48 protein-coding genes, 2 tRNA genes and 1 riboswitch (1 of these 51 cut by a window edge) are annotated in these 57,671 nt (G+C 59.0%); of the genes, 24 read left to right on the top strand and 26 right to left on the bottom strand.

Annotated elements, in window-relative coordinates; translation table 11 throughout:
* The 3 genes from J2D73_RS12295 to J2D73_RS12285 form a co-directional block, all read left to right on the top strand.
* Positions 1 to 616 carry the 3' portion of a thioredoxin family protein gene (locus J2D73_RS12295; RefSeq protein ID WP_207881837.1) on the top strand. 584 nt of this gene lie to the left of the window's left edge, so the window shows 616 of its 1,200 coding nt (coding positions 585-1,200); its start codon lies beyond the left edge, outside the window; the stop codon is at positions 614 to 616.
* Positions 609 to 2,507 carry a S9 family peptidase gene (locus J2D73_RS12290; protein ID WP_207881836.1) on the top strand — a complete coding sequence of 633 codons (1,899 nt, stop codon included), beginning with the start codon at positions 609 to 611 and terminating at the stop codon, positions 2,505 to 2,507. Before J2D73_RS12295 ends, J2D73_RS12290 begins: the two co-directional genes overlap by 8 nt.
* Positions 2,508 to 2,886: 379 nt before the next feature.
* Positions 2,887 to 3,048 (top strand): transposase, encoded by a 162-nt coding sequence (locus tag J2D73_RS12285; RefSeq protein WP_207881835.1) that lies wholly within the window; start codon positions 2,887 to 2,889, stop codon positions 3,046 to 3,048.
* Positions 3,049 to 3,708: 660 nt separating this feature from the next.
* Here J2D73_RS12285 and J2D73_RS12280 read toward each other — a convergent pair.
* Together J2D73_RS12280 and J2D73_RS12275 are read right to left on the bottom strand one after the other, a co-directional pair.
* Positions 3,709 to 3,981: a Fic family protein gene (locus J2D73_RS12280; protein WP_341535085.1), complete on the bottom strand. Its 273-nt coding sequence runs from the start codon at positions 3,979 to 3,981 to the stop codon at positions 3,709 to 3,711.
* Positions 3,982 to 4,402: 421 nt separating this feature from the next.
* Positions 4,403 to 5,962, bottom strand: a complete 1,560-nt coding sequence (locus J2D73_RS12275) for an O-linked N-acetylglucosamine transferase family protein (RefSeq protein WP_207881834.1) — start codon at positions 5,960 to 5,962, stop codon at positions 4,403 to 4,405.
* A 277-nt stretch (positions 5,963 to 6,239) separates the two neighbouring features.
* On the opposite strand from J2D73_RS12275, the gene J2D73_RS12270 reads away from it, so the two are divergent.
* Both J2D73_RS12270 and J2D73_RS12265 read left to right on the top strand, forming a co-directional pair.
* Entirely contained in the window at positions 6,240 to 6,422 is a 183-nt protein-coding gene (locus J2D73_RS12270) for a hypothetical protein (protein ID WP_207881833.1), read from the top strand.
* 30 nt (positions 6,423 to 6,452) lie between these two features.
* Entirely contained in the window at positions 6,453 to 6,701 is a 249-nt protein-coding gene (locus tag J2D73_RS12265) for a transposase (RefSeq protein ID WP_207881832.1), read from the top strand.
* Between the two features lie 59 nt (positions 6,702 to 6,760).
* Here the strand turns inward: J2D73_RS12265 and J2D73_RS12260 are convergent, their stop codons facing one another.
* The 3 genes from J2D73_RS12260 to ppa all read right to left on the bottom strand — a co-directional run bounded on the left by J2D73_RS12260 (position 6,761) and on the right by ppa (position 8,698).
* Positions 6,761 to 7,618 carry an NAD-dependent protein deacetylase gene (locus tag J2D73_RS12260; protein WP_341535084.1) on the bottom strand — a complete coding sequence of 286 codons (858 nt, stop codon included), beginning with the start codon at positions 7,616 to 7,618 and terminating at the stop codon, positions 6,761 to 6,763.
* Between the two features lies 1 nt (position 7,619).
* Positions 7,620 to 8,030, bottom strand: a complete 411-nt coding sequence (locus J2D73_RS12255; RefSeq protein ID WP_198945842.1) for a DUF3224 domain-containing protein — start codon at positions 8,028 to 8,030, stop codon at positions 7,620 to 7,622.
* 143 nt (positions 8,031 to 8,173) lie between these two features.
* On the bottom strand, positions 8,174 to 8,698 hold the full coding sequence (ppa, locus tag J2D73_RS12250) for an inorganic diphosphatase (protein WP_207881830.1): 525 nt from the start codon (positions 8,696 to 8,698) through the stop codon (positions 8,174 to 8,176).
* A gap of 141 nt (positions 8,699 to 8,839) precedes the next feature.
* Here ppa and J2D73_RS12245 point away from each other — a divergent pair.
* From J2D73_RS12245 to J2D73_RS12235, 3 genes are all read left to right on the top strand, one after another.
* Positions 8,840 to 8,913: transfer RNA gene (locus J2D73_RS12245), tRNA-Ile, on the top strand.
* 77 nt (positions 8,914 to 8,990) lie between these two features.
* Complete coding sequence (gene ettA, locus J2D73_RS12240) at positions 8,991 to 10,670, top strand: energy-dependent translational throttle protein EttA (protein WP_207881829.1); 1,680 nt, start codon at positions 8,991 to 8,993, stop codon at positions 10,668 to 10,670.
* Between the two features lie 106 nt (positions 10,671 to 10,776).
* Entirely contained in the window at positions 10,777 to 11,286 is a 510-nt protein-coding gene (locus J2D73_RS12235) for a GNAT family N-acetyltransferase (RefSeq protein WP_207881828.1), read from the top strand.
* A 215-nt stretch (positions 11,287 to 11,501) separates the two neighbouring features.
* On the opposite strand, the gene J2D73_RS12230 is transcribed toward J2D73_RS12235, so the two are convergent.
* The 3 genes from J2D73_RS12230 to J2D73_RS20825 form a co-directional block, all read right to left on the bottom strand.
* Positions 11,502 to 12,593, bottom strand: coding sequence for an acyltransferase family protein (locus J2D73_RS12230; RefSeq protein ID WP_207881827.1), 1,092 nt, complete (start codon positions 12,591 to 12,593; stop codon positions 11,502 to 11,504).
* Between the two features lie 504 nt (positions 12,594 to 13,097).
* On the bottom strand, positions 13,098 to 13,769 hold the full coding sequence (locus J2D73_RS20830; protein WP_243429910.1) for an SGNH/GDSL hydrolase family protein: 672 nt from the start codon (positions 13,767 to 13,769) through the stop codon (positions 13,098 to 13,100).
* A 1,244-nt stretch (positions 13,770 to 15,013) separates the two neighbouring features.
* On the bottom strand, positions 15,014 to 15,706 hold the full coding sequence (locus J2D73_RS20825) for a LamG-like jellyroll fold domain-containing protein (RefSeq protein WP_243429900.1): 693 nt from the start codon (positions 15,704 to 15,706) through the stop codon (positions 15,014 to 15,016).
* Positions 15,707 to 16,278: 572 nt separating this feature from the next.
* On the opposite strand from J2D73_RS20825, the gene J2D73_RS12220 reads away from it, so the two are divergent.
* Positions 16,279 to 17,685: an MFS transporter gene (locus tag J2D73_RS12220; RefSeq protein WP_207881825.1), complete on the top strand. Its 1,407-nt coding sequence runs from the start codon at positions 16,279 to 16,281 to the stop codon at positions 17,683 to 17,685.
* A gap of 12 nt (positions 17,686 to 17,697) precedes the next feature.
* Positions 17,698 to 18,234 carry a GNAT family N-acetyltransferase gene (locus tag J2D73_RS12215; RefSeq protein ID WP_207881824.1) on the top strand — a complete coding sequence of 179 codons (537 nt, stop codon included), beginning with the start codon at positions 17,698 to 17,700 and terminating at the stop codon, positions 18,232 to 18,234.
* A 257-nt stretch (positions 18,235 to 18,491) separates the two neighbouring features.
* Here J2D73_RS12215 and J2D73_RS12210 read toward each other — a convergent pair whose 3' ends face one another.
* A complete protein-coding gene (locus tag J2D73_RS12210; RefSeq protein ID WP_207881823.1) occupies positions 18,492 to 19,346 on the bottom strand; it encodes an aldo/keto reductase in 855 nt (284 codons plus the stop codon).
* A 105-nt stretch (positions 19,347 to 19,451) separates the two neighbouring features.
* Positions 19,452 to 20,741, bottom strand: coding sequence for a glycosyltransferase family 4 protein (locus tag J2D73_RS12205; protein WP_207881822.1), 1,290 nt, complete (start codon positions 20,739 to 20,741; stop codon positions 19,452 to 19,454).
* Positions 20,742 to 20,846: 105 nt separating this feature from the next.
* Here J2D73_RS12205 and J2D73_RS12200 point away from each other — a divergent pair, with 105 nt between their 5' ends.
* The 6 genes from J2D73_RS12200 (at position 20,847) to J2D73_RS12175 (ending at position 30,975) form a co-directional block, all read left to right on the top strand.
* On the top strand, positions 20,847 to 21,893 hold the full coding sequence (locus tag J2D73_RS12200; RefSeq protein ID WP_207881821.1) for a hypothetical protein: 1,047 nt from the start codon (positions 20,847 to 20,849) through the stop codon (positions 21,891 to 21,893).
* A 9-nt stretch (positions 21,894 to 21,902) separates the two neighbouring features.
* Positions 21,903 to 22,835, top strand: coding sequence for a glycosyltransferase family 9 protein (locus J2D73_RS12195; RefSeq protein WP_207881820.1), 933 nt, complete (start codon positions 21,903 to 21,905; stop codon positions 22,833 to 22,835).
* A 64-nt stretch (positions 22,836 to 22,899) separates the two neighbouring features.
* On the top strand, positions 22,900 to 24,828 hold the full coding sequence (thrS, locus tag J2D73_RS12190; RefSeq protein ID WP_207881819.1) for a threonine--tRNA ligase: 1,929 nt from the start codon (positions 22,900 to 22,902) through the stop codon (positions 24,826 to 24,828).
* Positions 24,829 to 25,350: 522 nt separating this feature from the next.
* Positions 25,351 to 26,916 (top strand): serine hydrolase, encoded by a 1,566-nt coding sequence (locus tag J2D73_RS12185; protein ID WP_341535083.1) that lies wholly within the window; start codon positions 25,351 to 25,353, stop codon positions 26,914 to 26,916.
* On the top strand, positions 26,916 to 28,100 hold the full coding sequence (locus tag J2D73_RS12180) for a serine hydrolase domain-containing protein (RefSeq protein ID WP_207881817.1): 1,185 nt from the start codon (positions 26,916 to 26,918) through the stop codon (positions 28,098 to 28,100). The genes J2D73_RS12185 and J2D73_RS12180 overlap by 1 nt, the downstream gene beginning before the upstream one ends.
* A gap of 505 nt (positions 28,101 to 28,605) precedes the next feature.
* Positions 28,606 to 30,975: a TonB-dependent receptor gene (locus tag J2D73_RS12175; RefSeq protein WP_243429899.1), complete on the top strand. Its 2,370-nt coding sequence runs from the start codon at positions 28,606 to 28,608 to the stop codon at positions 30,973 to 30,975.
* A gap of 159 nt (positions 30,976 to 31,134) precedes the next feature.
* Here J2D73_RS12175 and J2D73_RS12170 read toward each other — a convergent pair whose 3' ends face one another.
* Positions 31,135 to 33,042 carry a CocE/NonD family hydrolase gene (locus tag J2D73_RS12170; protein WP_207881816.1) on the bottom strand — a complete coding sequence of 636 codons (1,908 nt, stop codon included), beginning with the start codon at positions 33,040 to 33,042 and terminating at the stop codon, positions 31,135 to 31,137.
* A 408-nt stretch (positions 33,043 to 33,450) separates the two neighbouring features.
* Between J2D73_RS12170 and J2D73_RS12165 the strand changes: the two genes are divergently transcribed.
* Positions 33,451 to 34,689, top strand: a complete 1,239-nt coding sequence (locus tag J2D73_RS12165) for a lipase family protein (protein WP_207881891.1) — start codon at positions 33,451 to 33,453, stop codon at positions 34,687 to 34,689.
* 354 nt (positions 34,690 to 35,043) lie between these two features.
* Here the strand turns inward: J2D73_RS12165 and folE are convergent, their stop codons facing one another.
* From folE to metZ, 3 genes are all read right to left on the bottom strand, one after another.
* Entirely contained in the window at positions 35,044 to 35,667 is a 624-nt protein-coding gene (folE, locus tag J2D73_RS12160; RefSeq protein ID WP_086644380.1) for a GTP cyclohydrolase I FolE, read from the bottom strand.
* A gap of 94 nt (positions 35,668 to 35,761) precedes the next feature.
* Positions 35,762 to 36,238, bottom strand: coding sequence for a Co2+/Mg2+ efflux protein ApaG (gene apaG, locus J2D73_RS12155; RefSeq protein WP_207881815.1), 477 nt, complete (start codon positions 36,236 to 36,238; stop codon positions 35,762 to 35,764).
* A 169-nt stretch (positions 36,239 to 36,407) separates the two neighbouring features.
* A complete protein-coding gene (metZ, locus tag J2D73_RS12150) occupies positions 36,408 to 37,640 on the bottom strand; it encodes an O-succinylhomoserine sulfhydrylase (protein WP_207881814.1) in 1,233 nt (410 codons plus the stop codon).
* Between the two features lie 102 nt (positions 37,641 to 37,742).
* Positions 37,743 to 37,822: riboswitch (SAM riboswitch) on the bottom strand.
* Positions 37,823 to 38,385: 563 nt separating this feature from the next.
* Here metZ and J2D73_RS12145 point away from each other — a divergent pair.
* Positions 38,386 to 38,459: transfer RNA gene (locus tag J2D73_RS12145), tRNA-Gly, on the top strand.
* Positions 38,460 to 38,598: 139 nt separating this feature from the next.
* Positions 38,599 to 39,048, top strand: coding sequence for an alcohol dehydrogenase (locus J2D73_RS12140; RefSeq protein ID WP_086644384.1), 450 nt, complete (start codon positions 38,599 to 38,601; stop codon positions 39,046 to 39,048).
* Positions 39,049 to 39,113: 65 nt separating this feature from the next.
* Here J2D73_RS12140 and J2D73_RS12135 read toward each other — a convergent pair whose 3' ends face one another.
* Positions 39,114 to 39,680, bottom strand: coding sequence for a cytochrome b/b6 domain-containing protein (locus tag J2D73_RS12135; RefSeq protein WP_207881813.1), 567 nt, complete (start codon positions 39,678 to 39,680; stop codon positions 39,114 to 39,116).
* A 96-nt stretch (positions 39,681 to 39,776) separates the two neighbouring features.
* Positions 39,777 to 40,025: a DUF1653 domain-containing protein gene (locus tag J2D73_RS12130; RefSeq protein WP_243429897.1), complete on the bottom strand. Its 249-nt coding sequence runs from the start codon at positions 40,023 to 40,025 to the stop codon at positions 39,777 to 39,779.
* 238 nt (positions 40,026 to 40,263) lie between these two features.
* On the opposite strand from J2D73_RS12130, the gene J2D73_RS12125 reads away from it, so the two are divergent.
* Entirely contained in the window at positions 40,264 to 40,794 is a 531-nt protein-coding gene (locus J2D73_RS12125) for a hypothetical protein (protein ID WP_408736840.1), read from the top strand.
* Positions 40,795 to 40,921: 127 nt separating this feature from the next.
* Here the strand turns inward: J2D73_RS12125 and J2D73_RS12120 are convergent, their stop codons facing one another.
* The 7 genes from J2D73_RS12120 to J2D73_RS12090 form a co-directional block, all read right to left on the bottom strand.
* Positions 40,922 to 41,476, bottom strand: a complete 555-nt coding sequence (locus tag J2D73_RS12120; protein ID WP_207881811.1) for a hypothetical protein — start codon at positions 41,474 to 41,476, stop codon at positions 40,922 to 40,924.
* A gap of 77 nt (positions 41,477 to 41,553) precedes the next feature.
* Positions 41,554 to 42,180, bottom strand: a complete 627-nt coding sequence (locus tag J2D73_RS12115) for a thiamine phosphate synthase (protein ID WP_207881889.1) — start codon at positions 42,178 to 42,180, stop codon at positions 41,554 to 41,556.
* The gene (locus J2D73_RS12110) at positions 42,180 to 42,950 is read right to left on the bottom strand and encodes a thiazole synthase (protein WP_026397131.1); all 771 of its coding nucleotides are present in this window, start codon (positions 42,948 to 42,950) and stop codon (positions 42,180 to 42,182) included. Before J2D73_RS12110 ends, J2D73_RS12115 begins: the two co-directional genes overlap by 1 nt.
* Before the next feature lie 4 nt (positions 42,951 to 42,954).
* Complete coding sequence (thiS, locus tag J2D73_RS12105) at positions 42,955 to 43,152, bottom strand: sulfur carrier protein ThiS (protein ID WP_026397132.1); 198 nt, start codon at positions 43,150 to 43,152, stop codon at positions 42,955 to 42,957.
* A 725-nt stretch (positions 43,153 to 43,877) separates the two neighbouring features.
* Positions 43,878 to 46,079, bottom strand: coding sequence for a TonB-dependent receptor (locus J2D73_RS12100; RefSeq protein WP_341535082.1), 2,202 nt, complete (start codon positions 46,077 to 46,079; stop codon positions 43,878 to 43,880).
* Positions 46,080 to 46,496: 417 nt separating this feature from the next.
* Positions 46,497 to 48,044 carry a helix-turn-helix domain-containing protein gene (locus J2D73_RS12095; RefSeq protein ID WP_207881810.1) on the bottom strand — a complete coding sequence of 516 codons (1,548 nt, stop codon included), beginning with the start codon at positions 48,042 to 48,044 and terminating at the stop codon, positions 46,497 to 46,499.
* 347 nt (positions 48,045 to 48,391) lie between these two features.
* A complete protein-coding gene (locus J2D73_RS12090; RefSeq protein ID WP_207881809.1) occupies positions 48,392 to 48,871 on the bottom strand; it encodes a hypothetical protein in 480 nt (159 codons plus the stop codon).
* A gap of 331 nt (positions 48,872 to 49,202) precedes the next feature.
* Here J2D73_RS12090 and acs point away from each other — a divergent pair, with 331 nt between their 5' ends.
* Positions 49,203 to 51,164 (top strand): acetate--CoA ligase, encoded by a 1,962-nt coding sequence (acs, locus tag J2D73_RS12085; RefSeq protein ID WP_207881808.1) that lies wholly within the window; start codon positions 49,203 to 49,205, stop codon positions 51,162 to 51,164.
* A gap of 107 nt (positions 51,165 to 51,271) precedes the next feature.
* Entirely contained in the window at positions 51,272 to 51,535 is a 264-nt protein-coding gene (locus J2D73_RS12080) for a hypothetical protein (protein ID WP_207881807.1), read from the top strand.
* 220 nt (positions 51,536 to 51,755) lie between these two features.
* Here J2D73_RS12080 and rpsI read toward each other — a convergent pair whose 3' ends face one another.
* Together rpsI and rplM are read right to left on the bottom strand one after the other, a co-directional pair.
* The gene (gene rpsI / locus J2D73_RS12075) at positions 51,756 to 52,247 is read right to left on the bottom strand and encodes a 30S ribosomal protein S9 (RefSeq protein WP_035376228.1); all 492 of its coding nucleotides are present in this window, start codon (positions 52,245 to 52,247) and stop codon (positions 51,756 to 51,758) included.
* Between the two features lie 5 nt (positions 52,248 to 52,252).
* Positions 52,253 to 52,732, bottom strand: a complete 480-nt coding sequence (gene rplM / locus J2D73_RS12070; protein WP_026397138.1) for a 50S ribosomal protein L13 — start codon at positions 52,730 to 52,732, stop codon at positions 52,253 to 52,255.
* A 366-nt stretch (positions 52,733 to 53,098) separates the two neighbouring features.
* Here rplM and J2D73_RS12065 point away from each other — a divergent pair, with 366 nt between their 5' ends.
* Both J2D73_RS12065 and J2D73_RS12060 read left to right on the top strand, forming a co-directional pair.
* The gene (locus tag J2D73_RS12065) at positions 53,099 to 54,625 is read left to right on the top strand and encodes a hypothetical protein (protein WP_207881806.1); all 1,527 of its coding nucleotides are present in this window, start codon (positions 53,099 to 53,101) and stop codon (positions 54,623 to 54,625) included.
* A complete protein-coding gene (locus J2D73_RS12060; RefSeq protein ID WP_207881805.1) occupies positions 54,622 to 55,515 on the top strand; it encodes an NAD(P)H-binding protein in 894 nt (297 codons plus the stop codon). The genes J2D73_RS12065 and J2D73_RS12060 overlap by 4 nt, the downstream gene beginning before the upstream one ends.
* Positions 55,516 to 55,890: 375 nt before the next feature.
* Here J2D73_RS12060 and J2D73_RS12055 read toward each other — a convergent pair whose 3' ends face one another.
* Positions 55,891 to 57,519, bottom strand: coding sequence for an amidohydrolase (locus J2D73_RS12055; RefSeq protein WP_207881804.1), 1,629 nt, complete (start codon positions 57,517 to 57,519; stop codon positions 55,891 to 55,893).
* Positions 57,520 to 57,671 lie beyond the last annotated feature (152 nt).

The following is a 57,671-nucleotide window of genomic DNA, read 5'->3' as shown; positions in this document are numbered from 1 at the left end:
TTACCTCCGTTTTCTGATAATGAGCTTTAATGATTGCATAGATTATTTGAAATTTTTGACCAACGGGATTTTTTCTGACGGGTCATGGTTTTGTGATTTTTTGACCCTTATGGAAGAAATTTATTACGGCGAAGTTGATGATTTCAGCGAAAAAATTGAAGAAATTGTCTCGGACGTGAAAAATAAGATTTCGGGTGATTATAATTCCGCCCGTTTTTTGGTCCTGGACACGTCAACGGCGCTTCTTAATCCGGATATTTATAATATTAGAAAATACGTAGAAACAATATCTGAATTTGATCATTCATTTCGTTATGAAAAAATTCACAAAAAGAAGGAGATGGAAGAAATGTTTGCGAAAACAAGGGAGGAATTTGCAACCCTTGGCAGTTGTCCCGCTGATCCGGAAGAAAAGGAGCGTCACCATGAAAAGGCTCATTTGATTATTGCGAATGGTCATGATCGGTTGAAAAAGACGCATCCTCGCGTATGGACGGAATATAACAGCGTCATGCAGCGCGGTCGTTCGGCGAGCAACGCCATAAGTGTTCAGCTCCCCTATTCTGTTCTGAATTCGATTGATTACTTCAAGAGTATCGAAGAAAAAAATGACTGAAATTTCACTTATCCCTCGTGCTTTTCTGTTCGGTAACCCAGAAAATTCGCCCTGCATTCTTTCTCCAAATGGAAATTTTCTCGCGTGGACAAGCCCGATCGATTCCGTTTCCAATATTTGGGTCGCGCCCCGGTCGGATTTGACGAAAGCAAGATGCATTACAAATGATAGGGTCCGTGGGATTTTTTCGTTTTCCTGGTGTCATGACAATGAACACCTCTTATATGGGGCGGATACCGATGGGGACGAGAATTGGCGCATTTTTGCCGTTAACCACATGGAGGGTGCGGCCGGGCCAGTTGTTCGCGATCTGACACCCGGTGAAAATATACGAGCGAGTGTTGCTGCGACCAGTCGATTTCGACCAGATGAAATTTTAATCTACCAGGCGAACGTAAAAAGTCAGTATTCCGATGTTTACATTGTCAATTTAAAAACAGGATCGAAAGAGCTTGTTTTTCAAAATTCGTCCATTGACTGGTTTTTATTCGATGATTTTTTCAATATTATACTGGGGGCGGTGACTGATAAGGATGGCTCTATTTCGCTTATGCGAAAATCCATTACGGAGGAGTGGACACTCTGGAGACGCTTCGCCCTTGATGATGCGCGTGTCTCGCAGGTGGTGGGCCTGAACAAAAATGCCGATACTGTCTACCTGGTTGATAGCCAGGGTCGAGACACGGCGGCGCTTCTTGCGGTCAGCTTATCCACGGGAGAGGAGTCAGTTCTTGCATCGGATAGCCGTGCGGATATCAACGGTTACATAGGCGATCCGGTTACTTACGAACCACTCGCCTATTTTGTTAATTATACCGAAAGAGAGATTGTACCGCTCAATTCCACGCTTCTCCGCGATTTCGAAATTTTAGATAACAGCGTCGGCCGAGGCTGGAGTGTGCTGAGCCGGAGCGTCGACGATCAATGGTGGACCGTCGGCTTGCGGGCGGACACCCGTCCTGGCTCTGTGTATCTTTACGACAGGCATAACAAATCTGTTCGCCTTCTGTACGACGTGAGGCCGGAACTGAATGAAGCGCCTCTCGTAGAGATGACGCCGCATGTGTTGCAATCACGCGACGGCTTGTCGCTGGTTTCCTATCTGTCGCTGCCGAAAGGCACGACACCTGCTGAGCCACCTCCTCTTGTGCTGGTTGTACACGGAGGGCCATGGGTTAGAGATAATTTGACGTTTGAGCCCGTGCATCAGTGGCTCGCCAATCGCGGTTACGCTGCACTCTCTGTAAATTTCCGATCTTCCACAGGTTTCGGCAAGGCTTTTATCGAGGCCGGAAATCTTCAGTGGGGGGCGTCGATGGATGATGACCTTGAAGACGCCGTCCAATGGGCGATTGAAAAAGGTTACGCCGATCCGCTCAGGCTTGGCATTATGGGCGCAAGTTATGGCGGCTACGCGGTCCTGTCTGCTTTGACCCGCCACCCTGAGCGTTACGCATGTGGGATTGATATTGTTGGGCCGAGCAATCTGGAATCGCTGCTCGAGGCTATCCCCGCCTATTGGGAATCCCAAAGGGCGATGCTGTACAGCGCTCTTGGCGATCCCAGAACTGCCGAGGGAGCCAAACTTCTGAGGGATCGCTCCCCCATCTATCGTGCGAAAGATATCCGGCGGCCCCTGCTCATTGGGCAGGGCGCAAATGACCCTCGCGTGCCCGAAAGTGAGTCCCGTCTGATGGTGCAGGCGATGCGTGAGAGTGATGTTCCCGTAACCTACGTCCTGTATCCCGATGAGGGACATGGTTTTCAAAGGGATCCCAATCGACTCTCATTTTACAGAATTGCGGAAGAATTTCTGACGCAGTGGTTGGGCGGGCGTTGCGAGCCTCCTTCCGCTACAGAAGAGGAGGGAACTACCGCACAATTACTTTAGATCTTCGTTCTTTGCATTTACGGTGTGCGACAGCATGAGTTGTGCGTAACCGCGATGCTAAAGCAAGCGTGGCGATGTGGGGACGTGAGTGCGCCTGCGGTGGATTACACGCGCCACCGCCGCCAGTGGCGGGGCGTTGCGAATGCAACTTAGCGGTATTTCTGCCTATCTCGGGCGGCATGCGCTACTTGTGTCCCTTGGTTTTGCGTGTCGTGTCGTAGCGAAAACAGGGGGTTTTCCCCTTCTCCCAGTTTTCGATTACGTCGGCGCAAACCGACAACCTGCGTTTTTTGTATCGGGACTTAGGCTCAGGATTCGTTAATTCGACGAACTGAGTTGGCTGTTGTGATTCACAGGCTTACCCGAGGGAGGTGAGGTTGTGAGTGAGATATTTTTACTTTCTGAACGCCAGATGGAACGGATCAGGCCGTATTTTCCTTTGGCGCATGGCGTGCCGCGTGTGGACGACAGGCGGGTTCTGAGTGGGATTCTTTATGTGATCCGCAACGGTCTTCAATGGAAATATATTCCGAAAACCTAAGATCCGTAAAGGATCTTATACGACCGTTTTACCCGATGGGACCGTCTGGGTGCCTTTGACCGGATCTTTGTCGTCCTGATGGAGCAGGCTGGCCGTTCCAGGCGCCTGATGATCGATGCGGCACATCTGAAAGCACGTCGGACATCCGCCTTACTCCTTCAAAAAAGGCTTTTCCCCGCCATCTCGGACGGGCAAAAGGCGGCCTGAACTCAAATCTCCATGCCGTATGCGACGTTCAGGGCCGCCTGGTTCGGCTACATCTGACAGCGAACCAGGTCAGTGACTTCAAAAGGGCAGGCGTTCGGCTGACAGATTTGCCGGATGAGACAGAACGAAGTCATCGGAGGCCGGGGCTATGACGGCAACCGGATCAGACAGTCTCTCGCGGAACGCAATATCACCGCCTGATATCCTGCCGAAGAAGAACCGGAGATCCAAGCCTTCTTACGACTGGCATCTCTAAAAAAGCGCTATCTAATCGAAAATATGTCGCAAAGCCTAAAGGTTGGTGACGTGTCGCAACACGATACGACCGCTGCGCTACAAATTCATGTCCGCAATCCACATCGCAGCAAGCTTCATCTTCTATCTTGAAAAATGAGTCCTGAGCCTGGCGATGAAGAAGCGCCGCAGATCGTCTCATGCGGATTGCCCTAACACTCAGGGCGGCAGAATCCCCAGCCTGAATGTGCCAGTAACATAGAGACCTAGCGGGAAATCTTCCGTGCCTTGAGCGTTGGCGGTCCACCGGGTCCCGTTAATCACCAGAACGATCCAGATCACGGTAAAAGTAGCGCGTTTATTGCCGTCGATGAACGAGTGATTCTGCGGCAGGCTTTCCCAAAGGGCTGCCGCCTCTTCTTCGACCAGTTCCGCATAAGACCCGGTCTGCAATCGAAACAGCGCTGCGTCCAGCAGCCATAGATCGCACACTCTGTTCAAACCGCCGTAGCGGGAGTCTGACCCACATGAATAGCCGGCACTTCAGTCAGCATCAGACACTCCGTCACTCCGCCAGTATCCGGTAGCGCGGCGTGAAGATCTCGCGACTGGCTTGATAGGTCGCCATGACGGACGCGCGCGGGCGTAACTATTTCCGCTTTTCGTTCTGACCGGCCAGAGCCTCATCGATTAGCGTCTGGAGCTGGCGTCCCTCACTGCGGACCGGAGCGCGCACCGGCCTGCGGATCGACCTGAGGGGCGGCCATGGCATCTCTCCTGGGTGGGCCGCCGCGCTATCATGACAAATCATGATTTATCAAAAAATATCAAGGTGCTGCATGATCTAACCCAAAGGATGACATTGGCAGAATTTTTAAGTATAGGGGTTTTGTTGTGTACAGAGACCGGTGTTTCATAAAAATGACTCGGAATCTAGGCGAAGAGCTGCAAATTTATCCGCATAAATATGTTCAAGTTCGTTGCATATTTTTTGAGTCGCACAGGCGTTACTATTTTTTAGTTTTATGCGCCGATTTATTCTGGCGTTATTTAATTCCGTATAGTCAGACGCTGCGGAGCGTACGCGAAGTATCGCGTCCTCTTGATTTGTAGCTATGAAATCCACAAAACCCGCCGCACTTAAGATGGACGCTGATGTTCTGCTTGCCCACCTATCGCCCGGCACAGTTAATACAGGGACACCTTGCCATAGGGCTTCTACTGTGGTCGTGCCGCCACTGTAAGGTAAAGTATCCAATGCAATATCTATCTGTTCATAAGTTTTAAGGTACGATTCGTGAGAACCTGATCCAAAAAGAGAAATTCTATTTTGATCGATACCATGTTTCGTAAAACGATGGATAATTTCCTTTCTATTGCATTCTTTATCCAAGGTTTTTGTCCTCACAACCATACGTGATCCAGTTACAGACATCATAATGGACGCCCAGAACTCTATGGTTTCTTCCGTTATCTTGTAGCTTGAGTTTAAGCTGCCAAATGTTATATAGCCATTGCCTAAGCATGGAGAATTTGTTACGGGAGTGGTATCATAAAAGAAATCGAATGGAAGGTAAGTACCGTCTAATCGAATAAATTTTTCGGTGTAGAACTCCTGCTCATTAGAGCGGATGGCTTGATTGTCGCCAATAATTCCGTCGACATTAGGAAAGCCAGTGGTCGCATACATTCCATTCCATACCAATTGGACTGGTGCAGATCTGTAGTTTAAAAGGGGCAACCTGCGTTGGTGACTATAGCCATTCAAATCCACAAGAATATCGATTTTTTCTTCAAAAATAAGGTTTGATAATTCAGCATTTGACAGGGATTCTACTCCCCATATCCGATCGTTCTCGTGATCAACATATCCATTCTGAAAGTCAGGAGGTGGCCCATCGGCTATAATATTCACGTCAAAACGGGAACGATTATGAGCGTTAATCACCCCCATATACATTTTCATCCAGTTCTTATTAGAGAAATACGATCCATAATAGGCTAACCGGAGACGTTCATTCGAATTATTAAAGACGCGTCGTGGGATGATTTGTGGGGCTTGGCTCTCAGCCCAACGGCGTCGAATTTCGAGAACTCGTTCGTTATCATAACCTATGTTACCTGGGGCTATAACGGCCAGGTTGTTGAGGGCCTTCAATTTATTGTCTTCATCCCCAAAACTTATTAGATACTCGTATTCAGCGGAAGCCTCGCGCACGTGACCCAAAAGATAGAGCGATCTAGCAAGGTTAAGGCGAGAAGAATGAGTGTTAGATCGAATTTTTAATGCCTTGCGAAAAGCAATAACAGCCTCCGAAAAATACTCAAGTGAATATAAAGCATATCCAAGGCCATTCAATACGTCAAAATTATCTGGATAATCTTTCAGAATAATTTTATAAGCTTTAATGGCTGATCCATATTTTCCTGATGTTTGCAGTGCGTCAGCTTTTTTTAATTTATTTGAGATCACTTACTTTCTCCACGTAAACGATAATTTTTCAAAGCTACCTATATTCCGTTGACATGGGAAGAAACTCTACAGCGTGCGCCCTTGCCTCTTGATCCACGTCGCTACATGCAGGGAGAAGATATTGGCCAGATTCGCCACGCCATGGACGTGGCATCAGGTCGGCAACGCTCTTTCCTGTCGTATCCATCGTGCCCGGGCTTTCGCCCAATGGAACAACGCCATTGCTCGCTCTACTTAGGCTCAGGGCCTGTTAATTCATCGAACTGAGCTGGCTGTTGTGATTCACAGGCCTACCCGATGGAGCCGTCTGGGCGTCTTTGGCCGGATCTTTGTCGCCCTGATGGAGCAGGCTGGCCGTTCCGGGCGCCTGATGATCGATGCGACACATCTGAAAGCACACCGGACATCCGCTCCCTCCGTCAAAACGGGCAGGCGTTCGGCTGACAGATTCGCCGGATGAGACAGAATTGAGTCATCGGAGGCCGGGGCTATGACAGCAACCGGATCAGACAGTCTCTCGCGGAAAGCAATATCACCGCCTGATATCCCGCCGAAGAAGAACCGGAAATCAAAGCCTTCTTACGACCGGCATCTCTACAAAAAGCGCCACCTGATCGAAAATATGTTCGCAAAACTCAAGGACAGGAGACGTGTCGCAACACGATACGACCGCTGCGTTCACACATTCATGGCCGCAATCCATATCGTAGCAAGCTTCATCCTCTATCTTAAAGAATGAGCCCTGAGCCTGGCGAGGAAGAAGCGCCGCAGATCGTCTCATACGGATTCCCCTGACGCTCAGGGCAACAGAAATGAAAGCGCCGCACCGCAAGGCTCCGAAACCTTGAGCGTCAGCAACGCGTCGGCCCGCGTGCGTCCGGTCGTTACGGATGCGATCGGAAGCCCGGCGGCGGCTGCCCTGGCGACGAAGCGATAACCGGACTGGACCATCAGTGAAGAGCCAACGACGAGCACGGCGTGCGCGTGCGCCAGATGCGCCAACGCTGCGTCTCGTCTTTCGGACGGCACGTTTTCACCGAAGAACACAACGTCAGGCTTCAGGACGCCGCCGCACTGTGGACACGAAGGAATGCGAAACGTCGAGAAATCTAGTCCGTCGAGATCGGCGTCTCCGTCCGGCGCATTGGTCGCGTCGAGCGACGCCCAGTCGGGGTTAAGGTCGAACAGCAGCGGCTGGAGGTCACGGCGGCGGCTGGTTTGCTCGCAACTCATGCAGCGGACTGCGTCGATACGTCCATGCAGGTCGATCACGTTACGGCTTCCGGCGGCTTGGTGCAGTCCGTCCACGTTCTGTGTCAGAAGCGTTTCGCACTGACCACGCGCTTCCAGTGCGGCCAATGCGCAGTGTGCGGCGTTGGGGCGCGCGACGCTGAGCTGTCGCCAGCCGATCAGGCTACGCGCCCAGTATCGGCGGCGCACGGCCTCGTCTTTCATGAACGCTTGAAAGGTGACCGGTTGGGGGCGTTTCCATTCGCCGCTCTCGTCACGGTAATCGGCGATGCCCGATTCGGTGCTGCATCCGGCGCCGGTCAGCACGAAGATTCGCTGGTGATTGTCAATGAAGGCGCGCAGGCCACCGTTATTGGCGGAGACGGGCTGGGCCTCTGTGGCGGCATCGGAGACGGGCGTCGCCACGTCACTCCGTCTCGGGCTTGAAGCCGTAGTCGAAGCTGTAGCGATGCGAGCCATCGGACTGGTCGATCGTCATCGAACCGTAGAGGCCTGTCAGATCACCGGTCCCGGAGTCGGGCACGACGGTGACGCTGCTCTCGGCCCGTCCGCGGGTCAGCGTTCCAGAATGCTGCAGCGCGAACGTGCCATCCCGTCCATTCAGGCGCCCCGAGATTCGCTCCATCGCGACGTAGCCGGCGGAACCCGGCGTGTCCGTACGGGCGCCGAACATCCCGCCGGACGACGCGCCTTCGAGATCGCCTTGAAAGCGTTTGGTGAAGGATAGGCGGCTGAATAACCGGTCGAACTCGGCTTCAGGACGGAGATCGACGGTGAATGTGCCAACGGCGTGAGCCGTCATGTTCGGCGGAGTCATGGGGAGCCGCTCTCCTTGCTGGTTCAGGGCAGGCTTCCGTAACGGAAACGCGATCCACCATAGGGCCGAACGAAGCGGGGGCGCCAGCGGCTAAGGAGAGCGTGTCGGCGCCAGGTCGGCGCCGAACATCAGTTTTCCGGGAATTATTTTTTTGCGGCTTCGAGTGCGGCCTTGATCAGTTCCCCGGCGCGCTCCTTGTCGCCCCAGCCGGTGACTTTCACCCACTTGCCCTTTTCCAGATCCTTGTAACGCGTGAAGAAGTGCTCGATGGCCCTCACGGTGATTTCGGGCAGATCCTCGATCTTCTCGACCTTCGAGAACTGCGGATGGATCTTGTCGTGCGGCACGCACAGGATCTTCTCGTCCTGTCCGGCCTCGTCCTCCATCAGCAGCACGCCGATCGGACGTGCGCGGATCACGCTGCCCGGCACGACGGCCTGCGGCGTCAGCACCATCGCGTCGGCCGGATCGCCGTCGGCGGCCAGCGTGCCGGGGATGAATCCGTAGGCTGCAGGGTAGGCCATCGGCGTGAACAGGAAGCGGTCGACGAACAGGGCGCCGCTCTCCTTGTCGATCTCGTATTTGACCGACGAACCCTGTGGGATCTCGATCACGACGTTGATGTCGTTCGGCACGTCCTTGCCGGGGGAGAGTTTCGAGACGTCCATGGGTCGCTCCGTCAGAAGAATTTGTGGCCCGAAAATCGGCTCGCAGACCCTATCCGCGCTGTTTCTTGTTGCCAAGCGGGTGCCATGTGCGGGTTGCGTCTTGCAAAATGCTTCGGGTTGAGCGAATCAGGGGCCGCCTGCGCGCCCGTAGCTCAATTGGTTAGAGCGGGCCGCTCATAACGGCTTGGTTGCGGGTTCAAGTCCTGCCGGGCGCAGGCGCATGTCCGACCTGCCGTATTATACTTTACGTTAAGGCGCGGTCCCTCTGGTCCCCTTCTCAGGAGTTCGTCCCATGGCGGCTTATCAATATGTCTATGTGATGAAGGACCTGACGAAGTCCTATCCGGGCGGGCGCGAGGTCTTCAAGGGCATCACCCTGTCGTTCCTCCCGGGCGTGAAGATCGGCGTGCTGGGCGTGAACGGTGCCGGTAAGTCGACCCTGCTGAAGATCATGGCGGGCATCGACAAGGAATACGGCGGCGAGGCCTGGGCGGCCGAGGGCGTGAAGGTCGGCTATCTGGAGCAGGAGCCGAAGCTCGATCCGAACCTTACGGTCGGCGAGAATGCGGCGCAGGGTTTCGGTGATCTGAAGAAGGCCGTCGACCGTTTCAACGAGATTTCGATGAAGTTCGCCGAGCCGATGGAAGACGAGGAGATGAACACTCTCCTCGCCGAGCAGGCCGAGCTTCAGGAAAAGATCGACGCCGAAGACGGCTGGGAACTGGACCGCAGGCTCGACATCGCGCTCGACGCGCTGCGTTGCCCGCCAGCCGACAGCCCGGTCGACAAGCTTTCAGGCGGCGAGCGTCGTCGTGTGGCCCTGTGCCGCCTGCTGCTGGAAAAGCCCGACATCCTGCTGCTCGACGAACCGACCAACCATCTGGACGCCGAAAGCGTCGCGTGGCTGGAAAAGACGCTGCGCGAGTATACGGGCACCGTCATGGTCATCACCCATGACCGTTACTTCCTGGACAACGTGACCAACTGGATTCTCGAAATCGAGCGCGGTCGCGGCTATCCGTTCGAAGGCAATTATTCTTCGTGGCTGACCCAGAAGCGCAAGCGTCTGGCGCAGGAAGAGAAGGAAGAGAGCTCCCGCCAGCGCGCTCTCGCAGCGGAGCAGGAGTGGATTTCCTCCAGCCCGAAGGCCCGTCAGGCGAAGAGCAAGGCGCGTATCACGAAATACGAAGAACTGCTGGCGCAGAGCAACGAGAAGGCCAACGGCGTCGCCGATATCGTCATCACGCCCGGTCCGCGTCTTGGCGGTGTAGTGATCGAGGCCGAGGACCTGCGCAAGGGCTTTGGCAACCGTCTGCTGATCGACGATTTGAGCTTCAAGCTGCCGCCGGGCGGCATCGTCGGCGTGATCGGCCCGAACGGCGCGGGTAAGTCCACGCTCTTCAAGATGATCACCGGCGACGACAAGCCGGATAGCGGTTCGCTCACGGTCGGCGACACAGTGAAGCTTGGTTACGTCGACCAATCGCGTGACAGCCTCGACGATGACAAGACTGTCTGGGAGGAAATCTCCGGCGGCACCGACGTGATCTATCTGGGCAAGCGGGCCGTTGCGTCGCGCGCCTATGCCGGCGCGTTCAACTTCAAGGGCGCGGATCAGCAGAAGAAGGTCGGCGTTCTCTCGGGCGGTGAGCGTAACCGCGTTCATCTGGCGAAGATGTTGCGCAAGGAAAGCAACGTCATTCTGCTCGACGAACCGACCAACGATCTCGACGTCGATACGCTGCGCGCGCTGGAAGACGCGTTGGCGGAATTCCCCGGTTGCGCCGTGATCATCACCCATGATCGCTGGTTCCTCGACCGTCTGGCGACGCACATCCTGGCCTTCGAAGGCGACAGCCATGTCGAATGGTTCGAAGGAAATTTTCAGGCTTACGAAGAGGACAAGCGACGTCGCCTCGGCGCCGACGCGACCGAACCCAGCCGCATCAAGTATCGCCCGCTGGCGCGCTGAGACCCGCGCCGCCTGAGGGGCGGAGGGACAGCTTCATGCCCTGCGCCTCTCCGGCGTTTCGTTTATTGCGGACGCGGGATACTTTTGGCGTACGGGGAGGTTGGGCGTGACCGGACGTTCGTTACGGACGGCGAGGCTGACGCTTGATCCGGTATCGTGGCGCGACATGGATGATATCGCGCATCTGAAGGCGGATGGCGGCGCGTTCGCCATGATGCTTGGCGGCGTGCGCAACAGGCAGCAGGCGGAAGCCGAAATGGCTTCTGACGTGGCTTGTTGGGCCAAGCATGGCGCTGGCATGTTCGCAATCCGTGAAAACGGAAAGCTTGTCGGAATCACTGGCGTTCACGAACGACCGGATGGCCGGGGCATGGCGCTGCGGTTTTCGATCTATCCATGGGCCGGCGGGCGTGGACTGGCGCGGGAGGCGGCGGCAGCGGCGTTGCGGCAAGCGCACGCCTCCGGACTGCGGCGCGTAATAGCCATTGCGCGTGAGACCAACATTGCGTCGCGTAAAGTGCTTGGTGGCATCGGTATGCATGTTGTCGATCAGTTCGATCGTGACGGGCACGAGATGCTGGTGTTCGAGAGTGTGTCCTCCTTGGCGGACATTTAAACCCCATGGTTTAACCGGGCGATATACTTAGTCTGGGTTTGTTTGATTGGTGATGTCTGGGTGCCTAGTATGCGGATATTCTTTTCTGAATAAAGGATTTCTCGGAATTGGATTCTCTGGTCGGATTTCTTGCGCATGTTTCGAACAATGGCGGCGCATTCGAAAACAACGAGAAAGCCACAAAACACTCCTTGCTTTGAGAGTGGGATCATTTTTTAAAGCTTTATCGTACTTGGCGACGGTTTTTCCCTGTGCAGATTCTGACGTCGCCGGATACTCGCCTGAAGAGCGGTGCGAATTGGAATGTCGTAAAATACGAGTGAAACCCACGAGAGACATATAGCGGTAATGGCGCTCGCCAAGGCAATTTGGGCAGAAGGCGTGGCGCCGAGTTGCTTGGAAAGCCAGACGTGAACCGGATCGTGCAGCAGATAAAGCGGATAAGATATTTCGCCCATCCAGGAAAAAATCGAGTTTGCTCTGAGTGAGTCGACTGATTTCAAGCCTGCAATGATGAGTGCAGGAAAGCCAAATATGACCGCCCCCATGTCCATGGCCAGGTCGATTGCGCTCCGATGCGTCAAGGGGCATGTCAGGCATGCGATCAATCCAGCGGTTGCAATGGCAAGCCCCCCCGGGATGCGTGGAAGGCGATGCTCCTTATGAAAACGCCATATCAACACGCCTGCCGTGTAGGAATAGCCTACTCGGGCGACTGCGCCGACGGCCGTCGTTGTCCGGGCGCCGAGATCGAGCGTTCCGAAATGATGGCCGCATAAGACCAGCATTACAGCGGATGCGGCCATGACGCCTGTCAGGCCGGCAGTTCCCATGCGTCTCAAGAACAATACGTGACACGCATTAGCGAACAACTCGAACAAAATCGACCAGGTAGCGATGTCATAGGGGTATAATGTGCGCCCCCCGGACACGGCCGGGATGAGAAGAATTTGGGACAGAAACGATAAGTCTGGTGAGGCGGGGAGCTGATGTGCGAGATATGCTGCGGCGCAACCGGCACATGTCGAGAGCAGAAGCAGGGGGTATAGACGTGGGAGACGCACCTTCAGCATGAAGTCGGGCAGGCGTAACCCTGCGCTCAGACGTTTTTCATATGCAGCACCCATCACCATACCGGAAAGGGCGAAGAAAAAGTCCACTGCGAGATACCCGCGCGGCGCCCAGTGCGAACTGTCTGCAATCTGATAATGAAATATCATAACTGCGATGGCAGCGACGCCGCGTAACCAGTCGAGACCATTGAAGCGTGCGTTGCCCGTCATGTTCTGCCCTTGCTGATAAATCATCGGTATCAGGCGTCATTTCGTAACGAAAAGCTGCTCGCGTGCCGCAATGAAACAAAGTGGAGGATATGAAGCGCTCCCAAGTCAACCCGGTTATAATAAAATCGGCCAATTGGGAGCATATTTCAGGATATATTTGATAAAAATTCATATTATTACAAAAATATTTGTATAATATATTTTTATGGATCACTTGCTTGGTGTAGATTTTTCGTGCTTGTTTTGGATCGCCGCAGTGTCGGGTTAATCGTAAGATCCATAAAATAACTGATTCATGCGCGTTTGCCACGCATATGAAAGCTGACAAGTTCACTGCGTTTCCGTTGTGGTATGGAGATGTCGTAATGTCGATGGATATTATTTCGAAGAAGAAGAAATACTACACAACGCAAACAAAAAACTACGGCGAATGACCGTTGTGGCTTACCGAACGCGTCCCGCGCTCGGTAAGCAGCTGTGAATGAGAGCTGCTACGCTCGACTGCCGACGTCCTGTTTCGTGTCGACCTCAGTAGTAAAAAAACGATCGTGTAGCGCTCGACGTCAGCACGGGTGCGAGCGTGGCCGCCGCGCGGGGCGCAATTGACGCGGCGGTTGAAATGCCCAGAGGATGGGTTCCGTCTGCGGATGGCATCGATGCAGTGAACCACCCCGTCGTCGGCGCAAAAGTTACGTTCGCATTGTTGACTGCAGCAACGGCGGCCTGCAGTCCGGTTGTCACGGTGTCGAGTTCATTGGCGGTCATATAGGTCGCGTGGCCCTGATATGGTTGGAGGACGACGATACGGGTCGCAGGACACGTGGCGACAAGATTTTGCAGCACAGTCGTCATGGCCGCCTGCACAGCCGCCGTCGTGGCTTTTTTTGCGCCATCGTTCGTCCCCTCGTTGAGAACGATGAGATCAGGAGCCGGTGAGAAATTTCTGAACTGCCCGCCCCAGAGCATGTTCCACGTCGTCGTGAGCGGCGGAACATTTCCGTTCCCTGTGACTGTCAAACCGGAGCCGGTGAATGCGACGACGCCAATATTCGCGCCGAGCGCCGCGCGTTGCCTGTAAGCCCAGGCGAGCGAGGAGTCGCTAACGCTGGCGTCGGTCGAACTGCCAACGGCCGAGATGGACAGATACCCTTCGCTGATGCTGTCGCCGTAGATCAGGACGTTTTTCGTATAAGCGGTCATCGGGCTGACGGCCGCACCGAGGGCGAGCGTGAAGCCGGTGATTTTCAGGCTGGTATTTTGCGGAGACCAGCGGCTTTGGGTGCATGTCGCAGACTTGAATTGAATCTCGACCGTATGGACCGGCCAGGATGCAGTCGCGGCGGGGATGATGGGCGTGATGGTCGCTGCGGCAGTGAACAGTTGCGGCGCCTGTCCGTCGATTGTCACCCAAATCTGCGGGAACGGCGCAAGATTTTGCGTCACGTCGCATGCGATCTGCAAATTGGTTCCGGTGAAGCAGAAGTTCAGATATGCGCCCGGGTTGATTGAAGCCGCCACCTGCGAACCGACCTGCCAGTTATAGGGTGAATACGTGATCGCTGTGTTGTCGGGCGTTATGATCACCTCCGTGCTGGACGCGGCGGCGGTTACAGCAAGCGTCGCAGGATCGAGAAGACCGCCGTTGTTTGTGACGCCGAGAGCGCCGGACCCGGCCACCGAAGGCGTGAATGCGAACGTGTGCGCGGCCGTCGAACCTGCGGGCAGCGTCACCGTCAGAGGGGAGAAAACGCCGCTCAGCTGCCAGGAGGGCGTTACGACGACATCGGCGGATGGTCCGGTAGAGCCGTTTGGCGTCAGCGTGTAAGTGGAGGAGCTGCCGACAGTGAGTGCGCTGGGGCCGCTCAATGAATAGGTTGTGCTGGTCGTCGCTCCCTGCGGATAGACGACCGAGGACGTGGCGAAATACGCGGCGTCGCCCGAGTGATCCGCGCCTTCGATGGCGTAGTAATACGTGGCGCCGGTCGCTCCCGTCGTATCGGTGAACGAAGGCGTCCAGCCCGCGCTGTGATCGCCGACGGACGGCCCGGTCCACTCGAAAAGCGGCGTGGCCGCCGTACTGGCTGGCGGCAATCCCGTTGCGGCGGTCGCACGAAACAGTCGATATTCGTACCCTGAGGCGATCCCGTCGCCGCCCGTCATTGCCGAGGTAGCGGCGATGGTGACTGACGCGCTTCCCGCTGTAGCCGCGACGCCGCTCAGGGAAAGGGGGGCGTATGTTGTGAGGGATAGCGCGGGCGGGTTGATGACGCCGCCGCTGTTTGTCGCGGAAAGGGAAACGGCGCCGGCTGCCGCAGGCGTATAGGAAAACGAACCGGTCGTGGCGCCGGCGGCGATGCTGATCGTGGTCGGTGAGAACACACCGCCGGCGCCCGCATCGGACGGCGTGAATGTGACCGCAGAGGTCAGGGCTGCGCTACCAAGTGTCAGAACGAATGTGCTGGCGCTCCCTGTCGGTGCGCGCGCAGGGCCGGAGAGCGCGCTTGTGACAGTGGCGGAGGCGGAATCAGTTCCATCTCCATCGAGGTGATACAGCGCGACGAGACCGGATTCTGCGCCGGTGTAAGGGCTGGTCGTCGGTGTATAGGCGCCGCTGTCCCGAGCGGGAGAGAAGATCGCCACTTCATCGATGACGCCAGCATTTGTGTATGGTTTGCTTGAGCCCGGATAGAAGCCGACGCCAAAACCTGCTTGGTCCACGACATGGCCGCCTGCACCGTGGATGAGACGGCGGCGGTGGCGACGGCCGCGCCATCCACCAACAACAGCATGGTCGCGTTGCTGTAGATAAGGGCTACGCGGTGGCTCTTGCCGTCAGCGTAGGTGTTTGGGCTGGTTATGCTCGCGTTGGTTCCGCCGACATAGCCGATCCACGCCTGTATTTTTCCGGCCGACGTAAAGGCCAACGCGAAAAGATAGTCCTGCATTGCGATAATCGCATTGGTTGACGGAGCGGCCGCATATTCAATGACACACTCAATTTCCAGCGACGTGCCGGCAGCCGAGAACAGAGCGGCGGCGGAGACTCCGGATCCTCCGGATTGCAGGGCCTGCCCGAAGGTCGAAATCGGGCTCGTCGCGAACGTCGCGGCGCTGTTGAGGGTGAGATCATGCGCCATGCGTCAGCGTCCTCCCAAGGCGGCGACGAAAAACCGCACGCGACATTCGTATCTGGGAAGATGAAAGGTTTTTGAAAACGATGGGGAGGGACATGCTGTGCGGCTCTCGCAAAAGCGGACCAGCCGTCGCAGCCATATCGGCGCGCAGGCTGGCGCTCTTTCTCAATATTTGTTCAAACGGCTCGGTCCGACGCGCCGCCTCTGGACCCGCAGGAATGGCGCTGGAAGCAGAGAGGGGTAACGGCGAAACGGTGAAGCGTATTTATCCGACCCCAGAACGATGTTCCGAAAATTCCCGATCATGTGCCTTCTGACAGCACTGTCTTTATTCAGGTTATTTGACGGCGCAGGTTTTGCTGCGCCGGGTTGTCATTTGTATTGGTCGTCGTTGTCGGCGGAACAGGCGCATGCTTCGGATCACCATCTGATGACATGCATCCTGCGCAGTATCGTGCCACAGAGAATGCTGCTCCGATAACGGGGATGATGACTCACGTCGAGGAGTGTTCGGCGTCTCGCATTACGCAGGGTCGTCTCCTGTCAAAAAGAAACTGTAGTCGAACGGACCTTCCATGCCTGCCCAGACGCCCAACTCCGTCGTTTCAGAGGCTGTCGTCGCAGACGGGCTGCCCCCCGCCACAAGAGCAAAGGCCGTGATCGCGGTTTCGCTTTCCCTGCTGCTGGCTCTCCTCGATTATGCGATCGCCAACGTCGCTCTCCCGGAAATCGCACAGGATCTGCATGCGTCGTCCTCGGCGTCGATCTGGGTAGTGAACGCGTACCAGTTGGCAAGCTTCGTCTCGCTTTTGCCACTCGCGGCTTTGGGCGCGCGGGTAGGTTATGCGCGTCTCTGCCTGTTCGGGGTTGTGCTGTTCATGGCGTCGTCGGTTGGATGCGCCATGTCGACAAGCCTGTTGTTTCTGTCGATCGCACGCGCGGCGCAGGGCCTTGCCGGAGCCTGTATCCTCAGCGTGAACACTGCGTTGATCCGGTTTATTTATCCACATGCGGAACTTGGGCGTGGCCTCGCGCTCAACACTGTCATTGTCGGCGTTGGGCTCGCGCTGGGTCCGACCGTTGCGGGACTGGTGCTCGCGGTGGCGACGTGGCCATGGCTCTTTTGGATCAACATCCCTCTGGGCGCGCTGACACTCTTTCTCGGCTACGCGTCGCTGCCGCGCGTAGCCGCTCACGGCTCCATGCCGGACGCGTTGGGGGCGTTGTTGTGCGTGATCGCTTTCACGGCGCTCGGTCTGGGCGCTGACGGCCTCGCTCATGGTGCGAGTTGGTCTGTGCAGTTGATGTTGTTGGTGGCAGGATCTGCGGCGTTAGTGGCGCTGACCCGGCGTGAATCTGGTCTCGTCCATCCGATCCTGCCGGTCGACCTGCTTCGCGGCCCAGCGTTTTGCGTCGCATTTCTTACCGGCCTGATCGGATATGTCGCCTCGAATTTCTTCATAATCTCGATGCCTTTTACACTGCATCAGGATTATGGATGGAGTGCTACGGCCACAGGTCTTTTGATGACGTCGTGGGCGTTCGGACTCATAACGTCGTCAACGATGACGCGACGTCTGTCAGACAAGGTTCCTGCAAGCGTGCTGTCTTCTGCGGGCTTGTTGTTGACGGCGGTGGGTTTCGTCGCGTTGCGGTTGCTGCCGGATCAGCCGGGAGCGTTCGCGATCGGGTCGCGCATTTTCGTCGCGGCTTTCGGGTTCGGCCTGTTTCAGGTCCCGAATAATCGCGCGATGATGCTCGGGGCGCCAGCGGGACGGGAAGGTGGAGCGAGCGGTATGGTGCAGGTTTCGCGGCAAGGCGGACAGACGTTGGGAGCGATCGCCGTTGCGGCGACTTTGCGGATTGCGGCGCCGAATGGCGGAGTCGAATGCCTCGACGGAGCGGCGGCTTGCGCCGCATTGGCGGCTTTGCTCAGCGCGTCCAGACTCGTTGGAAACAGGTCTCGCGCGACCTCAGGGTAGGAGCGTTCTTCGTTGTCAGACTGGAATGCCGCCTCAGGTCTTCTGGTGAGGGCTGGACGGGAAACAGATGCGCCGTTGCTTCCCGATGTGGAGCGATCAGCCGCACAGGCGTTTCTTCAGGTTCCGGGGTTGGAGTGGATCGCCGCCGACGCCGTAATGTCGGAGGCCGAGCATCGTGCCGCCATCCGCGGCGGGGTAAGTTGGGTCGCAGAAATTTCTGGCGAGTTGGTGGGGTTCGCTGTCGCGACTGACGCCGGGGAAGCCCTTCATCTGGATGAATTGTCGGTGTGTTTCGACGCGCAGGGAAGGGGCGTTGGGGCGGCCCTGATGCAAAAGGTGATTGACGTCGCGGTCCTGCTGGAGCGAACGTCCATCACATTGACGACTTTTCGTGATCTTCCATTTAACGAGAAATTCTATGCGCGTTTTGGTTTTTTGACGTTGACGCAGGACCGTCTGTCTGCGCGCCTGCATAATCTTCTTACGGAAGAGGCGGAGCGGGGATTGCCGCCGGATCAGCGGTGCGCGATGTCGCTAAGGCTGGGGTGAGGCTGGATGAGGAAGCTATGTGACATGCTAGCAGTGAGGGCGCGGTGGTTGTCGCGCCTGCTGCGCGTCTTCGCTCTAGTGGGCGTTGTTTGCGGTCTTCTTGTGTTCTTTCTTGGAAAGAAAGAGCAAGCAGCCAACGATTATATAAAGACATCCTGCTAGAAGTATTTTCCTGAGCAGTAAAAAGCTTGTGGTCCTTCAAAACCGAGAGCGGACATCGGACGAAAACCCGAAGCCTCAGGCGGCCCAAAGCATCTTTAGATCATTTCCAGAGACATGGCTTTTCTCGGCGGTGGAAACGCCGTGTCGAGCGCTGCGAGATCGTCATCGGACAGCGTTACTTCCTGCGCAGCGATGTTCTGGCGCTGATGCCTCACCGTCGCAGCTTTCGGGATGGCGATGACGTTCGAACGACGCAGAACCCACGCCAGCGCAATCTGAGCAGGGGTCGCCTGTCCGAGCGACGTCGTGTGCTTTCTGGCGATATCGGCCAGTGTTTCATTGCGAAGAAGAATGCCGCCCTGACCGATGGGGGAGTAAGCCATCGTCGCAACGTTGCGCTGCGCGTCCTCACCCAGAAGATCGAACTCAACGCCGCGGTGGTCGAGGCTGTATAGTATCTGGTTGCTTACGCACTTTTCGCCCTGATCGACGCTGAAAAGTTCGCCCATGTCGTCGATGTCGAAGTTGGAGACGCCCCAGTCGCGGATCAGCCCCTCTTCGCGCAGGCGCTCGAACCCTTCGATGGTCTCGTTCAAAGGGATCGAGGAACGCCAGTGCAGCAGGTAGAGGTCGATGTAATCGGTCCTGAGTTGTTCCAGAGAAGCGCGGCAACTTTGTGCGACGCCGCGCTTCGATGCGTTGGAGGGTAGAACCTTCGTGACAAGATAGACGTCGCTGCGACGCCCCCGGATGGCCTCGCCCACCAGGTCTTCCGACCGTCCATTCCCATACATTTCAGCCGTGTCTATGACGCGCAGCCCGAGATCCAGCCCGGTCCGAATGCTCTCGATTTCCTCTATGCGGCGTAGGGGGTCGTCGCCCATGTTCCACGCACCCATGCCGAGCGCCGGGACTTCAACGCCATTTTTGAGCTTGACCGTTTTTGTCATGACCCGACCTCCATGCCCCGAACGCCATGTGCCGACGATCGTTCCTCGCCGACTACGCTGCCGACGATGACTGCTGTGTGATCAACGCGCCGATTTCAGGCGACGTCAATAAACCTGACCGGGGACGATCTGGGTGGTGAAGGCGGGCGTTGCGACGTTCTCGCGCGCATCGACGCCGATGTTGGTGTGATTCCCGGCGTCGCCCGACAGCGTGGCGTCCCACGTCTCTACAAATTGTGAACGAAGAATTTCGTCGTATACCGCCAACGTTGCGCGCTGCATGGTTGCGGTCGTGTAGTGCGCCAGAACGTTCTGGCGCGCATGCTCGCCCATCGCTGCGCGCTGCTCGGGCGTTGCGGACAGCGTACCCGCCAGCATTTCGGCGAAGGCGCGGGCGTTTCCGGGAGGGAACAGCAAGCCGGTTTCGCCATGCGTCACCGTCTCCATGGCGGCGCCGTGAGCCGCTACGATGACTGGGCGCGCCATAGCCTGCGCCTCGACCACCACGCGGCCGAACGGCTCCGGGCGGAGCGAGGGCACAACGGCGACCTCAGCGAGAGCAAGGGCTGCAGCCATGTCCGAACAATGACCGCCAAATCGCACGCGGTTGGTCAGGCCAAGCGAGGCCGCCTTGGCGCCGAGGCGCTCTGCGAATGCGTTGTCGCGGGCTCCGTCGCCGACGAACACGCAGACCCAATTCCGGTCAGTCCAGTTTTCCCGCGCCATGATCGCCAGCGCGTCGAGCGTCAACGCCTGTCCTTTCCATTCGGTCAGGCGGCCGGGCATCAGAATGACGGCCTGATCTGCGGCTACGTTCCATGCCTCGGCGAGGTTCTGGATACGGTCGCCGCGAACCAGCGCCGGATTGAAATGCCGGGTGTCTGCGCCGCGCGGTATGACACGCAGGCGATCCGATCCGACGCCGTAGTCGCGGGACAGGCGTTGGGCGATGTAGTCGCTGATGGCGATGACCCGTTCGCCTGATGCGAGAACGGAGTTGTAGGTTTTTTTACCCGGAAATTTCTCATGGTGAACGCCGTGCCATGTCGTCACGAAATGCGTCTTCGTTGATCTGCAGGCGAGGCGCGCGGCCCAGGCAGGGGCGCGTGAACGCGCATGCACAAGCGTCACGCCCTCGGTGGCGATGAGGGCCATGAGCCGTCGTGCGTTGCGAAGAATGCCCAAAGGCGACTTGTCGCCGAGCCTGAGCGAGATGTGGCGTCCGCCTAAATATTCCACCCGTGGAACGAGTCGCCCTTCGGCGCTCGCCACGAGAGCTCTTCCGCCAGCCTGAGCGATGGCTTCGACCATCTCCAAGGCTCCCCGTTCCACGCCGCCTGCGTCAAGCGACGGAAGTACTTGCAGAATCACAGGACGATAAGCGGATGCAGTCATCACCTTCGATCCCTAGCACGCTCTGGCGCGTGCTGCATCCGCTGTGCGGTGAAGGGTTAACACTTTATTGATTCTTCGTCTCGCGGCGGGAGGCCCGCCGCGATCGTGCTTGACCGGAAGGCGGCGGACGCGGTCAATTGCGGCATGGCCGTTTGTTCTTCGCCGATCCGCCAGAGCGTGACCGGTCTCCCCGCCTTCGGGGGGAGCGCTGCGCGTTCGCTCGCGGTCCTGCCTATTTTGGGCGCTCTGAGCGGCCAACCGGCGCAGGCGGCTCGCCCATCGCACGCGCCGCAGCCGCCCTTCGTCTTCTCCGAATGCGCGGCCCTTCTGGACGACGACCCGGAACAGACATTCGATTATATAGCATCCCATCGCGTCGCGGGGCGTGAGCGGGCGGCGAAACGGTGCGAAGCTCTGGCGCAAGTGAATATGGGCGACCCTGCGGCCGCCGCAGCGATTCTCGACGATCTGGCGCGCAGCGGCTCAGCGGCGGTGGATACCGATCCGGACGCGTCTAGGGCCGCTGCCGCCACCGACGCCGCGCGAGCCTGGCTCGCGGCGGGGCGTCCTTCACGAGCGGAAGCGTCGGCGGCTTTCGGGCTAGGGCTCGCCCCGACATCGACGCCTCTGCGTCTGGTGCGCGATCGGGCCCTGTTGCGGCTGGGGCGGAGCGAGGAAGTCCTGTCGGATGTTTCCTCGATACCGTCCGACGCTGCGAACCTGCCGGATACGCGCCTGTTGCGCGCGACGGCGGAGCGCATGCTCGGGAGATTGCGGGCGGCCCACGTTGATATCGACGCCGCCGCCGCCGCTTCTCCGGACGATCCGTCCATATTGCTTGAGAGAGGTGTGATCCGGCAGCGTCTGGGCGACGGTCTGGGCGCACGTCAGGACTGGGAACGTGTGGTCGAACTGGCTCCCGATACGCACGAGGGGGATTCTGCGAATCAGGATCTGACGCTGCTGGCGTCCGACCCGGATACGGCGTTGGGTCCGGCCAGTTCAGCGTCAGCGTCAGCGACTGCCTCGCCTGCGCCGGTCGGGTCTGTCGTGCGAACCACCACTACGCCGTCGACTGCCGTTTCGCGCTCTCCAGCGGCACCGACCCTGCGTCGAGACGCGGACAATATGTCGCTGAAACCAGCGCCCTGAGATGTTTTCGTGGTGACGGCTGTGCAATGCGCCAGTGCGCCCGCGCGCATTCTGGTCATCAAACTGGGCGCCTTGGGCGATTTCGTACAGGCGTTTCCCGCCTTCGCCGCGATCCGGGCGCATCATCCTGATGCGGCGATCACGCTGCTAAGCACGCGGCCTTTCCTTGAGCTCGCCGCCGCCAGCCCATGGTTCGATGCAATCGAAATCGACACCCGCCCAAAATTGTTCGATCGCCGTGGAATGGACCGCCTGCGTGTCGCGTTACGGGGATTCGACCAGGTCTACGATCTGCAGACGTCCAATCGATCGAGTTGGTATTACCCTCTGGCGGGACGTCCTCCGTGGTCGGGTATTGCTCGCGGCGCGAGCCTGCTCCACGCCAATCCATTTCGTAATGAAATGCATACCCGCACGCGACAGCGCGATCAGCTTCGTATGGCGGGCTTGCCTGACGTTCCGTCGCCCGACCTGAACTGGCTGGCGGCCCGCGGACCAATGATCGAGGACGATTATGCTCTGATCGTACCGGGCGCCGCGCCGCATCGACCGGGAAAACGCTGGGCCGCACAAGGTTTTGGCCGCGTCGCTAGTGTGCTGGCGGACAGGGGGGTGCTGCCCGTGATTGTCGGTTCAACTGACGACGCTCCGCTGGCGCATGTTATCCGTGAGGCTTGCCCGGAGGCGCTCGATCTGACCGGGAAGACGAGCCTTCCCGATCTCGCCGGTCTGGCGGCGCGAGCGTCACTCGCAATAGGCAACGATACCGGTCCCATGCATCTTGCTGCTGCAATGGGGGCCCGTTGCGTCGCGCTATTTTCTTCGGAAAGCGATCCGGGCCTGACCGCCCCTCTTGGCATGCGGCCGGGACAGGTCACTGTGATCCGCGTAAACGATATGGCGACTCTTTCGGTCGATAGGGTTGTCTCCGCCCTCGGCTGACGCCATTACAGTGGCCCCCGGCGTCATGCGTCGTGGGTTTCAATCATGTACCGGAGCTTGAACCATGCTTGCCATCACCCTGCCCGACGGAACCGTGCGCCGCTATGACGGACCGGTGACGGGCACGGAGATCGCCGCGTCGATCGGCCCGGGACTCGCCAAGGCGGCGCTCGCTATCGAGGTCGATGGAAAGCTGCGCGACATGGCGCTGCCGGTCGAAGCGGACGCTGCGATCCGCTTCGTGACCCGCAAGGACGAAGCCGCGCTGGAGATGATCCGCCATGACGCCGCCCATGTGCTGGCCGAGGCCGTGCAGTCTCTGTATCCCGGCACTCAGGTCACCATCGGCCCGTCCATCGAAAACGGCTTCTATTACGATTTCTATCGCAACGAACCGTTCACGCCGGACGATTTCGCCGCCATCGAAGCGCGGATGCGCGAGATTGTTGCGGCGAACGCTTCGTTCGTGCGCGAAGTATGGCCCCGTGACGAGGCGATAGCGTTTTTCGAGGCGCGCGGAGAGCGCTTCAAGGCTGAACTGATCCGCGATCTGCCGGAGGACGAGCAGATCTCGATCTACCGTCAGGGCGAATGGCTCGATCTGTGCCGCGGTCCGCATCTGCGCGGCACGGCGGATGTCGGGAACGCCTTCAAGCTGATGAAGGTGGCGGGCGCCTACTGGCGCGGCGACCATCGCAACCCGATGCTGACCCGCATCTACGGCACCGCCTGGCGCGATCAGAAGGAGCTGGACGCTCATCTGCTGCAGCTTGAAGAAGCGGAGCGTCGTGACCATCGCCGGATCGGCAAGGAGATGGATCTCTTCCATATTCAGGAAGAAGCCGTCGGGCAGGTGTTCTGGCACGCGAAGGGCTGGCGTCTGTACACCGTATTGCAGGATTACATGCGCCGCGCCCAGGTCCGCGCCGGGTATGACGAGGTGCGCACCCCGCAACTTGTCGACCGCTCGCTGTGGGAAGCTTCGGGTCATTGGGACAAATATCGCCACCACATGTTCATCGCGACGGTCGAGGACGAGGACAAGACCCTCGCCCTCAAGCCGATGAACTGCCCGTGCCATGTGCAGATTTTCCGCCATGGCTTGCGCTCCTACCGCGAATTGCCGCTGCGTATGGCGGAATTCGGCGGCTGTCACCGTTATGAACCCTCTGGCGCGCTCCACGGCATCATGCGCGTGCGCGGATTCACGCAGGACGACGGGCACATTTTCTGCACCGAAGCCCAGATCGCCGATGAGACGGTCCGCTTCGTCGCGATGCTCGCCGACGTTTATCGCGATCTCGGGTTCGAGCAGTTCCGGGTGAAATACGCCGACCGGCCGGAAGCAAGCGCCGGGTCGGACGAGGCGTGGGAGAGGGCGCAGAGCGCGCTGATCGACGCCTGCCGCATCGCGGGCGTAGAATACGAGCATAACCCGGGCGAAGGCGCCTTCTACGGCCCGAAGCTGGAGTTCGTGTTGCGCGATGCAATCGGCCGTGACTGGCAGTGCGGCACGTTGCAGGTGGATATGGTGCTTCCGGAGCGTCTGGACGCATCCTACGTCGGAGAGGACAGCGCGCGCCATCGTCCGGTGATGCTGCATCGCGCCATTCTGGGTTCGTTCGAGCGATTCATCGGAATCCTGATCGAGCAACATGCAGGCAAGTTCCCGCTCTGGCTGGCGCCGACGCAGGTTGTCGTGGCGTCCATCGTCTCGGACGCCGAGCCCTATGCGCTCGAAGTCGTGGAGACGTTGCGCAAGGCCGGGCTCGTCGTTGAAGCGGATGTCCGGAACGAGAAGATCAACGCGAAGATTCGCGAGCACAGCCTTGCGCGCGTTCCGGTTATTCTCGTGGTCGGTCGCAAGGAAGCCGAGGCCCGGACGGTCGCCATGCGCCGTCTTGGCGGCGCGGAGCAGCAGATGCTGTCTCTCGCCGAAGCTACCGAGGCGCTGGCCAAAGAGGCTACGCCGCCTGACCTGCGGCACGGCTGATCGTCATGGATCGATAAGGCCGCCATACGTCCGGACTTTTTTCTTCTGGCGGTGGTGGCCGTCGGGTCTCAAACGAACCATCCCGGCCTCGAAGGCCCCGCCGGTTTGGCGAAGACCTGTTTTCCCAGGTAGAGCGGCGATATGGCCGTTCGTCAGCTATATGAACAAACGCAGCGTTTTGCGGCGACGCGCTTGCGAATAGGATACTGATACGTTGGCGCAGTGACTCGACAGCGCAGTCGTGGCGAACTCGCTACCGCAGGGAGTGAGCGATTTGCCCCGCTATGGCTGAGCCGTCATCAGATACGATCGTTTACGCTCCCCGCGTAGCTACAGCCGACATAAATGCCAACAGGCTGGAAATTGGGAGACAGCCGCGTTTCGTGATGGGCGGCGGCGGCGTTTCATGCTTTATCTTTCCGGAGGCGTGACGTTTCCGGGGCGGTCGTAAAACTCATTATGAAAACAAATGCGTTTTGTCGGTGGGTGTGTCTCTGCTCCAAAGAGTTTATTGCTGTCGCTGTGATCACAGGCGCATCTTCCGCCGTAGCTGCGCCTGTGCCCGCGTCCGCGCAGGCCGGGCTTCCTCCGGGTTTGACCGAGGCGATCATCGACACGACGGTTGAACGTACGCGACGCGCGTTCGACGTTCCCGGAATCGCCATCGGCATTGTGCATGACGGAAAGATCGTCTTTACGCGCGGCTATGGTCGTCGCGCGGAAGACAAGGCCAGTCCGGCGGTAGACGCCCGCACCCTGTTTGCGATTGGCTCCAACAGCAAGGAGTTCACAACCACGGCGCTTTCCGTGCTGGTCGACGAGGGCAAGTTGCGGTGGGACGACCGCGTTATCGATCATCTGCCTGAATTTCGCGTATCGGACCCGTGGATCACGCGCGATTTTCGGATTTCCGACCTTCTGACCCATCACAGCGGCATGGGACTGGGGGCGGGCGATCTCATGCTGTTTTCCCACAGCACGTTCACACGCAAGGAGGTCCTCGCGGCGCTACCCTCTATGCCTTTCACAGCGCCGTTCAGGACCACATACGCCTATAACAACCTGCTTTACGTCGTTGCAGGCTCCGTGATCGAGCGTGTGAGTGGACAAAGCTGGGAGCGATTTTTGCAGTCGCGTTTGATCGACGCTGCAGGCCTGCCCGCATGCCAGAGCACGCCGCCGACCCGTGAGGAGGCTGATGTCGCGACGGGGCAGGGGGAAGGCGGTCCCTTGCCTGTTCGCGAAGGGCTGAGACTACCCGCAGTGGCGCCCGCTGGCGGCGTGTGGTGCAGCGCGGACGGCGTTAGTCGCTGGGCGCAGATCTATCTCAACGGCGGCGTTACGCCGGAGGGCAAGACGATCTTCAGCCGCGCCCGACGCGATGAGGTCTGGGCGCCGCACGCCTTGCTGCCGCTGCCTGATACGGCGGAGGCGACGAAAACGCATTTCCGGGCTTACGGATATGGCTGGTTCATCGAAGATTTTTACGGACAACGGCGCGTCTGGCACACCGGCACGATCAACGGCATGGTCAGCTATGTGAATTTCCTGCCCGAACTCGGGACCGCGATTGTCGTTCTGACCAATCACGACGATCACAACGCAACCTATTCAATAGCGACGACCCTGAGTTCCTACGTTGTGAAGGGCGGAAGCGACGACTGGATCGGGCATTGGAAAAAGGAAGAGGACGCGAAGAAAGCGGCGAACGCTGAGCAGGCGTCGGTTCGTGGTCCCGGTTCTCCCGCTCGGCCCTTTCACCAACTTTCGTCGGACGAGCAGCGGGATTACCTTGGCGCCTATCGCGACGACTGGCGCGGCGATATTTTCGTCACAAGGCGTGGAGGAGACCTGCGGCTGACATTCTCGAAAGCTGATGGGTTGGCGGGAACATTATCGGCCCTGCCGCACGACCTGTTTGTCGCGCGTTGGGACAATCGCGCTCAGGATGGCGAGGACGATTGCTACGTGCAGTTCGAGCGCGATGTCGAAGGTAAAATTACAGGAATGAAGATGCAGCTTTTAGGATCGGATTTCAGCTTTGACGCTCAGGATCTGCATCCGCGCAAGATTTCGGACCATTCGTGATGGAGCGTGCAGTAAATCAGGAGCGCCGTCTGGCGCTGCGTACGGCCGGCCTTCTGACGTCCGGAGCGCTGCTTGCAGGTTGTGTGTCCCGCGTGGGTGAGACGCCGCTGTTTGCTCCAGAACCGTCGTTCGCGGCGGCGGACGCCGCAGTAAGTGACGCGATCGCCACGAGCGCATGTCCCGGCGCGGTGCTGGCAGTGGGGCGGTCCGGTCGCATCGTGCACAGCGCCGTGTTCGGTCGCCGCGCCGTAACGCCAGTCGCTGAACTGATGACCTGGGACACCGTGTTCGACATGGCGTCTCTCACCAAACCCATGATCACAGCTCTGGCGGTTATGCAGCTTGTCGAACAGGGCAAGCTGGACGTCGACCAGCCGCTCGCCCGCTACTTGCCGGACTTCGCCGCCAACGGAAAGGCGGCGATCACGCTGAGGCTGTTGCTGACGCATTATTCTGGCCTGCCGCCCGATCTTGCGCTCGACCAGCCGTGGTCGGGGCGGACGCAGGCATGGCATCGCGTCGTTGCAGCAACGCCGATCCATCCGCCCGGCGAGACGTTCGTTTACAGCGACATCAATTTCATAGCATTGGGTTTTCTTGTCGAACGCATCAGCGGAAGAACGCTTCCAGATTACGCCGCGACGCATATTCTGACGCCGCTGGGGATGAGGGACTCAGCCTTTTTGCCGGGGGCGTCGACGCGCGCGCGGGTGGCGCCGACCCAGTTCGACGAACACGGCGTCATGTTGCGCGGGGTCGTGCATGATCCGACAGCGCGCCGGATGGGCGGCTATGCTGGACATGCAGGGCTGTTCTCGACAGCGACGGATGTGGCCACGTACTCTACGGCGCTGCTCGATCGTCGCGCCGGGCGTGACAGCCGTTTCCCGCTCTCGCGAGGGACGCTGATGATGATGACCACGCCGCAGCAACCCGCTGGGCGCGCCGAACAGCGTGGCTTTGGGTGGGATATCTCCTCGCGTTATGCGACGCCGCGTGGAGAGCGCTTTTCGCAAGAGTCATTTGGCCATACCGGGTTTACCGGAACATCATTGTGGATCGACCCGAAAAATAATTGTTTTGTGACTCTGCTGACCAATCGGGTGCATCCGGACGGCCATGGAGGGGTGGTGCGTCTACGTAAGGACGTCGCGACAGCCGTGGCGAGGTCGCTTTCGATCTGAGCTGGCGAGAGGCTGCACTGCGGACGTCTGTTGAGGGCGGCCTCCCTCCTTTGAATATGGTTTTATGTATATAGACAAAGTTGCAATACGAGAAATCTGACGGCGGCTGGAACCCATAACCGTTCCAGCCGCCGCACGCAGTTTTGTGCGAATGAAATAAGTCTGAATTTTGCTCGGCTATCGGCAGCCCCATGGTGCGTCAGTCTCCGCCATATGCGGGTAAAATCCGATATATTTCTTTATTATTCATAATAATTTCAAAGGAATTTATAAGAGATTCGCTGAATTTTCTCGGCTTAATCCTGTCAGACGTAGTCGTATTTTCGTTTTGTTTTGATTTATCGAGCAAGCAATCTAATGCACGGTTGATAGCAGCAAACAACTCTCGAGTCATTTTATGCGACCAATTCGCATTTACATCTTCGGTACCGTGACGTAAGTCACATTCAGAAACATTGTCTCGTAGGTGTTTTGTGCGAGTTCAAGAGAGAGGGCCGAGTTTCCGATGAGTGATTTGATCCGACGTTGCGTCGCGCCGCTGTCTGTCGCGGGCACTCTGTTTGCCCTGAGCCATGCGAATGCTTCGGATGCCATCGGCGCTTCCGGACGAGGGGACGTCCCTGCCGACAGGCTGCACGAGAAGAAAAATCAGAAAGCGCCAAATTCCAACCGCAATTTCGAAAGCGGGGATGTGGAGAACCTGACCGTTAAAGGGCATGGTTTCAACACCATGCATCAGAATCTCGGCCTGTCCAGAATGCCGCAGGACGTGCTTCACACGGCGCAAACGATCGACGTGGTGCCTCAGGAGCTGATGCGACAGCAGAACGTGAAATCTTTGGATGAGGCGCTGCGCAATGTGCCGGGCGTGACATCATCGATCGGCGAAGGCGCCGGTGGAATGAACGGCGATCAGTTTCTTATCAGAGGTTTTCAGGCCCAGAACGATATCTATGAAGATGGATTGAGAGATTTTGGTGTATATTCAAGGGACTCATTTAACCTTGAAACGGTGTCCGTCATAAAAGGACCTTCGTCTGAGGTGTTCGGCAATGGCACCACTGGCGGCGCCATTAATATGATCACGAAATCGCCCACGCTGGCGAACCGCTACGCTGCAGAATTTTCCGGAGGGTCGGGCAGTTATTATCGGGGAACATTGGATATCAACCAGAAGATAAATGATTCCACGGCTTTCCAGCTTTCAGGCATGGGCGACGAACACAACGTCGTTGGCCGCGATTATATTTATTCGCACCGTTGGGGCGTGGCGCCGTCCATTGCCTTTGGATTGGGTAAACGTGCGACGCTTGTGCTGCAGTATATGCATCAGTCGGAAAACTCGGTTCCGGATTTCGGGGTTCCAGTGGTCACGAAGCCTGGAGCGGCCTACGGCCAACCGATCACTGCATATGGTATTCGCAGAACGAATTTCTATGGAACGAGCAGTGATCAAAACGCCACAAACGACAATATGGAGACGGCTCGCTTTACCTATAAATTAAATGACCATATTATGTTTTATGATGACCTTCGGGGCGGTCAGTACTATCGCACCTTTGCTGCGTCAAAAGCTACGTGCGACACGACTTGCGTAGATAATTATTTTGATGGAAATGCGGCCAACGCTCTTGTCGCTCGCTCGGGCCCCAACGGCGCTGGTAAAGGGGTCGGCGCGGGCACGTATATGGCGCCGCTTCCCTACCAGCAACAAAGTTGGTCCGTTCAAAACGTCGCGTCAATGGTCGCGAATTTCAGAACCGGGTTTTTGAAACACCAACTCGTGGCGGGCTTTGATCTCGAGCGTGTCAGCGACCGACGTGAACAGTCGACATATCTGAAGGCCAAACCCTATGCGAGTCTGGTCAACCCTAATCCTTACGTAGGAAATCTTGACCTCGTATCGGGCGATTCCAACCCCGGTGGATTAGTCAATCTGGGCGGAATCGGCGCAAAAGCCAACAGCAACGGCTATGGCTTTGACACCGGATTATTCCTGTTCGACCAAGTCTGGTTCACCGACTGGCTTTCAGTCAAAGGTGGTTTTCGTTGGGACCGCTGGCAGACTACGTACAATGTCACCGGAGGAGATGTCTCAAAATACCCCGATAAGCATTTTCATGACGTCAGCGGCGTATTCAATCCCAACGTAAGCCTGATCGTCACCCCGGACAGCCATCAGACCTATTACTTTACGTGGGCAAGCTCGACGACGCCGATGGGTATGTACGTCACCAACGGCTCCGTTCCGATCCGCCCGGGCACGAATTCATTCGCCAGCCCGGAAAAAGCGCAGCTTTACGAGGTTGGCGCAAAGTACAGCCTGTTCCATGATCGCATGGGCTTTACGGCTTCATTGTTCCGTCTGGATAAAGGGAATGCTCTCAACGCGGATCCTGTGACGGGGCAAATTGAAAGTTCCTCTGACAGGCAGCGTAACCAGGGTCTCGAGCTTTCTGCCGGAGGCGTCATCCTGCCGGGCTGGAACGTGACGGCGACGTATGCGCTGTACGACAGCGATACGACGTCATCCGCCACCGCCGCCAATCGAGGCAAGAACGTCCAGTATGTTCCCCATAATCAGGCGACGCTCTGGACCGCCTATAACGCGTTCTCCAACAAGCCGTACAATTTCATGGTCGGTGGAGGCGTGACCTGGCGTCAGCATGTTTGGCTCAATGCTGCCAATACAGTGCGCGCGCCAGCTAATCTTGATTTCAGCGCCGTCATTTCTCACCGCTTCAACGAGCACTGGAAAATTTCAATGAACGGTTACAACCTCGCCAATCGCTTGAATTATCAGAGCCTCTTTTCTAACCGCGTTACGCCGTCCGCAGGTCGAATGTTCCTGGGCGAACTGAGCATGGTTTACTGAACATTTAGTGGCACGCAGTCGCGCGGCATATTGATTCCGCGCGCCGTCGTCGTGTTTCTGGCTGAAGAAAATTTGTTCTGTTCATTCAGGGCGTTCTGAAGGAGTTTTTTAAGGAAGCGTTCACGTCTGCCTGAGACTCGCCCGCTTCCTTGCCAAGGCTTACTTCTGCAGCGGGACCTCGATCCAGCTTCCCTTCACATCAATGGAAACGGTCGCCGGTTTGTATGAGTCAGCCGGCGCCAAAAAGATATTGTCGACATAAGTCTGCGGGTTTCGGTCGTAGAGAGGAAACCAGCTCGACTGGACCTGCACCATAATCCGATGGCCAGGCAAGAACGTGTGGTTCGTCATAGGCAACGGAAACTTGTACAATTGCGGGGTATTTGCCGGGACGGCCTCCGGCTTGTCGAAGCCGTTCCGATACCGGCCACGCAGGATGTCCGCGCTCACCATGAACTGGTAACCGCCCATCTCCCGCTGGTCCGCGACCTCGTCAGGATAGACGTCAATCAACTTCACCACGAAATCACCATCTGTTCCCGTCGTGGACGCTGTCAGATGCACGAGCGGTTCGCCGCGAAGGGTGACAGGCTGCGTCAACACCGGAGAAGTGAAGGTAGCGACGTCCGTTCGCGCTGTAACGTTGCGCTGGTCGGTCGCCAGCCAGTAAGGCCAGGGCGATCCCTCCATGCCCTTGGGGCGGATCGGCCGCGGAATATAGGGAACCGGGTGCGCGGGATCGGCGACGTAGTTCACGGGACTGGCGTCCGAACCCGGCGTGCTGAAGCCCAGTCCGTGGTTCGCCTGAAAATGCAAAGCTTCACAACCGGAGGCGCAGGCAGCTGGCGGCAACGCGTCCGTTGTCTCCCATACGTTGTCCCCGGTCCGGAAACGTGTGACGCGGGCGGGCAGGGGCGTCGTGGCGTCTTTCAGGTAGTGGGCAAGGAAAGGTTCGAGAACGTTCTTGCGAAAATAATAACCTGTGTCGGAACGCAGGGCCACCGGGCCCAACGTGCTCGCCGCCTTGATCTCCCCTCCGTGGTTCCACGGTCCCATGACCAGATAGAGGTTGGCGCTCGACGCGGGCGATCGATGGAGCGCGTAATAAGTTGCAAGTGCGCCGTAGATATCCTCCTGATCCCAGAGGCTGTGCACCAGCATGGTAGGGACCTTGAGGCCTTCGCTGGCGAGAATCTTGTCCATCGCCTGAGCCTGCCAGAAGGAATCGTAAGCAGGATGGGCGAGCAGGGCGCGGAAGAAGCCGATCTGCTCCATCCCGCGTGACTTGCCAACGGCGCCAGCCGATACGCCATTCAGATAGAGGTCGTACCCGTCGTATTGGCTGGCCCACCATTTTACGGTGTTCTTTGGCGTGCCGTCCTGCTCATAGACGTACGGAAGCATTTCTTCACGGAACGCACCGTTGTGGAACCAGTCGTCTCCCATCCACCCATCCACCATGGGGTTCATCGGCACAGAAACCTTCAGCGCCGGATGAGGGTGCACAAGCGCAGTCAGGGCGGTATAGCCGTCATAGGACACGCCAATCACGCCGACCTTGCCGTTGCTTTCGGGAACGTTGTGGATCAGCCATTCGATCGTGTCCCAGGTATCGGTCGAATGATCGACCGACGTAGCGTTCAGGGGGCCGCGCATCGGGCGGTTCATGACGTAACGCCCCTCGGACTCGTATTTTCCGCGCACGTCTTGCAGTACGCGGATATAGCCTCCGTCGAGGATCACGTCGGGCATGTTGTCATAACCCTGCAAGCTCGACGCTTCGTCGCCGCTCGAGGTGCGCGCCGCCATCTTGTCGGCGCTGTAGGGAGTGCGGGTCATCAGCATACCGGCGTCGTGCGCGCCCTTGGGAATGATAATGATCGTGTGCAGCTTCACGCCGTCGCGCATCGGAATCATGACGTCGCGCCGGACGTAATTGAAACTTGAAGAATCAACCTTGAAGGTTTCTGGCATATCCGGAAACAGGCCGGTAATCGGCGCGGCGAGCGCGGTAAGGGGAAGCGTCTGCGTCGCCAGAAGAATTTTTAATATTGCGCGTATTTTCATGAACTGTATCCGGAAATGACTGGAGAATGTGAAGACGATATGCTGACCGCCCGCTCATTGACGGCTGGCTCCGCAGTTTCGTCGCGATGGTTGGAGAGCGGCGGTGACCTGTCCGAGCGGGCCACAGCGACGCGCGGATGGCTGGCCGGGTGTCGATGGCCGGAAGCTGGCAGGTCTGGCGGTTGGGGGGGGGATTATGCGTGCGCGACGTTCCCTCGGGTTACATTCGATCTCGAAACGATAAATGTGCTGCAAAAATATTGTCAAACTGCGGCAGCGCCGATTTCGGACATTTCGCTTCACGGGGGAGTGCGGAATCTGTTTTATGGCGGGCGACGCCGCTCTCAAGACGGCGCGTCTGACGCGTAAGGAAAAACGATGCCACGCTCGTGTCCGCCCCCATCGCATATGAAAACTCCGCCGTGTTTGCTCAACGTCGCGACAACTGCCGTCGCGCTGGCGCTGGCCGCCTGCTCCGGGTCGCCGGAAGCGCCCAAGGCTCCGCCGCAGGTAGCTGGTCAATTGACGTCTTCCGAACCGCTTCCGGCTATGGATGCGCTGTCCGAGGCAGGGACGTCGTTGCGCATCACTTATCTTTCCACCGATGGCGTGACCGGCTCCGGTCTCGTCCCTGTAACTGGGGAAGTGTTCATTCCGTCAGGGACGCCGCCCGCAGGGGGGTGGCCCATCGTCGCATGGGCGCATGGCACCGTAGGCGTCGCGGACTCGTGCGCGCCTTCGCAGAATCCGGTCACGCCTCGGAATCAGGCCTATCTTTCCGCATGGCTGCAGCGCGGATTCGCGATCGTCGCGACCGATTACCAGGGGCTGGGAACCCCCGGCCCGCATCCGTATCTGAACGCGCGCGCCGAAGCTTACAGCGTGCTCGATTCAGTGCGGGCGGCCCTTTCGGGTGTCAAGGGCCTAAACAACAAGGTCATGATCGTCGGGCAGTCGCAGGGGGCTGGGGCTGCTTTCGCCGCAGCGGCCTATGCGCCTACCTATGCACCCACGCTCGGCGTAAAGGGGACGGTCGCGACCGGAATACCGTATATGAGTCCCCAGATCGTTCAGGCGATGCTGGCGAACATCACGAAGGCGCAACACGCCAAGAGCAAGGCGGCCAAGGGCGGTCACGGGAAAGTTTCGCCGTCGGACGAGGGTGACCCAACGGTTGTCTACGCTTTGTTGCTCGGCGCGTCGCAGGCGGCGCTCGATCCCGGCTTCAAGCCGGAGACGGCGTTTACCCCGGCGGCTATGCCTTCGTTCCAGGCCGCGTCGCAGATGTGCATCGATCCTCTGTTCAAGCAGGTCGGCGCGGCGGGGCTGACGCCCGCAACGGCCTTCGCGCCGGGATTTGCGCAGGCTCTGGCGCCAACTTTCCGCGCGATGGCGTATCCGACGCTCAAGCTGGCGCAGCCGGTGTTCATCGGAACCGGAACCGCAGACAAGGACGTCTCCCCGGCGTCGCAACTCGCGCTCGTTCATGATGCGTGCGCAGCGGGCTCGACAGTGCAGGCGCATCTTTACAAGGGGCTGGCGCATTCTCCGACCTTGTTGGCGTCGCTGAAAGATTCTGCAGCTTTCACCGAAGCGGTGATGAACGACAGGCCGATGGTCGCCGAGTGTGCGCCGACGCCGAAATAGGCTTGTTCCTGGGCGAGGCGACTAAACCCCGCCAAGCCCGGATTTAACCTGAGCAGTCAAGGCTGCCCCTCTCCAAATGAACCCGTTTGTGCAGGGGGTATGGCGTGTTGCGACAATGAGACGGAGCATTTCTACAGAATCAGAGTTCTATGGAAATGCTCTCGGTCGGAACGCAGAGCCGTAGGTGAGGCGGTCTGCTGTCGGACTGGACGGACAGAGCCTCACTATCTGAGGTAGTTTTTCGATCTGCGTGGAAGACGCAAGGCGATATTTTGTCGTCGATCTGCTCGGACAAGCGCGAGTGGAGCGGCTTTCCCGATATGCTGGGCGTTCCTCCTGACAAGTATTCGGGTTTCAGGCCGACAGTTCGCCAATGGTCGGGCGGTTGAGCATCGCCATCAACTCCTTGCGCGTGTCCGAGTTCTCTCGGAACACGCCGAGCATCCGGCTGGTGACCATCGACACGCCGGGGCGGTGGACGCCGCGCGTCGTCATGCATTGGTGTCCGGCTTCAATGATGACGGCGGTGCCGTGGGGCTGCAGCACAGAGTCGATGGTGTTGGCGATCTGCGCCGTCAGCCGTTCTTGAATCTGAAAGCGACGGGCGTAGGCGTCCACCAGACGCGCCAGCTTGGAAATTCCGACCACGCGGCGGCGCGGCAGATAGGCGACGTGCGCGCGGCCGATGATCGGCGCCATGTGGTGTTCGCAATGGCTTTCGAAGCGGATATCGCGGAGCAGCACGATCTCGTCGTAATCCTCGACCTCCGAGAACGTGCGCTGCAGCAAGTCTTCGGGATTGACCGCGTAACCCTGAAAAAACTCCTCGTACGCACGGGCTACCCGGGAAGGCGTGTCCAGAAGGCCCTCGCGTTCCGGATCTTCTCCGGCCCAGCTGAGGAGAACGCGGACAGCCTGTTCAGCTTCCTCGCGGGTCGGGCGGCGTGTGTTCGGGGCGGGGGACGACGTATCGGCCATTGGCGCAACTTCTTTCGGAAAATTCTCTTCACAGCGGAAGGCGCTGCGGCGTCTGCATGAAGGGGAAAAATTGGGGGACGTTAGGAGCGAAGGCTCAGTGAATGAGGCCCGACTGATAGGGGCTGTCCAGACTAAAGGTGGGAATGGAAATTTCGAAACCACGCCCGGTCGCGACCTCAACCATGTGATAGGCGCCGCGCATGATGCCGCTTGGCGTGTCGAGCGACGCACCGGACGTATATTCGAAACCCGAGCCGGATTCGATGACGGGTTGCTCGCCCACCACGCCTTCGCCGCGCACGTGCTCGACGTTGCCGCGTCCGTCGATGATCTCCCAAGACCGTTCGAGCAGCTGCACCGACGTAGCGCCGTGGTTTTCTATTCGTATGCGATATGCCCAGCAGAAATTGTGGTCTTCAGGCTGGGACTGATCATCAAGCCAGAAAGCACGTACCTGCACACGCAGGCCCTGCGTCGTCGCCTCGTACGCAGGGAGCGCCGCGATCGCCTCGTTCAGCGCGGCTTCGGCCTCGGCAAACGGCTTCGGGGGCATTGGCGGCCGACCGGACATGTCTGCTTCCTCCCTGATGACGACTTTCGGACGCTATCGCGAGCCCGATAGGGGTTGTGATTGAAACGGGGCCATCGAACCCAGGTTCGACGACTACGCTCCAACCCTTTGTTTGCAGAACGTTCCCATCCCCTTCCGCTCACTGTAGCCGAAGGGATGCGCTCCGCGTTCAGGCGGTATGGCCCGCCTGTCCGAGCGCCGCAACGCCCCGTTGGAGATCGGCGACGAGATCGTCCGCATCTTCAAGCCCAACCGACAGCCGGATGGCGCCGTCGGAGATGCCGAGACGGGCGCGCTCCTCTGTGCCGATTTTCATATGGGTCGTGGTCGCAGGATGCGTCGCCAGAGAGCGGGCGTCGCCAAGGTTGTTGGAAATCAGCACGACGCGCAGGGCGTTGAGGAAAGCGAACGCGCCCGCCGTTCCGCCGGCGACCTCGAACGCCACCAGCGAACCAAAGCCGGTCATCTGCCGCGTGGCGATCTCGTGCTGCGGGTGGTCTTTACGACCCGGGTAACGCACGCCGATCACGCCCGGCGCGCTGGCGAGCCAGTCCGCGACGATCGCCGCGTTGCGGGTCATCGCGTCGACGCGCAGCCGGAGGGTCTCCAGACTCTTGAGCATCACCCACGCATTGAACGGCGACAGCGCATTGCCGGTGTTGCGGGTGAAGGGTTGCACAACCTCTTCGATCCATTGTTTCGAACCGAGGATGGCTCCCCCAAGTACGCGCCCCTGTCCGTCGATATGCTTGGTGCAGGAATAGACGACCACATCGGCGCCCAGAGTCAGGGGCTTCTGATAGACGGGCGATGCGAATGCGTTGTCGACAATTACGATGGCGCCAGCTGCGTGCGCTCGTTCGGCGATGGCGCGCAGATCGAGGACGTCGAGCATCGGGTTCGAGGGGCTTTCGAGCAGCACGGCCGCAGTCGGCTGGCGCAGGGCTTCGCTCCATGCGTCCAGATCGCCGCCATCGACGAACACCGTTTCGACGCCGTATTTCGGCAGGAGATTGGCGATGATCCAGTGGCAGGAGCCGAACAGGGCGCGCGAAGCGACGACGCGGTCGCCAGCTTTAACGTGCGCCAGCAGGGCGGAAGATACGGCTCCCATGCCGGTCGACGTGGCGATACAGGCGTCCGCGCCCTCAAGGTCGGCAAGGCGACGCTGCAGAGCGTCCACAGTGGGATTGCCGAAGCGGGAGTATTGATAATGAACGGCGTCGCCGGTGAACGTGGCTGCTGCCTGTTCGGCGCTGTCATACGCAAAGCCGGAGGTGAGGAACAGCGCCTCGCTCGTCTCTCCGTAGGGAGAGCGTTCGACATTGGCGTGCAGCAGGCGGGTCGCCTCGCGCCATTCCTGCGAAACGTCCGGGGAGCCTTTTGTGTCTGGTGTGCTCATCGCGGTCTCGGTTCTTTCCTGTCCTCCGCGTGGGACGGGTGAGGGAACCTGACGCGTTGTCGCCCCCACGCGGATCGTCGACCGTGGAAACCTTGTCGGACGCACTTGCCCGCCAACGCCTCTTTAGCGCGATTCTTTAGCCTCGCCGCAAGCCGGCCTAACAAATCGCGAGGCCCTCTGCGCCATGGGCGGGAGGGACGAGCCTTATCGCGGATCAGCCTTCGGTCCGTCAACCAGATTGAGTGTCCGGGTGAGCATAGCTGCCGTGGCTATATCATGCCGCGTTTGGGGGCGCCGTATGCCACTCGTCGGTCTCCAGCGTGCAAATCTGGGCGCGGAGGCTCGGGAGGCTGTCTGACGCGCCATTCCGAATTGAGTGTCATTGTCGGCGCTGCGCATACGGACGGAGAAGGAGGCGTTAACGTTCGCGGGAGAACGTAGCGGTTATTTTTTGGGCAGATCGAAAAGCGTCCGGCGAGGAGCTCTGTCGCGGGCGCCTCGTGGGCAGACGCGCGCGCCGGGCTGGAAAAATGATTCTGTTGGGGGGCGGGAGATAGAAACGCGTCGAGAACGCCAGTCCTGATCTTCTGAGTCGCCGAATTGAGACGGGTATCGATCAACATCCCGTGATAAGTGCCAGCCTCCCATGGATCGGGAGGCGTTGCAATCGTGTCTCCGGCAAGGAGGTTCCTCCGCGTCGAGAACGATTGTCATCCACGGCGGGCGTGGCTATAGATCGGCCAACGCGGGTGTAGTTCAATGGTAGAACGGCAGCTTCCCAAGCTGCATACGAGGGTTCGATTCCCTTCACCCGCTCCAGCGACACGCTGATATGGCCGCTTTCGCGACCACCGCCCCACCGGCTCGACAATTTGCGGTATTAACGTCATGCGCAGGCGCAACGTTGTGTCTCACGTATGATTTGAGCACATTACGCGCGAGACAACAGGAGCCTCTCATGACCCGTCTATCCACGCATGTTCTCGCGGCGCTCGCCGTCGCCGCCGGACTGGCCTCAGTTTCCCCGGCGGCCCGCGCCGACCAGCCCGCCCCTGCTTCAAAGGGCGGTGAGACTGCGACAAGCGACAAGAACCCGACCGGCACGAACCTCGCAGCCGCCACGGCTGCTCAGGTCGCCGAGATTTCTCCGGCCAACGTCGCGGGACTTCTGAACTACTGCGTTGAAACCGAGCAGGTTTCGCATGAGGACGGCGACGCCGTGCAGACCGCGCTGAACGCCAAGACCAACGCGGTGCCGACCGACCACGCGGGCAACATGGACTACGCCATCGGCACGGCGGGACAGTTCCTGGTCGGCGGCAAGGCGTCCACCCTTACGGGTCTGGATCAGCCGGCGCAGGGTAAGCTGTGCACGGTCGTTCTCGCCCGTTCGCGTTCCCTGATCTGAGATCAGGTTTCTCTGCCGCAGCACCCTTTTTGAGGTGCTGCGGCAGAGACGTGTCTCGCTTGGGCCTAAGGGCTCTGACGAGGCAATATTCTCAAGATAACGCCGTCCCTGCGTATCGCTGCGTGCCAGATCGCAGCGCCAAGATGCAGCAGGAGCAGTGCATAAAGCACCCATTGCGCCGTCGAATGGATATTCCACGCGATGTCGCCACGCGCCTCGTCCTTAGCGAAGGACGGAAGCGGCACAATTCCGAAAAACGACATCGGTCGACCGTTCGCCGCCATCACATAGCCGCTCAATGGCATGATCAGCAGCGCGATATAAATCAGCCAGTGCGACATCGTGGCGGCAATTTCCAGAATTCGGCCGCCGCCCCCGGCGAACGGCTCGCGCTGTGAGATGCGAACGCCGATGCGCACAAAGGTCAGGAGCAGTATCAGAAGGCCGACCGATTTGTGCCAGAACATCAATTGCGGGTGCGTCATGAAGCCGGTCTGATCGTCCGGCGTCGCAGCAGCCACCCAGCCCAGCGCCATGACGGCCAATACCAACGGGGCGCTCAGCCAGTGAAGCAGGATCAGCGCCGACGGATAGCGTGTCGGCGCGTCTGAAGTCTGTAGAGTCGAGGGCACGTTGGTCTCTCCTCAAATCGGCGCACGGTGGAGCAGACAGCGCGCCGACGCGTTACGCAACGAATTTCCGCATAGTCGGCGTTTTTCCTGAAGAGTTCACGGGGAGCCGGCTCCAGCGCCAGTCCCGCCAACCTCAATCCCGTCCATCAAGGCAAAACGGGGCTGACCGTTGACCGTTTCCAGCCACATGGAGAGAGGCCGGACCCATAGGCCGCCTTGCGCTTCGCTGCGATAGACGACAAGCGGCTCTTCGGTTTCGCTGTGTCGCGCCACGCCGAGCACTGTGTAGAAGCCGCCCTTATAGTGGCGGTACCGCCCTGGCGGCGCCAAGAGTTCTTCCTGCAAAATCAAATCGCTCCTATACGTTAACGCCGCTATTATAGCGTTGGCGCCGCGCCGTGGCGGCGCGAGACATTGCCGTCACCGGAGATTCAAGACGTTGTCAGACCTCCCATCGCGCCCCTCCACAACATCGTCTCCTCTCGCGCATCGTGCTGACGCTCAGGGTGGACGCAGGTTTGGCATTCGTCGTGCGCTCATCCTTTGCGGGACCGTCCTGTATTGGGCGTCCGCTGGAGGAGCGATGGTCGCCGGAACGGCCGCAGCGGCGGTGCACCATCACAGCCGAAGCTCCACGAAAAATGCTCCGGCGGCATCAGGCAAGCCGGTTCTTCTCAGCCAGCAGCCGGGCTCCGAACTCGACAAGCAGGCGCGGCTGCTCAGCGCGGACGATATCGCAACTTCACTGCGGCATCATCAGCCGCCGCTGGTTCTGATTGGCTCAGCCCCGTTGTCTACGCGCAAGGGTGAGATTGCGCTTTTTGTGCAGCTTCAGTCCGCAGCCCTCTGCGGGTCGGCAGGATGCTCGACGGACGTTTACCTGCATCGGGGCGACGACTGGATCAAGGTGCTCGATTCCATTAGCGGCGCCGTCAGCATACTGCCGCAGAGCCATGGCGGCATGTACGACATTATTGTGGACGGGGATGACCGCTGGGTCTGGCGTGGCGGCAGTTATCAGGACACGGTGTCGGCCCCCCCGATAGGCAATCTGAGGGGCGAGATTAAGCGGTTCCAGGCTGAAAATGGCGTCAAGAACGACGGCGGGCACTAAGACCGCCTCGCTCGCCGATCATTGGGGGACTTACTTGTCCGACAATGCGGGCTGTTGAGCGGGTATACCAGAAAGGTCTCCAATTGGGAGTTTGTTCCGCGTGTGGCGGCAGCCTAAGCTGCGTCGTCTACAGGGTGTGGATCATGATGCGGAATGCGGTCGCAAAATGCACACTCGCCGCATCGCTTGCCGCCTGATTCAACAGGATGTCCACGTTGGGTTGAGACGTGAGATAGATTTGGCAAAACCCGCCCGTGACCTGTTCCCGATGTCCCGTGACACACGGGGCGTGGCGTTGCGTGAGCGCTTGCCGCAGCGCAGCGGTCCCGGCTCCGTCAGCGGAGATGACTGCGTCGAAAGGGGTCTGGTCAATTTGCGCGAGGCTGACGGCGACCGGATGCATTGAAAGGCTGCCGACCGTGAGTTCGCCGTCGAAGTGGTCCACGACCTGATTGGCCTCTCGCTCCGATCCTGGCGTGGCCTGATTGTAGACGACTGCGACGCGGATCGCTCCTTGCAGTGGCGGTTCAATGAAGTGCAGAGCCTGCCCCACGATCATGATGTCTTTCGCATTTAGGGGGTCGGCCGCCGCCACCCTGCACATGGCTGCGACCAGACATAGAACTGGCGGGAGAAGCGCGAGGCGTCTCAAGTACGAAATGCGACGAAGAAAATGCGGCACGACTCTCAGCCCGGATCAGATATGGACATGATCGGTCATGCCTATTGAGGAACATTTAAGCGGGGTCATATCGCGCTTCAGGCGCTCGGAAACTGTGCTCCCTTCGCAGCCTGTAGCCACGCCTGCACTTGTCCTTCCGGGTCATCGGCAAGAACGAAGTCCGATACGGCCGCGACGGAGTCCGCTCCAGCGGCGAGGCATTCCGGCATTCTGGCCAGCGTGACCCCGCCGATCGCCACCAACGGAACGTCGCCAGCCAGCTTTCGCCATTCGCCTATGCGCTCGACCCCCTGCGGCCCGAACGCCATTTTCTTCAGGCGCGTGGGCCATACAGGCCCGAGGGCGACATAATCGGGGCGCAGCGCCAGCGCTCGGCTTAACTCTTCATGGGAATGCGTGCTGACGCCGAGCCGCACGCCCGCCGCCCGCAAGGCGCCGAGGTCCGCCGTATCGAGATCTTCCTGCCCAAGATGCACGTAATCCGCGCCGGTCTCGATCGCGATCCGCCAGAAATCGTTGACGACGAGGGTCACGCCAAGCCTTCGCGCGGAAGCCAGTGCGGTCGCAATTTCCTCCCGCAGGGCGTCGCCGTTCATATCCTTGACGCGAAGCTGGATGAAGCGCGCACCGGCACCGCCCAGGCGGTCGATCCAGAGCGCGCGATCGACGACAGGGTAAATTTCCTGCGGCAGTCTTCTTGTCATCATGACAGGGCGGGCTTTCCAAGCAGCGGGGTCGAAGGCGCGGCCATGTCGCGGGCCTCCATCGGGTCGGCGATCCGGGCAAGACGTCCAGCCTCGACGGCCAGACGAAACGCCCGGGCCATGGCTACAGGGTCGCCAGCCTTTGCGACGGCCGTGTTGATCAGCACGGCGTCGTAGCCGAGTTCCAGAGCCTGCGTGGCATGGGAAGGCAAGCCGATTCCGGCGTCGACGACGAGGGGGACGTCCGGGAAGTGCGCGCGCAGGGCGCGAAGGCCGAAGACGTTGTTCAGGCCTTTGCCGGACCCGATTGGCGCGCCCCATGGCATCAACACCTCGCACCCGGCGGCGAGCAGTCGTTCCGCCACAACGAGGTCCTCGGTCGTGTAGGGGAAGACCTTGAACCCTTCCGACGACAGGATGCGGGCTGCTTCGACCAGTCCGAACACGTCCGGCTGAAGCGTGTCGGACTCCCCGATCACCTCCAGCTTCACCCAGTCGGTTTCGAACACTTCCCGGGCCATATGCGCGGTGGTCACCGCCTCCTTCACCGTATGGCATCCCGCCGTGTTGGGCAGGACAGGCGTTCCCAGATCTCGGATCAGGGACCAGAAAGCCTGACCAGCTCGCGCGCCGGCAGATTCCCGGCGTAAGGAGACGGTGACGAGGCCAGCGTCGGCCGCGCGCACGGAGTCGGCGAGAATTTCCGGCGACGGGTACTGGGCTGTGCCCAGCATGAGGGGCGACGCCAACTCCGTTCCATAAAATAACATAAGATCAGCCGCCTTGCATCGGCGCGACGATTTCGACGCGCATACCGTCAACGATGTCCAGTCCGCAGCGGCGGGACCCGGGGATGAACTCCCCATCGACGGCCGTGGCGATTCTCGCGTCGCCGTAGCCCAGTTCGTCGACGAGCGCCGCGAGCGTTCGGGCGTTCACCACCCGCGTCTCGTCATTCACCACGATGTTCATGCCTGACCTCCGTGTCGCTGATAGCACGTACATGCACTGATTTGGTTCGACATGCGCGTGAACGCAAGCCGAAGCGGTGTGCGGGGGGCATCATGCCGGAGGCGTTGGCGTACGCTCCAACTGCGAAGTGGGGGCGTCGGCGCGGTCCCGACGGCTTGATGTGGAGACCGTGTCGGTCCTTGATCAAGCTAAGGATCGGCCGCCCGGGCAGTCGCCTCTGCGTGCGTCGTGTCCTTTGTGAAGCGGAGAGCGGATGCGCGGCGGGCAGATGTCTCGCGCCTGATCGTCTGGACGGCGTGATGGAACGCCGTTGAGCCGAGTTTCGGGGCCAAGGGGCATGCGGGCATTCTGTTCACAGAAACCGGGGGGCTGGCGTTCGCCCGTGAGGAACGTCCGAGTGCGTATTTGATTGGAGGCGTCTCGTATGTCCGTGGAGCGTGTTGACTTTGTTTGATGGTGGATCGCTTGGAAAAAATTCCTTCAAATAAAGGGAAGAATTGAACTTCTTTATCAGCTTGAGGTGACGTTAAATATGGGCGCACTGCCTGATTGCGCAATTTTATGCGAATGCGATCAGGTCATGAACGTATTTAGGAAATGGTCCGTGAATAAATAATGATTTAAAAATACTATATGTAAAAAATAAAATTGTCATTTCGGTGGTTTTCCCCTCTTTCCCCGGCAGCGACGCTCGTTGGCGAAAGAGGGGAGGGAACTTACGGGACTCAGAACCCAGTCGATATCGTGCCTGTCATTGTAAAGCGGGGCACAAGCCAATACGTCGCGCCGTTGCCGCCGGCCAGCGTCGTGCCATCCATCAACGTGGTGGAGTGATTGTTGGTGCCGAACCCGTAAGCGCCGCTACGTACGCGGGAATCCGTAAGATTGCTGAAATTCAAACGGAAAGTCGGGCTTTTTAGGTAACGCCAAGGCTTGAAGCGATAGCCGAGCGAGATTGCGTCAGTGATATAGCCGGGCATCCGTTCGTCGCCGACAAGCGTGACAGATTGTGGGCCGACATATTTCAGCGTGAAATTGCCAAAGAAGCGCCCGTCGTCGTAGGTCAGGCCGAAGCTGGTCGTTACGTGCGGGGCACCCACGGCCTGCTTGCCCTTGGTGTTCAGATACGTGCTCTGGTAAGGCACGTTGCTGTCGAGCCTTGCGCTCAGATACTCAAAGCCAATGAACGGACTGATGTGATGCCACGGGTGAGTGGCGAGCATCAGGTCGACGCCGCGCGTGGTCTGGTTGCCTACATTGACAGTGCTGGTCTGCGTGTCGCTGACCGCCACGGACATCAGGCGATTGGTGATGTTCATGTTGAAGAAGGAGAGATCGACGATGAAATGATCGTCGTTGTAACGGTATCCGAGTTCCTCAGAGATGGAGTACTGAGGCTTGGGCAGTGTGCCCTGATAGTTCGGCGACAGGGCGTCCGGGCTGGGTTGCCGGAAATTGCCCTGCGCATTCACATAAATCTGGTGATGCGGATTGAACTGATAGCTGATCGACAGATGCGGCAGCGGGGATGTCAGGTTCATGCCGTAGCGACCTGAGTAGCTGTATCCGGAGCCGCCGCTGACGCCCACGCCGCTGTAGGGGTCCCAGTAATTGGTCATGATGTATTTGAAGCCTGCGTTGATCACGAGGCGATCTTGCAGGTATTTGGCTACGTCTTCGATGAAGAGCGCGTGCAGATCATAACCGGGATTGGTGTAATAGCTGTTGACGCGCCTGAGTTGACCATCGACCAAGGTAAATGCCTGGGACGTCTCCGTGTTCGGGCTTGGGTTCGAGCCGTCCGCCCTCGTGTAGCTGGAGGGAATGCCGTAAGTCGTGGTGTAGTGCTCGAACCAGTACCCGAACGTCAGGTGATTGTGGCGGTCGACGTCAACGCCAAGTTTCGCCGTCACGCCCAGCTTCTGGTCCGCGTATTGCTGGTAGTACGACGTCAACCATGTATTGGGGTCGGTAATGGGCGTGCCATTGGACGTATAGTATCCAGTAGCGCCCGCAGTGCCGCCGACCCGGCTGCTGGTCGCGCCGTTTCCATCCCATCCGCGACCAAGATTGAAATAGGGAAGCAGGTCGAACGACACATGTTTCGTCAGGACGAAATGCTGTGGCGCCGACAGGAAAAGCTGGTTCCAGTGATCGATATTGTTCTTCCAGTAACGATTGGCGTCGTCCGACGTGGGATCCCAGGTATTGGTCTTGTTGTAATTAACGCCATTATGTTTCAGATCATAAAACTCAGCCGCCGTCGGCTTGTGGTCGATGGTGAAGTCTTCATAGTTCCACGAAATGAAGATGTCGTTGGTCGACCCGTTGGCCCACGTCTTCTTCATGCCGAAGTCGATATGCTTGCGCCAGTTGATGCCAGACCCGAGCCAGGAGCGGGCGTGGGTGTTCGAAAACGAGAAGTAGCCCTTGACGCCGCTGTGGCCGATCTCGCCGCTCTCCAGTCGGATAAACTCGCGCGACATGTTGTTTGTGCCGTAGGAGAAATCCACCATACCCCCGAATTTATCGGTTGGAGTATGGGTCGTTTCGTCCAGCACGCCGCCTGCGGCGGCGGTGATAGGCATTTCGACACGCGAGGAGGAGGGCGTAATCGTAACGCTCTCGACGTTTTCTGCGTCCGCGTCCTCGTTGAGGTAATTGGCGGACGTCGCGGGCGCTCCGTTCAGAAGCAGGCCGATGTCGGAGTCCGTCAGGCCACGCGACTGAATATTTCCGCCCTGCATTCCCGACGTGTCCGCGACAGAAATGTTCATGCTTGGCGTGTTCTTCGCGATATCGAGGATGGTCGCCGTGGGCGAGATCATGTCGATATACTGCTTGCTGACCGTCTGCACGTTGTTGGCGCTGGTCTCAACCCGCATCATGCCGCCGCCGACCTCCCGCGCATGACGGGAAACGGACACGCTGACGGACTCCGATCCTTTCGCGACGACGTGTACGGGACGGTGTGGCGCAGGCGCCACCGCGACTGCCGGAGTCCTCGAGGCGGCATGTGGTGTCACGACGTGTCGTTTGTGACTCTTGCTTGTCGACGTGGCAGCGTCGGCGCAGCCGACCCACACGAAACCTGCGCAGGCGAGGCCCGTTGTGCATGTGAGCAAGGATATAGATGAGGGTCCGCGGCGCGGCCCTGCATTGTGGTGAATCATGACTCCCCCCGGAGCGAAATGCTCGAACACCAATGCGCGCCCGCTTCATCCCCCCTCAGAAATGGTGCGACCGACGCCTTACAGCGGCTGACTTTACAGGGCCAAAAGTCGCCAATCAATGCGTTCATGGAATATTTCAGTGCACCAACTCTGGGTGCGGGTGATGGAATGTTATTCCGGGTTCGGAACCATGTGATAAGGAACGACGCCGCGCTCCTCGCCGCCTGCGTCGATTTGAAAGCCTGCGGCCGGGAGGGCTCTGTGGCGGCAGTCGGTGCGTATGCAGGCCCGGCAGCCGGGGCCGATTGGAATGATCATCCGTTCGTCGTCGAGGTCGAGGCCTGCGGAATAGACGATATCCGACGCGTGCGAGATGGAGCAGCCGAGCACGACTGCGACGAGGCGTGGTCGGTCGAAATACGAAACGCCCGCGTGGCCGACCGTGCGGGCGACGTTCAGGTACACGGCGTCGTCTGTCGTGCGCGACACCTGCACATGCAACTGGCCTGGCGCCGAAAAGCTGCGGAAGACGTTCCATTGCGAGCACAGGCCACCGAAGCGCGAAAGGCTGAAGCGTGTAGCGCTGTGGCTCTTGAGGATATTGCCTGCGATGTCGGTCTTGATGAAATAGAAGGGGATTCCCTCCGCGCCCGAACGCTGCAGGGTCGACAGACGGTGACAGACCTGCTCGAAGCTGACCCCGAACTGGCGTTGGAGTTGATCCAGATCGTGCCGCTTCTCCAACGCTGAGTGCCTGAAACGCTCATAGGGTAGTAGCAATGCGCCTGCAAAGTAGTTGCTCATGCCGACGCGCGCCAATCCGCGCGCGTCGGAGCTGTTCAAGTGTGCGCGCTTGATCGCCCGGTCCAGTACGCGGGCATAGTCCAGACGCCCCACAGCTTGCGCCATCCAGAAGACGGCGCTTTCCGATGGGACGCCGTCGGCGATGAAAAGCCTCTTGCCACGCCGGTCAAGACGCCAGACTACGCCTTTGCGGTCGAGGTCCGTGTCTGTCACGACGCGTATTCCGTGTCGGTCCCGCAGGTAGCGGGCCAGATTGGCCGCCATCATTCCGTTCGAAAAGGCGCTTGATTCATAGAGGTCTTCGGCGGCGCGATCGGCCTCGTCGAAATAATTGTGTTCGTCATGCACCCAGTCGCCGACGGCTTCATAAGGTGGCGTCGCGGCGGGCTTGGCGTCTTCGTTTCCAGCTTTGCGGTCAGAGAAAATGGACGGCGAACCAGCTGCCCCAGCGCGTGTGGGAGAGAGCTGGGCATTGGGAGGCGAATGCGGATCGTTGGGTTTGAGGCTGCGCGGGATGGTGGCGTTGTCTGGCGCCGCATGCTCGCTCATTGCACGGAAGGAACGGTAGAGGGTTATGAACCGATCGGCGAGGCCTGGCGCGGCCCGGACTGCGGCCTGAAGTTCCGCGGGACGAAGGGAGGCGGATTTGAAGAGGGGATCGCCGAGAATTTCACGAAGCGCCTGGATTTGGCGAATTTCGTCGGTATCGCCGAAATAGGCTTCCGAAACTTCGAAAATTTTGCAAAGTTTTAGCAGGAGTGGAGGCGGAATGGGGCGCTGATCGTTTTCGATCTGATTAAGGTAGCTGGCGGAAAGACCGAGTTCTTGAGCAAGCGCTTGTTGGGTCTGCCCGATACGACCACGTAACTCGCGTATTCGGGAGCCTGCGAACACCTTATTTGCGCGACGGGTCATCTTCGCATCCTTTGCAAAACGCTCTCTGATCCTCGCATTTATTCGCTCACTTTGCTATACCGTGCGCCGCGCCCATGAGTATAGGATCAATAAGAGGATAGACTGACACGTGTCGCAACCATGGTGCGCTGCGAGGTTGGTATGTGTCCTGAAGGGGGCGAGTGGAGCGTATGGTGTTTGGTGAGTTTGGGTATCGTGGGCGGCGCCGTTGACCAAATCTCGAGTGAGTGGAGGGTATGGTCGAAGGGCGATGCTTTGTCGGAGCTACGCTTCTCCGCTATGAGCAAGGCTTATTGATGATGGTTATTTCGTAATGGGCGATGTGAATCTTTGTCTTATGGTTAGTGTTACGAAAAATCACGTTTTTTCGGAGATTTAATATTTACATACATTGTAAATACTGGTTTTGTTTTGTTGTTGGGTGTGCGATTGATCTGCATTGTTCGGATTTTTGTCCGTAATCTGTGATGTCGGCGTTGCGGGTGACGGAAAATAATAATTGAGAAAATATATACGATATGCATGAGTCTTAGCGACTCTCTCCCTGCAATGCTAAGTTCTGATCGGTTGCCGAATGTGTTGGGCAGAGGCGACTGACCGCGTAGGTATGACTGCTTGGGGCGCGTATGCGAAGCCTCCAACTCTGGTTTCCATTTTGAGAAATGTCGGTACGTGCTCTGCTGCAGACCCGTTGCGCTGAAATTCATTTTGCCGTTCAGCGGGCGTGTGGCGTGATCCTGTGCCTTTGGCGTAAAATGATCGAAATTCATCAGGAAATCTTTATTATAATTCAGCGAAAATATCCCCGGCGTGATGGTGTTGTTCATGGTGACGCATTCGCTGGCTTTTTTCCTTGGAGGCGCGCGCCCCTAGGGGACGCGAAACGATTTACGTTCGATATATGTGATTATAAAAACAACAATAAATATAATCATTGCATTAAATTTTTTGCCTAATGCTGAATTTGGTTGCGTTCGTGCGTGAGTCGTAAGAACCGTGCGCCATCTTGGATGGCTGAGAGCACTGAGAAGCCGACTTCGCGAGCGCGGCTTTAGCCTGGTGAAAGAGGTGGATTTTGGAGGGCTAATCGCGTAAAATGCGTGTACGGAGCGGTATATAATAAAATAATGAAAAGCTCTTATACCCCAAACGGAGGTAATGTCGGTGCTCGACAATGTGGTCAGCCTGGTGTCGTCTAATCTCAACGACCTCGATGCTGAAAAGGTAGAGCGTGTTTCCGCACTGCGTGCGCAGGCGGAAGACAGGCCGGATCAATTCTGGCTCGAGCGTGCGAGCCTACTTGAGTGGGAAAAAACGCCGACAAAAGCGTCAAATTCCTCGTTTCATGGAGACGTATCCATCCGCTGGTTCGAGGATGGGCGCCTCAATGCGTCGTATAATTGCCTTGACCGCCATCTACGCGAGCGCGGGGATCAGGCGGCGTTAATCTGGCAGAGCGAAGACGCAAGCCATTCGCGCGTTCTCACTTATCGAGATCTGCATGTTGAGGTCTGTCGTTTCGCCAACGCATTGCGCGCCCTCGGCGTGCAGCGCGGCGACCGTGTGGCGATCCATTTGCCGCTTGTGGTCGAGGGCGTGGTGGCGATGCTCGCCTGCGCGCGGATCGGCGCGATTCATGTCGTTCTTTTCGGAGGATTCTCGCCGGAAGGACTTGGTGAGCGGCTGGTCGACAGTGGAACGGTCGTTGTCGTGACGGCCGACGCCGGACGCCGCGGCGCGAAGCGCGTGCCTCATAAGACGGCGATCGACGGGGCGTTGAAACATGCAGGCACGATCTCGAGCGTTCGGAACGTGATTGTCGTTCGCGTCACCGGGGATGATGTCCCGATGAAAGAGGGGCGCGATCTCGAATATGCTGCTATCACCGAAGGCGCGTCGACGGAGTGCGCTCCGGAAACGATGGCGGCTGAAGATACGCTTTTCCTGCTTTATACTTCGGGAAGCACAGGCAAACCGAAGGCGATGCTGCATACCACCGGCGGTTATCTGGTGTGGGCGGCCTATACCATGGACATCACCTTCGCGCCGGAACCGGGAACGACCCACTGGTGCACGGCGGATATCGCATGGATCACCGGGCATACCTATGTCGTCTACGGCCCGTTGCTGAATGGCGGCACTACTCTGATTTACGAAGGGCTTCCGTCCTACCCTCAACCGGGGCGCTGGTGGGACATTATCGACAGGCACAATGTTTCCGGGCTCTTCACTGCCCCGACGGCCATTCGCTCGCTGATGCGTGAAGGCGACGGCGTGCCGGCTGAATACTCGCTGAAGTCGCTGCGCCGTCTCGGCTCGGCTGGCGAGCCGATCAGTCCGGACGCATGGGACTGGTTCCATCAGGTCGTTGGCCGTGGCGAGTGCCCCTTCATTGACGTCTGGTTCCAGACCGAGACTGGCGGTTTCATGCTCGGGCCCGTGGCGGGCGCGCAGCATCTGAAGCCGGGATGGGCGACGACTCCTTTGCCAGGACTGAAGGCGGTGCTGACGAACGAGAAAGGCGAACTGATAGAAGGAAACGGAGAAGCCGAGGGTTGTCTCTGCTTCGCCGGGTCCTGGCCCGGTCAGGCGCGGACGATTTGGGGCGATCACGGACGCTTCCGACAGACATATTTCAGCTTCAGCGAGGGGTTGTACTTTGCTGGCGACGGCGCGCGCCGCGATGCTGACGGGTATTACCTCATCACCGGGCGCATGGACGACGTCATCAACGTATCAGGTCATCGTATCGGCACGGCGGAGATCGAGGACGCTGTGGCGACGGATCACTCCGTGGCGGAAGCGGCGGCCGTTGGCGTCAATCACGATCTGAAGGGGCAGGGCATTGTCGTGTTCGTCGTGGCGCGGAGCGATAAAGTCAGGCCACCGTCAACCAAGCTGACGAATGTGATCAGGGAGCGCGTCGGGCCATACGCGGCGCCGGAAAAAATCTTTCTCGTCGCCGATCTTCCCAAGACGCGTTCAGGTAAAATCGTCAGGCGACTTCTCAGGAAAATCGCGTCGGGCGAAACGGACGCCCTTGGCGATCTTTCGTCGCTTTCCGACCCGTCGATCCTGCCGGGATTGATTGAGGAAGTTCGTGCCCAAAGCGCGCAGTGAGTGAAGTGTTGTGGGCGTAACGTTGCTCTTCGTTACGCCTTTGCTAAGACGTTATTAATGGCTCGAAGTGACGATGCGCCTGGTATCGTCACTTCGGAGCTTACAGCATGTCTTCCTCGATTTCTGGTCTTTCCGGTTCGGCGTTGAGCAGTCTCTACGGCGCAGGATCTTCCTCGGCGTCGTCTTCAGGCGCATCATCCAGTTCGGGAACGAACTCGTCACAAGACACCACGACGGTGACGACGAATGCTGACGGATCCATCACGACAACCGTCACGGATTCTCAGGGCGACATTATTTCCGAAACAACTACAGGCGGATCGAAGACTGCGTCCAGCGCCGATAGTTCCGCACTCGATATCACCGCCTGATCTTTATCGGTTCTGGATGTGGTTAAACTGCATCTGAGTGCTTTAGTTGAACCATCTCCCTGATGAACTCACAGTAAAAGGCCCCTCGAAACGTATGTTTCGAGGGGCCTTTTGTTTGCGAACGAGGCAGGTGTGTTTAGTGCCGTTTGAAAACAGAAAGGCCGCCAACCCGGGAGGTTGGCGGCCTTGTCTGAAACTTCCGATATGAACCGGAAGCAGATCAGCGCTTGCTGAACTGGAAGGAGCGGCGGGCCTTGGCCTTACCGTACTTCTTACGCTCGACCTGACGGGAGTCACGGGTCAGGAACCCGGCTGCCTTCAGGATGCCGCGAAGGCCGGGTTCGTAATGGGTCAGCGCGCGGCTGATGCCATGACGAACAGCGCCAGCCTGACCTGACAGTCCGCCGCCGGTGACGGTGCAGACGACGTCGAACTGGTTGTAGCGATCAGCCACAAGGAAAGGCTGGGTCAGCAGCATGCGCAGCACGGGGCGTGCGAAATACGTGACCACCGGGCGGCCGTTGACGGTGATGTCGCCTTTGCCGGGCTTGATCCACACGCGAGCGACGGCGTCCTTGCGGCGGCCGGTCGCGTAGGAGCGGCCCTGCGCGTCGCGCTTTACTTCATACACGGGGGCTTCCGAAGCGAGCGTCGCCGGGGCGATGTCCTTCAGATCGGCCAGTGTGCCGGTGCGTTCCAGAGTTTCGGACATAGTGATCAGACCCCACTCTTCGCAATGGCGGTGTTCTTGCGGTTCATCGCCGCGACATCCAGTTTCACCGGCTGCTGCCCGTCATGCGGGTGCTCGGCTCCGGCGTAGACATGCAGGTTGCGCATCTGGGCGCGCTGCAGCGGGCCGCGCGTGATCATACGCTCGACAGCCTTCTCAACGACCTGGCCCGGGTTCTTGCCGGTCAGACGCTGGGTGATGGTGCGTTCCTTGATGCCGCCCGGATAACCGGTGTGGTAGTGGAACAGCTTCTGCCCAACCTTGTCGCCGGTCAGCTTGATCTTCTCGGCGTTGACGACGACGACGTGATCGCCGCAATCGACATGGGGGGTGAACTGCGGCTTGTGCTTGCCGCGCAGACGCTGGGCGATGATGGCGGCGAGCCGACCGAGAACGAGGCCTTCGGCGTCGATCAGGATCCAGTTCTTCGTCACCTCCGCGGGCTTGAGCGAGAGGGTGGTCTTCATTGGTCGTATGTCCGTCCAGAAATCTTGATCGGTTCGGGTGGCGCGTTATGCGCACGGACACGGGCTTCGTCAAGCACGATCATAAGGAGTGATGGAGTTTTTTGGGTTTGTTCGCCGTTTTTCAGGGTTTTTTGACTGCGGTAACATGATACCGCTTTTTCTGTTTCGACTGTCCCCGTCTGGAAAAGCCCGGTTGCTACGGTGTCAGCAGGCTGATCCCGAAGCCCAGCGCCTTGTTTTATAACGTATGACAACCTCTCCGGGGTGTCGGTCGACGCTCATGCTGTTACCTAGGGGGTTCGCTTGCGCCTGTGTCGATTCCGGTTTGCGGGTTGTCGACGTCGAATCGTCATTTAAGGACCAGATATGATGCAACCCCGCGTCCTCATAGCCTCTTCCGCGGTTCTCGCCGTTGTTTTGCTTGGCGGCGGCGGAGCGGCCTGGGTATGGGCGCAGCGTGTTGCGAACTCCCGGCTGGACGCTGCTCTGGCGCAGTTTCGCACGCAACTGCCGCCGGGGAGCGAGTTGACCTACCGACAGGCCAAGGCGATGCCTCTCGGACATGGCGCGCGCTTGAAGGACGTCACGCTCAGGGAGGAGGGGCTGACGTTCACCGCGTCCAAGCTGGAGGCGCTCGGCGTTGTGGCGCCTGACGCAGGGACGAAAGCGCCGCTGCGCTTCGATCATCTGATTGCTTACGACGGGCGTCTGCAGGCGCCGTCTCTGGAGGTCATGTTCAAGCGCCTTGCGGTCGACCAGTTGCAGACGCCGATGCAGGATGAGTCGTTGGAGAAGCTGACTTTCGGGCATGGGGAGTTGTCCGAGTTGTCGATAAAGCCAGTCGGGGTGCAGGCTGACTTTGCTATCAAGGCCGCCTCGATCGACAATTTTGGCGTTGGTCGGACATCGCGGCTGGATGTCGCCGATTTCGTATTCCACGGATACGCGACGCCCGCGCGTCAGATCACGTTCGCGCATCTCGCAGTGGATGGTCAGGATATCGCGTCGCGCGTCAATGGCGGCCTCGGCGCCAGACTTCCGCCCCACGAGGGCGACAGCGGCCTGCGTCTGGACGACCTGAAGCTGAACGGAGAAGCGGACGGCGTTCCGGGTAAAATGCAGGCGCTTCTTTCCTTGAAACGGCTGGTCGAGCACGCAACGACAAACGGCCCGAAGAGCAACGCCAGGGTGACGGTTGATCACCTGCTGATCTGGCCGTCGGCGCCGCATTTCGAGATTCTGAAGGAACTGGGCTACCCGTCGCTGGACGCCTCGATTGCCCTGAACGTGCTTGTCGACGGTCGCGCGCATACAGCGACCGTCAAGAATTTCGACCTGACCGCGCCGGGGGCTGGGCGTCTTACTGTCAGCGAAGATCTGAGCGAGATGGATATGCCGAGCGTCCTCGACCTTGGGGGCGCGGGCATGACAGGCGCGAAGGTCAACCGTCTCGATATTGGCTGGCGCGACGAGGGGCTGGTGAATCGGGCGATCACTCGATCGGCCGTGGCTCAGGGCGTCGATCCGGACGCCTATCTCGCGGCGCTGAAGCGTTCGTTGGCCCCAGCCGGGGCTGCGCCGGACAGTATGGGGGCGCAGTTGGCTCTATACCTGCAGGCGCCAGACAAGGGAATGCTGCGGATATCGCTGGCGCCGCCTCAGCCGCTGCCGCTGATCGCAGTCATTGCTGCGTTGCCGATGGCGCTTTCGTCCGGCGGGTCCTCCGAGCTGGTTCAATCCATGGGGCTCATGGTTCGCGCGCCCGCAGGTGGCGGTAAGGGGGTGAAGGCGCCGGATGCGCCGATGGGCGCCGATGGCGATGCGGCTGACGCCACGGACGAGGTGCCGCCTGATGCGCTTTCCGTACCGTCCAAGGCGGCGCCGCGTCCATGAGCGGAGGAACGGTTCATGTCATCGGCGCGGGCGGGCGTTCTGGCGCGGCGCTGTGTAAGGCGCTGCTCGCTCAGGGGCGAGCCGTTGTGCCGGTGGTCCGGGACGAAGATCGCTATCGGCGCGGGTTAGTGCGCGCGGGCGTGGCTCTGACGGGTGAGGGCGCACTGCGGGAGGCGCGGTTTGGGGATCTCGAAGCCTCTCTCCCACCGTTACGTCGCGCACTCGCCGATGCGACGACTGTCGTTTGCACCGCACACGCGCGCAATGTTCCGGTCGTTCTTTCCTGTATGCCTGAGCGTGCGCAACTGGTGTGTCTTGGCAGCACGCGGAAGTTCACGCGCTGGCCTGATGCTCATGGCGATGGGGTGTTGCGCGGTGAGCGAGCACTGCTGGAGTCTGGCCGTCCCGGCGTCATTCTGCACCCGACGATGATCTATGGGGCGGAGGGGGAAAACAACGTGCAGCGCCTTGCCGCGCTCTTGCGGCTTTTGCCTGTCGTGCCGCTTCCTGCTGGCGGGCGAGCGTTGGTGCAGCCGATTCATCAGAGCGACGTCACGGCGAGCGTTCTGGCGGCGATCGACATCGACTGGCGCGGGCCGGAAGCCATCGTGATCGCGGGCGCGGCGCCTGTCTCCTATCGTGACTTCGTCCGGATGGTGGCGGACGCGGCGGGCGTCCGGCGTCGACCAGTGCTGTCCGTGCCCGCTGCGCCCCTGATCGCTCTGGCAGGCGTGACACGGGCAATTCCCGGAGCGCCGGATATCGGCGGGGCCGAAGTCCGAAGGCTGCTTGAAGATAAGGCGTTCGACGTCACGGAGATGCGCGAGCGTCTGCGCGTCACGCCGCTGGCGCTGCAGGAGGGATTGGAGCGCCTGTTTGGTGGTCCGTGAGGCGGTGGATGCTGCTCATCGTGTTTGGCGTTGCGGGGTAAGGTTTATTTGCGGTTTGATTTTTCTCGATGGCGTATTTCTCGAGAATAATATTTTTAAAAAATCATTGTAAATTATAAGTTTTTAACATTTTATACGGAGGCGTTCCTGCAACGATTGAAAGATCGTTTGAATGTCTGCGTAAGCTATAGCTCATGAGTGCGGACGTTTCGCTATGACGATGAATCCCCATCCGCTTGTGCCGGGTAACGGACAGAGTTCCCTTTCTCCGTCGCTAAGAGCCTTATGCGTTCGATCAGTGAATGCTCTCTGTTGTAAGTTTTGTGAAAAACGATGTTATAAATTATGAAAATAATATCGACAGAAAGAAGTGAATTACAGCGTCTCGTGCGTGATGCGCCCGCCCACGATGGTCAGGACGTTCTGAAGTGAAGGGAGGACGTCGGGATCGACCGTGAACGGGTTCGCGGAAAGCACCGTAAGGTCGGCGTACGCGCCCTCGGCTATCCTCCCCTCGTCCAGGTCACGCCCTGCTGCGTAGGCCGCGCCTTCAGTATAGGCGTGAAAGGCTTCCGGGAACGTTATCGCCTGCCGCTTCACCCACCCGGCGTCGGCGGGCGCGCCAAGCGGACGGCGCAGCACCGCCTTGCGCATGCCCAGCTTTGGATCAAGCGGCACTATGGGCCAGTCGGTGCCAAATGCGAGCCTGGCCCCAGCATCCAGAAGGGCGCGCATGGGAAAGGCGTTTTGCAGGCGTTGCGTTCCGACGCGGGCTTCCCACACGCCTTCCATGCCCATCCAGACATCGGACGGCGCGACCATGACAGGCTGCATGCTCGCGATGGCGCCAATGCGAGAAAAGCGATCAATATCCGCCTGGTAAGGGAGTTCGACATGCTCTACGCGCGGCCGCAGACGATGCGACAGCGGCCCGGCGGCTTCAATGGCGTCCAGAGAGAGGGCGATGGCGCCGGGACCGATGGCGTGGGTCCATGTGGTGAAACCAGCTTCCATGCCGCGGCGGACGGCGTCGATATAGGGTTCCCTCTCCCACAGCAACGCGCCGGCCAGATCCGGCCGATCCGCATAGCCATCCGGCATGGATCCGGTATGGGATTCAAGCACGCCGTCGAGGAAGAATTTCAGCCCGTCGATGCGGAGCATATCCGTGTCATAGGCTGCGCGCAGCGCAACTGCGTCGCGCAGTCTCGCTTCCGCCATTGAGGGCGGCGCGATTTCCGTCATCATGCCAATCCGGATAGGGAGTTTTCCGGATAACTCAAGATCGTGCAGCATGGGAAGGAGCGATTCGTCGAAGGCTGCGCTCTGCATCCGGGTCACGCCGCAACGCGCCGCTTCCTGGAACGCCAGATCGAGGCCGCGTCGCCGATCCTGCTCATTTGCAGCGGGCATGTGGCGGCGGACCAGATCAACGGCGTGCTCCTTGAGCCAGCCCGAGGGGGAACCGTCAGGCCGGCGGACGATCTCGCCGTTCGGCGGGTCGGGGGTCTCGGCGGTGATTCCCGCAATTTCGAGAGCGCGGCTGTTGGCCCAGGCGGCGTGCGCCATGGCGGAAACAAGCAGGATCGGCCGGTCGGAAGAGACCGCGTCCAGCATCGCGCGGTCGAAGACACCGCCGGGCAGGTCAGGGTAGCCGTAGCTCCATTCGAGCCCGTATATCCAGGGCGCGTCCGGAGTGGCGGCGGCGCGCGTCGCAACACGGTCCACGACCTCTTGCATGCTACGGGCGTCGCGAAGACCTACCGCAGAGAGGTATTCCGCCGCCATTAACACATGAACGTGCACGTCAATGAAGCCGGGCGTCAGGAACATGCCGTCCAGATTTCGAATAGTCGTCTCAGGGCGGCATAAGGCGCGGATCTCTTCCGTCGGGCCGATATGGACGATGCGTCCATTGGATATCCCAACGGCCGCTCCGATCAGGGGCCAAGTGTGAGATCCTGTATGAACCGTGGCGTTGAGAAGGGCCAGGTCGAGCGTCATGCCTGTGTTCCCCGAAGATAAAGCTGAAGCCCCTTGCGCGCGTCGCGCCCGCTGTCCGGGGTCTGCGTGAGCCTGAGCGATCTGCATTTCAGGCTCATATATGGCCCTGATTGTATAAGCTTATCGTGACAGCGCCAATCTGGCCGCAATGG

The organism is Acetobacter sacchari (assembly GCF_017377715.1).
Lineage (GTDB): Bacteria > Pseudomonadota > Alphaproteobacteria > Acetobacterales > Acetobacteraceae > Acetobacter > Acetobacter sacchari.
This window is presented reverse-complemented; position numbering and strand designations above follow the sequence as displayed.

Coding starts and splice junctions, on each gene's coding strand:
- J2D73_RS12290 (WP_207881836.1), top strand. CDS start 609: ATGACTGAAATTTCACTTATCCCTCGTGCTTTTCTGTTCGGTAACCCA.
- J2D73_RS12265 (WP_207881832.1), top strand. CDS start 6,453: ATGACAGCAACCGGATCAGACAGTCTCTCGCGGAAAGCAATATCACCG.
- J2D73_RS12255 (WP_198945842.1), bottom strand. CDS start 8,030: ATGACTCCGCCGAACATGACGGCTCACGCCGTTGGCACATTCACCGTC.
- ppa (WP_207881830.1), bottom strand. CDS start 8,698: ATGGACGTCTCGAAACTCTCCCCCGGCAAGGACGTGCCGAACGACATC.
- ettA (WP_207881829.1), top strand. CDS start 8,991: ATGGCGGCTTATCAATATGTCTATGTGATGAAGGACCTGACGAAGTCC.
- J2D73_RS12230 (WP_207881827.1), bottom strand. CDS start 12,593: ATGATTTATCAGCAAGGGCAGAACATGACGGGCAACGCACGCTTCAAT.
- J2D73_RS20830 (WP_243429910.1), bottom strand. CDS start 13,769: ATGACCGCTTATACGAAAAACGTCCTGATCTACGGCGACAGCATCAGC.
- J2D73_RS20825 (WP_243429900.1), bottom strand. CDS start 15,706: ATGGCGCATGATCTCACCCTCAACAGCGCCGCGACGTTCGCGACGAGC.
- J2D73_RS12220 (WP_207881825.1), top strand. CDS start 16,279: ATGCCTGCCCAGACGCCCAACTCCGTCGTTTCAGAGGCTGTCGTCGCA.
- J2D73_RS12210 (WP_207881823.1), bottom strand. CDS start 19,346: ATGACAAAAACGGTCAAGCTCAAAAATGGCGTTGAAGTCCCGGCGCTC.
- J2D73_RS12205 (WP_207881822.1), bottom strand. CDS start 20,741: ATGACTGCATCCGCTTATCGTCCTGTGATTCTGCAAGTACTTCCGTCG.
- thrS (WP_207881819.1), top strand. CDS start 22,900: ATGCTTGCCATCACCCTGCCCGACGGAACCGTGCGCCGCTATGACGGA.
- J2D73_RS12180 (WP_207881817.1), top strand. CDS start 26,916: ATGGAGCGTGCAGTAAATCAGGAGCGCCGTCTGGCGCTGCGTACGGCC.
- J2D73_RS12175 (WP_243429899.1), top strand. CDS start 28,606: ATGAGTGATTTGATCCGACGTTGCGTCGCGCCGCTGTCTGTCGCGGGC.
- J2D73_RS12170 (WP_207881816.1), bottom strand. CDS start 33,042: ATGAAAATACGCGCAATATTAAAAATTCTTCTGGCGACGCAGACGCTT.
- J2D73_RS12165 (WP_207881891.1), top strand. CDS start 33,451: ATGAAAACTCCGCCGTGTTTGCTCAACGTCGCGACAACTGCCGTCGCG.
- folE (WP_086644380.1), bottom strand. CDS start 35,667: ATGGCCGATACGTCGTCCCCCGCCCCGAACACACGCCGCCCGACCCGC.
- apaG (WP_207881815.1), bottom strand. CDS start 36,238: ATGTCCGGTCGGCCGCCAATGCCCCCGAAGCCGTTTGCCGAGGCCGAA.
- metZ (WP_207881814.1), bottom strand. CDS start 37,640: ATGAGCACACCAGACACAAAAGGCTCCCCGGACGTTTCGCAGGAATGG.
- J2D73_RS12140 (WP_086644384.1), top strand. CDS start 38,599: ATGACCCGTCTATCCACGCATGTTCTCGCGGCGCTCGCCGTCGCCGCC.
- J2D73_RS12125 (WP_408736840.1), top strand. CDS start 40,264: ATGGTCGCCGGAACGGCCGCAGCGGCGGTGCACCATCACAGCCGAAGC.
- J2D73_RS12115 (WP_207881889.1), bottom strand. CDS start 42,180: ATGACAAGAAGACTGCCGCAGGAAATTTACCCTGTCGTCGATCGCGCG.
- J2D73_RS12110 (WP_026397131.1), bottom strand. CDS start 42,950: ATGTTATTTTATGGAACGGAGTTGGCGTCGCCCCTCATGCTGGGCACA.
- thiS (WP_026397132.1), bottom strand. CDS start 43,152: ATGAACATCGTGGTGAATGACGAGACGCGGGTGGTGAACGCCCGAACG.
- J2D73_RS12095 (WP_207881810.1), bottom strand. CDS start 48,044: ATGACCCGTCGCGCAAATAAGGTGTTCGCAGGCTCCCGAATACGCGAG.
- J2D73_RS12090 (WP_207881809.1), bottom strand. CDS start 48,871: ATGAACAACACCATCACGCCGGGGATATTTTCGCTGAATTATAATAAA.
- acs (WP_207881808.1), top strand. CDS start 49,203: ATGTCGGTGCTCGACAATGTGGTCAGCCTGGTGTCGTCTAATCTCAAC.
- J2D73_RS12080 (WP_207881807.1), top strand. CDS start 51,272: ATGTCTTCCTCGATTTCTGGTCTTTCCGGTTCGGCGTTGAGCAGTCTC.
- rpsI (WP_035376228.1), bottom strand. CDS start 52,247: ATGTCCGAAACTCTGGAACGCACCGGCACACTGGCCGATCTGAAGGAC.
- rplM (WP_026397138.1), bottom strand. CDS start 52,732: ATGAAGACCACCCTCTCGCTCAAGCCCGCGGAGGTGACGAAGAACTGG.
- J2D73_RS12065 (WP_207881806.1), top strand. CDS start 53,099: ATGATGCAACCCCGCGTCCTCATAGCCTCTTCCGCGGTTCTCGCCGTT.
- J2D73_RS12060 (WP_207881805.1), top strand. CDS start 54,622: ATGAGCGGAGGAACGGTTCATGTCATCGGCGCGGGCGGGCGTTCTGGC.
- J2D73_RS12055 (WP_207881804.1), bottom strand. CDS start 57,519: ATGACGCTCGACCTGGCCCTTCTCAACGCCACGGTTCATACAGGATCT.